The following is a 56002-nucleotide window of genomic DNA, read 5'->3' on the forward strand; positions in this document are numbered from 1 at the left end:
AAACTTCTTCGTCGCCAGCGGCGAGCCGCCCTCGTTCGTGAGGCGTATATAGTCGCCACACTCGACAACTGTCAACACACATCGACAATGTTTTTGAAGTTTTTGCGACAGAAATTTCGGACCGGATCTGTCGATAGCCGACTGCCCCAGGGGAACGCTGGCAATACCGATTGGACGGCCAGGAAGGAGCCCTATTGCCGCCGCATTGCCGTTCGACACCAAAGCCAACGAAAGTGGGCGCCGCCGACGGAGCAGCCCCTCTCTTATGAGCCCTCCTATATAGGAGTGTGCGATGGCCTTGCAGAGAAGGTACACCGCCCCGCCTGGTAGGGCGCTCTATAAGAGAAGTGCTTGGGGGCAATTCGTTCGGAGCCTGGCGCTTCGTTGACTTCACCTGCCATGACAGGCAAATGTCACGGCCACAACAAAAGCGACAAGCCGTTCCGCCCGGGGAAGAAGCAGCCTTTCTGGATGCCAGACACGGAAGATGTCATAGCCGAACTCGGCAACGAGCCGCCGCTTGTCGCGGATGGCCGCAGCGGCCCGCCCGACCGGCGCGAGGTTTCTGCACGCTGGCTGTCGGGAACATTTCTCACTGGCGTCACCTCGAGCGTGCTGATGGGCGTGGCGCTGTTCGCCGCCCTTGACGGCCGCCAGCAACTAGCCACCCCACCCGAGATCGCCGAGTTGATCAGCCTTGCCGGCAACGGGGATTCTGGCGAAGTCGCCAAGACCACCAGGCTGGTGGCGCCGCGTCAGATCGCAAAGGCCAAGGACCGCCGCCGCATGGAAGTGTCGATGGTCACCAAGGTCGGCGACCGCGACGTTATCCACACCATGCCTTTCGTCCAGATCAAGATGGCCCTTGCCGCCGGCCACACCACCAGCCGCGCCTACCCACCCTTCGACCCGATGCAGGTGTTCGGCGACGACAGCGACGACAATGCCCAGCCGGCGACGGCCTCTGCCGCTTCCGGCCAGATCTACGGCGCCAAGGTCGAAAGCGAGATGAGCCTGAAGACCATCGATTTTCCGATCGAAACGGCTTCCTTCGACGAAAAGAGTGACCTCTCCGCCGACGAGGTGGAAAAAGTGGTGCGCGAAGCCGGCACCGACCTCAGCGACGGCGCCGTGCAGGTCGCTTCACTTCACTATGTCGACCCGCAGCGATTCGGCGAAGCTTTTGCCGAGAGCATGGCGGGCTCCTACGACGTCAAGATCGTGCCGGAAAATGTCTCGGTGGCGCCCCGCGCCACTGTTGACGACCAGGCGCCGGCTTTCGCCGAGGAAATCATCCCCTTCACCAAGGATCTCGACGTCACCGAGGCTTTTGCTAATTCGGGCTACACGGGTGAAGATGCCACCGGAATGGCCGAAGCTATCGCCAAGTTGCTCAACGCAACGGCGCTCAAAGCTGGAACCGTGCTGCGTGTCGGTCTTGAGGTTCACGGCGATGCCGCCAAGGTCGTGCGCACCAGCGTCTATGACCGGACCCAGCACATCGTCACCATCGCGCTCAACGATCGCGGCCAGTATGTGCCGGCGCAGGAACCGGATCCGAACCCCGAATTGCTGACGGCCTTCGATGATTCGTCGGCGCCCGTGGTGGTGCGCGGCAACCTGCCCAACGTCTATGACGGCATCTACCGCGCCGCCTATTCCTACGGCATGTCCAAGGTGATGACGCAGCGGTTGATCAAGTTGCTGGCGTCCGACGTCGACTTCCAATCCCGCCTCAGCCCCGCCGACCGCATCGAAGTCCTGTTCTCGCAGCCCGACGGTGACGACCAGACCTCGGACAGCTCCGAGCTTCTTTACGTCTCGGCGACGTTCGGCGGCCAGACCCGCAACTTCTACCGCTTCCAGATGCAGGACGGCGGCACCGACTATTTCGATGAGGACGGCTCGAGCGCCGAGCAGTTCCTGTTGCGCAATCCCCTGCCCGCCGGGAAATTCCGCTCCGGTTTCGGCGCCCGCAGGCATCCCATCCTCGGCTATGTCCGCATGCACACCGGCGTCGACTGGTCCGCGCCGATCGGCACGCCGATCATCGCCGCCGGCAACGGCACGGTCGAGAAGGTCGGCTGGGCCGGCGGTTACGGCAAGCAGATCATCATCCGCCATGCCAATGGCTATGAGACATCATACAATCACCAGAGCGCTTTTGCCAAAGGCATCGAACCGGGCGTGCACGTCCGCCAGGGCCAGACCATCGGCTTCCTCGGCCAGACCGGCCTCGCCACCGGCCCGCATCTTCACTACGAACTGATCGTCAACGGCACCAAGGTTGATCCGATGCGTGTCCGCCTGCCGGTCGGCAAGGTGCTGAAGGGCGATGACCTCGTTGCCTTCAAGCGCGAGCGCGAGCGCATCGACGAACTGCTGAAGCAGGAAGACAGCGATTCGCTGAAGGTTGCGAGCGCCAAGATCGACGGTTGACCCGCTTCAGCCTTGCTGATCTTCGGCCTGTCGCGGCCATGGCAATCGCTCACCGGGAATGGTCGTCCAGGCGATGACAGCCGCAAACAGGCAAAGCAGCGCGGTCACCGAAGAGACCGCGGCAAAAGCGGCGTCGCTGGCGGCGAGCCTCGCCGCATCGATGGCCGGCGCAAGCCCGGCTGGCGCCGGTTCACCAAATCCTGGGATGCCCGGCGTTGCGCTCGCGTCCAGCGCATTCGCGTAAACCCATGCGGCAAGCGAGCCCATCGCCGCCACCGCGATCAAACCGCCGATGCGTGAGACGGCATTGTTGATGCCGGAGGCCGCCCCCGTGTCCTTGTCTTCCACCGCCGTCATGATCGCGGTCGACAAAGGCGATACGACCAGAGCCATGCCGAGCCCCATCAGCCCCATCAGCGGGAATGTTCCGGTCCAGAAATTATGGATACCGGCGTAGGTGAGCAAGGCCAGCCCGGCAAACGCAAAAGCCACGACCAGGCTGCCGCAGGCGATCGGAAAACGCGGTCCGATCCGGTCCGACAGCTTGCCGACAGGTCCCGACAAAAGCGCGATCGCTGCTGACAAGGGCAGGAAGATGAAGCCGACCTCGGCCGTGCTCAGTCCCCAGCCGGCGATCAGCAGCATCGGCAGATAGAAAAGGTTGGCCGATAGCGCGAAATAGAGGAAGAACGTCGCCACATTGGCACCGGCGAAAGCACCGACACGAAACAGGCTGAGGTCGATCATCGGCTCACGCTGCCGAAGCTCGAAGACGATGAAGGCAGCCAGCAATACGACGCCTGCGGCAATGCTCGGCCCTGCCATGAGGCCCTCGCCGCTCGCGCTCATCGAGGTCAGCCCATAGGCAAGCGCGCCGAAGGCCAATGTCGCGAGCGCTGCACCGCCGAGATCCAGGCTGCGTTTCTCCGTCGGCGTATCGGCTGGAACCTTGGCCAGCAGCAGCCAGATCGAAATAAGCCCGAGCGGCAGGTTGATGGCGAAGATCGCCCGCCAGATGCCGTCGCCGAAGGCCGACAGCACGAAGCCGCCGAGCACCGGGCCAAGTGCCGTGGTCAGCGCCGAAGCCGCCGCCCAGATGCCGATAGCGCGGCCGCGTTCTTTCTTCGGGTAGGCCTTGGCGATGATGGCGAGGCTGCCGGGCACCATGATCGCTGCGCCAATGCCCTGGACGGCACGAAATGCGATCAGCACAATGGCATTCGGCGCCAGCGCACAGGCAAGCGAAGCGACGATGAACAGCGCAATGCCGGCCACGAAGGCGCGGCGTAGGCCGAATCGGTCGCCAGCGGCACCCCCGGCCAGGATCAGCGCCGAGAGCGTCAACGCATAGGCATTGGAAATCCACTGCGCCTCGGCAAGGCTGGCGCCAAGGTTGACGCGGATCGCCGGCGTGGCGATGGCCAGGATCGAGCCGTCTATGAAGCCAAGCGCCGAGGCCAGGATTGCCGCGATCAGCACAAATCGCCGCTGCGACTGCGGACAGAACGTCCCATTCATGACCGGGCTGGTCAGCGGGACGGCGGCAGCTTTACTCGGTGAATGCATGAAACCTTGCTTAAACCCCTAGCGCACCAGCAACAACCGGCCAGTGGCTTGCAGTCGCTGAAAACAGCCGTTTGGCCAGGGTTGCACCATGTCAGGGTGCAAATGGCACAGTCATGCCAGCCCCGTTACGTGCAGCCGGCGGGGATTTCGATAAGGCGACCACTTGAAAGCTCGGTTTCATCCCGATCGTGCAGCTGGTCTATGCCGCCGCACTTCACAGCTCACTGCTGCGCAAGGCTATCGGCTGAAGGTCCGCCGACAAACTCCACCGTGACACCCGGCGAAACCAGCTTGGCCAACTCCCGCGCATCCCAGTTGGTCAGGCGTACGCAGCCATGGCTTTCGGTCTTGCCTATCTTCGACGGATCCGGCGTGCCGTGGATGCCATAGGTCGGCTTGTCCAGGGCGATCCAGACCGAGCCGACGGGACCGTTCGGGCCCGGCGGAATGGTCAGGACCTTGTCGTTTTGGCCCTGCTTGAAATTGATGCTGGGGTTGTAGGTGTAGTTCGGATCGAGCGCGACGCGCGACACCGTGTGTATGCCGGACGGTGACGGCGTGTCCGATGAGCCGATGGTTGCGGGATAGGCCGCGACCAGTCTGCCGCCGGCATCATAGGCGAAAACCTCTTTCTTGTCCTTGTCCGCGACGATGCGGGCCACCGGCGTCGAAACCAGTTTTCCGAAATTGGCGACCTTGATGGTCGTGCCGGGACGATTGAAATCGACGTCCGGGTTGAGCGCTTTGAGATAATTCTCGTCCATGTGGAAGCGCTCCGCGAGCGCCTCGGTCACCGACGTGTAACCCATGCGGTCGAGTTGCGCCTTCTGGCTGTAGTCTTCCGGGATCGACGCGACATAGGGACCGGCCGCATCCTCCGCTGTGATCGTGTAGTTGGCGAAGGCATCGCCGCCGGATTGCGCAAGTGCCGCCTGGATGGCGACCGCGTCGGTCGATCGCAGATTGGCGCCGGTGATCTGGTTGTAGGCAGCGAGCGCCTTGTCGACATTCGAACCGAAACGCCCGTCGATGACGCCAGGCGAAGCGCCACCCCGGTCGAGCAGCACCTGAAGGGCGGCGACATCCTGGCGCGCTCCCAGCGAAAGTGCCGGGGCAACAGTGGTCTTGTCGCCAGCCTTTGGTGGCAGAGCCGCCTGATCGGCGGGTATCGCCGGCTGGGCAGGGTCTATCGAGGCCTCGTTCAGCGGCTGGCGCTTGATGGTGCCCGGCTTCGCCGGCTGCGGCGCGTCGGGATAATTGTCGTCGTAGCTGCCATCGTCCTGCGGTGGGGGAGGATAGGCTTCGACGGAATTGTCCCCATAGGGATCGTACTCGTCCGCCGGCGGCGGGATAACGCGGCCTTCCTCTTCCAACTGCTGGCGGCGGAACCGCGCCATGTCTTCCGGATCGTCGAGATAGTAGCGGTCGTCGCCGTCGGGGGCGCGGCCCAATTCGCGCAGTCGTGTCTCACGGCGCAGGGCACGACGGTCGAGCCGGGTCTGCGGCGGCTGGATGGCGATGACCTTGCCGGTATCGGCATCGACGATGACGCGGTTGCCTCTAGCGTCGTAGTAGATGTCGAGATTGCCGTCCTGGGCGATAAGGATGCCCCCGGTATCGGCGGCACGGACAATCGGTGGTGCGCTGTCCTGCGTTGGGGCAGCGATTGCATTGGCAGACAAAAGCCCGCCGGCAAGTACCGAAAGGGTGAAGATCGTACGCAGCATAGTGGCGAAACTCTCCGGTCCGTAATTGCCGCCGCCCGGCATTGTTCTCTGGCGAAGCCCCTCGCCAGCAAACCAGTTACCCACCATATGGTTCCAACATGAACCGGGCATGAAGATGGCGGTTTTCCGGCGCCTCGAGGAATATAGACTAGCTTGCGGCAAGTCCTAATTCCTTGCGCGCCTGCCTGGTCAGTTTCAGGGCTACAAGGCGATGGCTCTCGCGCAAATAGTCCTTCAGCGCGGCATCATCCATGCTCTGGCTTGTCCGACGCTGGATCCATGTCATGCCGCGCGAGGCAAGATAGGGCGCGGGCCGCAGGCCCGGCTGCTCCTTGAGCACGTCATAGGCGATATCGGAGCATTTGAAGGTGACGAAGAGCTGCTGGCCCTGGTCCCAGCCGCCGACCGCGAAGACCTTGGCCCCGATTTTCCAGACATGGGCGCCGCCCCACTGGACGACATGGCTCGTCGCGGGCAGCGAGGCGCAGAAGCTGTTGTAATCGTCCAGTGTCATCCGCGCCCGCTTTTTTGCGCATGTCGCCCAAAAGTGGCCCCGATTTTGGGAGAACGACATGCATATGACAAAGACCTCAAAAGCCGCGCGTCCGGGATGGACGCGCGGCTTGGATCAGGCTGCCACTTCCGCCGCCACAATCGTCGGTTTCGAGCGGAAGTTCAGCCGGTCGGAACCGGCTGTCACCTTGACGGTCGAGCCGTCGAGGATGTCGCCGAGCAGGATCTTCTCCGCCAGCGGGTCCTGCAATTCCTTCTGCATCACTCGCTTCAGCGGTCGCGCGCCATAGGCAGGGTCGTAGCCCTTAGCCGCCAGCCAATTGATCGCCTCCTGGTCCAGCGAAAGTGTGATCTTGCGATCGACAAGCAGGCTCTCCAGCCGCTTGAGCTGGATCTCGACGATGCGGCCCATATCCTGCCGGCGCAGCCGGTGGAACAGGATCACCTCGTCGACGCGGTTGAGGAACTCCGGCCGGAACGACGCCCTGACGACACCCATCACCTCGTCGCGAACCAGATCGACGTCCTGATCCTCGCCGAGATTGACGAGAGATTCGGCGCCGAGGTTCGACGTCATGATGATCAGCGTGTTGCGGAAGTCGACCGTGCGGCCCTGGCCATCGGTCAGGCGGCCATCGTCGAGCACCTGCAACAGCACGTTGAACACATCGGGATGCGCCTTCTCGATCTCGTCGAACAGCACGACCTGATAAGGCCGGCGCCGCACCGCTTCGGTCAGCGCGCCGCCTTCCTCATAGCCGACATAGCCGGGAGGTGCGCCGATCAGCCGGGCGACCGAGTGCTTTTCCATGAACTCCGACATGTCGATGCGCACCATCGCGCTGTCGTCGTCGAACAGGAAGCTCGCCAGCGCCTTGGTCAACTCGGTCTTGCCGACACCCGTCGGCCCGAGGAACATGAACGAGCCGATCGGCCGGTTCGGATCCTGCAAGCCCGCGCGGGCGCGCCGCACAGCCTTCGAGACAGCTTGCACCGCCTCGCCCTGGCCGACGACGCGCTTGCCGATCTCGTCCTCCATGCGCAGCAGCTTGTCGCGCTCGCCCTGCAGCATCTTGTCGACCGGAATGCCGGTCCAGCGCGAGACGATATGGGCGACGTGGTCGGGGGTGACCACCTCTTCGACCATGCCGACCTTGCCGTCCTGGGCCTCGGCCTCCTTCAGCTTCTTTTCCAGCTCCGGGATCTTGCCATAGGCAAGCTCGCCGGCGCGCTGGAATTCACCCTTGCGCTGGGCAATGGCAAGGTCGTTGCGCGCCTCGTCGAGCTGCTTCTTCAGATCGGCGGCAAGCCCGAGCTTCTGCTTCTCGGCCTGCCATTTGGCGGTGATCTCGGTCGATTCCTCCTCAAGGCCGACGAGTTCCTTTTCCAGGCGGGCGAGCCTGTCCTTCGAAGCATCGTCCGTCTCGACTTTCAGCGCCTCGCGCTCGATCTTGAGCTGCATGATGCGGCGATCGATCTCGTCCAGCGCCTCGGGCTTGGAATCGACCTGCATGCGCAGCCGCGATGCGGCTTCGTCGACCAGGTCGATCGCCTTGTCCGGCAGGAAGCGATCGGCGATGTAGCGGTTGGACAGCGTCGCCGCCGCCACCAGCGCCGAATCCGAAATGCGCACCTTGTGGTGCTGCTCGTATTTTTCCTTCAGGCCGCGCAGGATCGAAACGGTGTCCTCCACCGTCGGCTCGTCGACGAACACCGGCTGGAAGCGGCGGGCAAGCGCTGCATCCTTCTCGACATGCTTGCGATACTCATCGAGCGTGGTGGCGCCGACGCAGTGCAGCTCGCCGCGCGCCAAAGCCGGCTTCAACAGGTTCGACGCATCCATGGCGCCATCCGCCTTGCCGGCGCCGACCAGCGTGTGCATCTCGTCGATGAACAGGATGATGTTGCCGTTGGCCGAGGTGACTTCGGAGAGCACGGCCTTCAGCCGCTCCTCAAACTCGCCGCGATATTTGGCGCCGGCAATCAGCGCGCCCATGTCGAGCGCCATCAGTTGCTTGTCCTTCAGCGATTCCGGTACGTCGCCATTGACGATGCGCAGCGCCAGGCCCTCGGCGATCGCCGTCTTGCCGACGCCCGGTTCGCCGATCAGCACCGGATTGTTCTTGGTGCGGCGCGACAGCACCTGGATGGTGCGGCGGATCTCGTCGTCACGGCCGATCACGGGGTCCAGCTTGCCGGCACGGGCATCCGCGGTCAGGTCGCGCGCGTATTTCTTCAGCGCGTCGTAGCCCTGTTCGGCACTCGCCGAATCGGCGGTGCGGCCCTTGCGGACATCGTTGATGACCTGGTTGAGCGCCTGCGCGGTGACGCCGGCCTTGGCCAGTATGTCGGCGGTCTTGGCCGATTTCTCCATGGCGAGCGCCTGCAAGAGCCGCTCCACCGTGACAAAGCTGTCGCCGGCTTTCTTGGCCAGTTCCTCGGCGGTCGAAAACACTTTTGCCAGCGGCTGGGCCAAATAGAGCTGGCCATTGCCGCCCTCGACCTTGGGCATCGCTTCGAGCGCCGTCTCGACGCCAAGCTTGACGTCGCGGACGTTGCCGCCGGCGCGTTCGATCAGCGACGCCGCCAGGCCCTCATCGTCGTCGACGAGCACTTTCAGGATATGTTCAGGGGTGAATTGCTGGTGGTTGCGGGAAAGCGCCATAGTCTGCGCGGACTGGATAAAGCCGCGCACGCGCTCTGAGTATTTCTCAAGGTTCATATCTGTCTCCTTCCATCACCGGCCCGCTTTGCGGCACCGGATCCGATTGCGGTGACGGACCCGCCCATTCGAGCCGGGTCCAGTTGAGGCTGATATGGTGCACAAGCTCCGAACCCTCAAGACGTCTCGATATCGGCAACTTCATAATATTGCACGGCCGCCCAAACGAAAACGGCGGAGATTTCTCTCCGCCGTTCAATGCCTTGAAATGCCGTTCGATCAGTTGTCGATATCGACATTGACCGGCTGGGCATTGCCGCTTTCGACCGGGGCCGCCTCGGCACTTTCGCCACCGCCGTCAGCCTGATCGGCGTTGACGCGCGGGCGGCGCGGACGACGCGGACGACGGGCAGCCCCGCTTTCGGCGGCCGCCTCGTTGAGTTCGGCCTGGGCGGCAAGACCTGCCGGGGAAAGATTCTCGAACGACGGAGCCGGTTCGGCCGGCGCTGCAGATTCGGTCGGCGAAACGGCTTCGCCCTGAACCGGGGTCTCGTTGCCCTGGGGCTGACCACCTTGTTCCACGGGTGAACCAAAGTCGCGCTGGCCGTTCTGGCCATAACCGCCATTGGGGCGACGATCGCGATGGCGCCCGCCATTGTTGTCGCGGCCACCATTGTTACGCCCGCCATTGTTATCGCGGGCCTCGCGGCCACCTTCCCGGTTGAGCGCAACCTCGGCAGGCGTCCCTTCGATGACCGGCTGCGGGCCGGCGCCATGGTTGATCACCGGGACCTGGACGTCGGAAACAGTGTTGCTGTTGTTGTTGCCGCCATTGTCGAAATCGTCGCGATCCTCGTCGCCGTCATCGTCGAAATCATCGCGATTCTGCTGCGCGTTCTGGATCGGCATCTGCGCCTGTGCGGCCGCGATGATGCGATTGTAGTGCTCGGCGTGCTGGAGATAGTTCTCCGCCATGACCCGGTCGCCGGAGCTGTGAGAATCGCGGGCAAGGGTGGCGTATTTTTCGGCGATCTGCTGAGCCGAACCGCGGATCTTCACATCCGGGCCATTGCTCTCGTAGTTGCGCGTCAGGGGATTAGGCCCCTTGCGGTTGTTGTTGTTATTGTTGTTGTTATTGTTACCACCGCCGCCGCCACTATTGTTGCGACCGCGCATGCGCCTGTTCTGCTGTTGTGGCCTCATCAAACTCTCTTCATTTTGAAATTTTCGAAAAACTCTTCACGAACGGAGGCGCTCATGCAGCCAGCCGTTTCGTCTCTTCACCGGCGTTCGCCCGCATCGATTGCGTTGGCGCCACGTGCCATCCTGTTCCGGTTACATCACTTGCCGGACGATTCCCGCACGAAGCTTGGGCATCGTTTGCGCAAGAAGGCAGCTATTTCCGAGGAAAACCGAATCGCTAAGAGCACTGCCTGCTTCGTCTCATCCGGTTAAGGCGACCCTAGCCGCATTCCCCGGCATTGCCAAGCGCTTTTTTGCACTGCGTCAAGGCTTTATCCTTTCAAAGACAACAACCCTGTCGTTTCCACCGAGGTCACGAAAAGCACCGCCCGGCACGTAGCCGGCTGCAGCGAATATCTCGCAGACCTCATTGCGTTGCGTATGGCCGATCTCGACCGCAATCCTGCCTTCAGTTTCCAAAAACCTTGCCGCTTCCGCTGCGATGGTTCTGTAGGGGTTCAGACCGTCCGCGCCGCCATCCAGGGCCAGGCGCGGGTCGAAATTGCGGACTTCGTCCTGCAGATTTCCAATGTCTTCCGTGGTTATATAGGGAGGGTTTGCGACAATTACATGGTACCGGCCGGAAACTTTTTCGAACCAGTCCGACTGCAGCGTCGTGAACCGGCCTGCAAGACCCAGTTGCCCGGCATTGCGCGCCGCCGTCACCAGCGCACCCGCGGACAGGTCGACGCCCGTGGCGTTAGCCGTCGGCACGACACTGAGCAGCGCCAGCGCAATGGCGCCGGTGCCGGTGCCAAGATCGAGGATGCGGCACCCGCCTTCCCGCGCCGCAACTGCCTTGACGAAGGGCAATATCGCCTCGACCAGCGTTTCGGTATCCGGCCGCGGCTCCAGCGTTTCCGGCGACAGCGACAGGCGCAAACCGTAGAATTCACGATAGCCGAGGATGCGATGCACCGGTTCGCCGCTAGCGCGGCGTCTCAAGGCGGCATCGATTTCGGCAACAACGCCGGCGCCGAGCCTGCGTTCGGGGTCCGCAATGGCTTGCGTGCGCGTCGTGCCCGAAAAATGCTCGACGATCAGCCGCGCATCGAGCGCCGGATCATCGATAGCGGCAGCGGCAAGCCGAGCCTGCGCTTCCCGCAGCAGCGGCCCGAGTGCATCGGGCAGGTCAGTCATCGATGCCGATGTCGGCGAGCAATTTCGACTGGTGATCGGCGATCAGCGCGTTGATGATCTCGTCGAGTTCGCCCATCATTACCCGGTCGAGTTTGTAGAGCGTCAAATTGATGCGGTGGTCGGTGACGCGCCCTTGCGGGAAATTATAGGTGCGGATGCGTTCCGAGCGGTCACCGGAACCGACCTGTGACTTGCGCGATTCGGAACGCTCCTCGTCGGCCTTTCCGCGCTCCAGATCATAGAGCCGGGCCCGCAGGATCTGCATGGCCTTGGCGCGGTTCTGATGCTGCGATTTCTCCGCCTGCACGACCATGATGCCGGTCGGCAGATGGGTGATGCGGACGGCCGAATCGGTGGTGTTGACGTGCTGGCCGCCCGAACCCGATGCACGCATCGTGTCGATGCGGATGTCTTCGGCCCTGATGTCGATGTCGACCTCTTCGGCTTCGGGCAGCACCGCGACGGTTGCCGCCGAGGTGTGGATGCGCCCGCTCGCCTCGGTCGCCGGCACGCGCTGCACCCGGTGCACGCCGGATTCGAACTTCAGATGCGCAAAGACGCCCTTGCCCGACACCGTGGCGATGATCTCCTTGAAACCGCCGGCATCGCCATCACTGGCCGAGGCGGTCTCGAAACGCCAGCCGCGTTCGGCGGCGTAGCGCTCATACATTCGAAACAGGTCGCCGGCGAACAGCGCCGCCTCGTCTCCGCCGGTGCCGGCGCGGATTTCGAGAATGGCGTTCTTGTCGTCGGCCGCATCCCTGGGCAACAGCAGGATCTGGATGTCCTTCTGCAGCGCCTCGATACGGTCCTCGACCTCCGGCAGCTCGGCCTCGGCGAGCGCCCGCATCTCGGCATCGGTGCCCTTGTCGGCAAGCATGGCTTCGAGGTCAGCCTGCTCATGCTCGGCCAGGCGCAGCGCCCTGACCTTGGCCACCATGTCCTGGATTTCGGCATATTCGGACGCCATCCGCACATAGGCATCCGGCGCCGGGCCAGCCGACATCTGCGCTTCGAGCATCTCGAAACGCTTGACGACTTGATCCATACGATCGCGGGGCAAATTGACCATGATGAGGCTGCTACAACGGGATCGAACGGTCGTCGGCAAAGGCCTGCAGCAGCGCCCGCATCGGCAAGCCCTGTGCCGGAGCCATCAGATTGTCGTCGAAAAACGCCTTCAACTCGTCCAGCGGCAGTTCCGTCAGCATCGCCTTGACCGGACCGATCGAGGCCGGCGACATCGAGATCGAGCGGAAACCGAGTCCGATCAGCGCCATCGCCGAGATCGGCTTGCCTGCCAGTTCACCGCACAGCGTCACCGGCGTATGGTTGCGGACGCCGGCATCGGCGATCTGCTTGAGCACCCGCAGGAACGGCGCCGACAGCGTGTCGAAGCGGTTGGCCAATTGCGTGTTGCCGCGGTCGACGGCCATGACGAACTGGAACAGGTCGTTCGAACCGACCGAGACGAAATCGACCGCCTTCATCAATTCATCAAGCTGGAACAATAGCGACGGCACTTCCAACATCGCCCCCAGCTTCAGGCTGGTCGGCAAATGATGGGCAAAGCGCGACAAATGCCGCACCTCGCGGTCGATGATCTCGCGTGCCTGGGCGATCTCGCCCAGCTCGGTCACCATCGGCAGCATCAGCTTCAATTCGCGGCCGCCGCTGGCCTTGAGCAAAGCGCGGATCTGGGTGCGCAACAACCCTGGCCGGTCGAGCGTCAGGCGGATCGCCCGCCAGCCAAGCGCCGGGTTCTCTTCCTGGATCGCACCCTTGAAATAGGGCAGCACCTTGTCGCCGCCAATATCGATGGTGCGGAAGGTGACCGGCTTGCCGCGCGCCGCCTCGAGCACGTCGCGGTAGAGCTTTTCCTGGGCCTCGGCCCGGGGAAAAGTGGAAGCGACCATGAATTGCAATTCGGTGCGGAACAGGCCGATGCCGGCCGCGCCCGCTTCGGCAAGCTGCGGCAGGTCGACGGCAAGACCGGCATTCATCAGCAAATCGACCTGGACACCATCCCTGGTCGTCGACGGCTTCTTGCGCAGCTCGCGGTAGACCTCTTGCCGGCGCGCCCTGAAACGCACCTTTTCGGCGTAGGCGGCCTCGAGATCTGGCTGCGGCCGCAAATGGATCACGCCCTCTTCGCCGTCGACGATGATGGCATCGCCGTTTTCCGCCATGGAAACGGCGCCCTTCATTTGGCCGGCGACGGGGATGCCCATGGCACGCGCGACGATGACGACGTGACTGGTCGCGGCACCATCCTCGAGCACCAGCCCGCGCATCTTGTCGCGGGGATAATCGAGCAGCTCGGCGGCCCCCATCGAACGGGCGACGATGATGGCGTCCTTTGGCAGCGATGCCGCGACATCTTCCGGCCCGCGCCCCATCAGCTGGCGCAGCAGGCGGTTGGCGAGGTCGTCGAAATCGCTCATCCGCTCGCGCAGATAGGGATCGGTCATGTGCAGCATGCGGGCGCGCATGTCGCTCTGCACCTTTTCCACCGCGGCTTCCGCCGTCAGGCCGTTGCGGATGGCCTCTTCCAGCCGTCGCACCCAGCCGCGATCGTTGGCGAACATGCGATAGGCTTCCAGCACCTGGCGATGCTCGCCCTCGAAGGCGACGTCGCGGCGTTCCAGCATGTCGTCGATGGACAGCCTGAGCGAGCTGAGTGAGGTCTCGAGCCGGCGGACCTCTTCCTCGCTGTCTTCGTTGAACAGATTGGTGACGACGATGCGCGGCTCGTGCAGCACGACATGGCCGAGCCCGACGCCCTCATTGAAGGACAGGCCGGTAAAGCTGACAGGACGGCGCAGATCGAGTTCAAGGCCGGGCCGGGTCAGCCGCGCCAGATCGCCAGTGGCGATCATCTCGGCGATCACCATCGCGGTGGTTTCCAGCGCCTCGACCTCGTCGTCGCGGTAGTGGCGCATGGTCTTGTTTTGCACCACCAGCACGCCCAGCGTGCGCCCTGCCCGCAGCACCGGCACGCCGAGGAACGAGTTGTAGATCTCTTCCCCGGTCTCCGGCAGATAGGCGAAGGCAGGGTGTTCCTGCGCATTGGACAGGTTGAGCGGCCGCGCGCTGGCGGCGATCGTGCCGACCAGACCTTGGCCCAGCCGCAACTGCGCCAAATGGACGGCGTTCGGGTTCAGACCTTCGGTGGCATAGAGTTCGAGCACCGAATCGGCGCGCAGCACATAGAGCGAGCAGACTTCCGCGACCATGTTGGAGGCGATGTCGCGCACAATCCGGTCAAGCCGCTCCTGCGGCTCCAGCGGCTCCTGCATGAGCTCGCGGAGCCGTTTGAGCAAAACGCGCGGGCCACTGGCCTGATCACGCATCGCGGCTTGTTCTCCAATGGGCATTCTGCCCGCCGCAGTTTCCACCGCGACCGGCGCACACGCAACAACTCAAATCGTTCTCGCTACTGCTTATCCAGACCGTAGACGGAATGCAAAGTACGAACCGCAAGTTCCGTATATGGACCGTCGATCAGGATCGAAATCTTGATCTCGGAGGTCGTGATGGCGCGGATGTTGATCGATTTGTCGGCCAGCGCCTTGAAAGCGGTGGCGGCGACGCCGGCATGGCTCCTCATGCCGATGCCGATGACCGAAACCTTCGACATGCCGGCTTCCGACTGCACGACATCGTAGCCGATCGAGGCCTTGAGGCGTTCAAGCACGGCCAGCGCCTTGTCGACATCGCCCGACGGCACGGTGAAGGTCATGTCGGTGAACTTGCCGTCCTCGGAAATGTTCTGGACGATCATATCGACATTGATGTTGGCCTCGGCCAGCGGCCCGAAGATGCCGGCGGCAACGCCCGGCCGGTCGCCGACCCGGCGCAGCGAAATCTGCGCTTCATCCTTGGCGTAGGCAATTCCGGTGACGACCTGCTGTTCCACGATCTCTTCCTCGTCGCAAATGAGCGTTCCGGGCGGATTGAGCAAATCCCCCATTCCGGGCGCGTCGGGATCGTCGAAGGACGACCGCACGAAGGTACGCACCCTGTGCACCATGGCAAGCTCGACCGAACGCACCTGCAGAACCTTGGCGCCGAGCGAAGCCATTTCAAGCATTTCCTCGAACGAGATCTTGGCCAGCCGCCGCGCCTTGGGCTCGATCCGCGGATCGGTGGTGTAGACCCCGTCGACATCGGTATAGATGTCGCAGCGATCGGCCTTGACCGCCGCGGCGATGGCGACAGCACTGGTGTCGGAGCCGCCGCGGCCGAGCGTGGCGATGCGATTGTCCGGGCCGATGCCTTGGAAACCGGCGATCACCGCCACCTGGCCCTCGCCGAAGCGCTTGATCAGGAACGCGCCGTCGATGTCGAGGATGCGCGCCGCGCCATGCGCATTGTCGGTCTTGATCGGGATCTGCCAGCCCTGCCAGGAGCGGGCATGCACGCCCATGTTCTGCAAGGTGATGGCCAGAAGGCCGGCCGTGACCTGCTCGCCGGAAGCGACGACCGCATCATATTCGCGTGCGTCATGCATCGGCGAGGCCTCACGCGTCCAGCCGACCAGTTCATTGGTTTTCCCGGCCATCGCCGAAACGACCACCGCCACCTCATGGCCGGCGTCGACCTCGCGTTTGACGTGACGCGCCACGTTGCGGATGCGGGCGATGTCGGCGACCGAGGTTCCGCCGAATTTCATCACGATGCGCGCCATGGGAGCGAAATGCCTTTGCCTGAAGCCGAATCCCGGCCAAAAGCCGGAATCCCGAAAAGCGGAAGGCCGGCTGACGCCGGCCGCTGAATGCGCGGCCTCCTTAGCCAAATGATGAAGGTTTCGCAAGGCTGGCGACCGATTGCCGGCTCCAGAAGCCGGCATATTGCCTTCCGCCCCGCCGCCGCTTACGAAATGCAGCCTGCGGGGAATTCTTTTGGTTCGGCATAACAGATGATGATTGCTCGTCTTCGACGTGCCATGCGATGGCAATCGCTCCCGCTCGTCGCCGGCTTTGCCGTGCTGGCGCTGATTGTCGGCAGCCGAGCCATGCTGGTCGAGGAACAGCGGGCCAACCGCGCTGCCGCGCGCGAGGCAATCGAATATCAGCAATTGCTTTCGGGTCTGCTTTCTCTGGCACAGGAAGCCGAAAACGGTCAGCATGGCTACCTGCTGACCGGCGAGAAATCCTATCTCGAACCCTATCGGAACGCTGTCGGCGCCATTCCGGGGCAACTTGCCCGCATCGACAGCTTGACCGCCCCCGATGAACAGCTCGTCCAGCCGATCAACCATATCAAGGACGCGCTTTCGCAAAAGCAGGCTGAACTGGCCGAGACGATTGCCCTGTACGACCAGGGCAATGCGACGAAAGCGCTGGATCTGATTCGCAGCGGCCAGGGCAAGGCAGTCATGGACGAAATCCGGACCAGCATGGATACGGTCCGACGCATCAGCGCCGCAGCCGTCGCCGCGCGCGACGAGCATATCGATCAGGTCGAGGCCTGGCTGCGCATCGGCTCGCTGGCGGCGCTGCTGGCGATCTTCCTGCTTGCCGGCTACGCGATCAGGGAATCGCGCCGCCGCTTCCATGAGGTTGCCGTTGCCCAGGATGAGTTGGTGCGCAAGAACGTGGCGCTCGGCAATGAGATCGAGACACGTGAAAAGGCCGAATCCCAGATCCGCCAGATGCACAAGATGGAGGCGGTCGGCCAGCTTACTGGCGGCATCGCCCACGACTTCAACAACATGCTGGCGGTGATCATCAGCGCCATGAATCTCGCCCAGCGCAAGCTGGCGCGCGGCGAGCACGACATCGCACAATTCATCGATGCGGCGATCGATGCCGCGACCCGTGCCGCCAATCTGACGGCCCGGCTGCTCGCCTTCTCGCGTCAGCAGCCGCTGGCGCCGCAGATCGTCGACGCCAACCGCCTGCTGACCGGGATGTCCGACCTGATCCGGCGGGCACTCGGCGAAACCATCCGCATCGAAACGGTGCTGGCAGGAGGCTTGTGGAAAACCCATGCCGACCCGAGCCAGATCGAGAACGCCGTTCTCAACCTGGCCGTCAACGCCCGCGACGCCATGGGCGATGATGGCAAGCTGACCATCGAGACCGCCAACAGCCATCTCGACGACAGCTACGCCGCCGCCCATGCCGAAGTCGCGGCCGGCCAGTATGTGATGATCGCCGTCAGCGATACCGGTTCGGGCATGACCCCCGATGTCATCGCCAAGGCCTTCGAACCCTTCTTCACCACCAAGGCGGTCAACAAGGGCACCGGACTGGGGTTGAGCCAGGTGTTCGGCTTCGTCAAGCAGTCGGGTGGCCATGTCAACATCTATTCCGAACCCGGCGAAGGCACGACGATCAAGATCTACTTGCCGCGGTATTTCGGCGCCGAAGAGCCGGCCGGGCCCACGGGGCGGGGCGACAACCCCGCCGCACCGGTCACCGAAGCGATCCTTGTCGTCGAGGATGATGCCCGCGTGAGGGTCTCCACCACCGAGGCCATACGCGAACTCGGATACACCGTCATTCATGCCGCGAGCGGCGAGGAAGCGTTGCAGAAACTGGCGGAGAACCCGAACGTCGCCCTACTGTTCACCGACATCGTCATGCCCGTCATGAACGGCCGCAAGCTGGCGGAAGAGGCCCTTGCCCGCATGCCGCTGCTGAAGGTGATCTTCACCACCGGCTTCACCAGGAACGCGGTGGTCCACAACGGCGTGCTCGACCACGACGTGCATTTCCTCGCCAAGCCCTTCACCATCGAGCAACTGGCGGCGAAACTGCGTGACGTGCTCGGCACGACGCAGGGCGCAGCGGATTGATCACAATCGCTTCAGTCTGACGCAGCCGCGCTTCTCCACAGGCCAGGATAGTCGACAACGAAGCCGTGCGGCGAGATGTTGAGGGTCTCGTCATAGCCGAATACCGGCGCGGCATAGGCATAGCGAACCGTGTCGAGACGCCGATAGGTCTGATCGAGGCGCACCAGGCTCAGTTCAGGGAAAGTCAGGTAGGCGGCCGGGGCAGGCGTCGCCTTGCCGATGCCGAGGCCATACCGGCGGATCGCCAGCAGGTTCGATGCCGGTGTGAAGCCAAGATCGACATCGACAAGGCCGTCGACGCCCTGCTGGACTTCGCCATTCAGCGTCCACTGGCCGTCCGAATCGCGTTCGATCGCATAATGCAGCTTGCGGGTGCCGAGAAAGCCGTCGATCCGCGCTGAACGCGTGCGCCAGCCGACACCGCAGATCACCTCATAGCCAAGGCAGCACGGCTTGCCGTCCTGGATGAAGATGGCCTGTCCCTCGAGACTGTGCCCGATATTGGTCTGTGAAAGCAGGCAGGCATCATGGCCCTCCACGTCCAGCCGACGCCAAAGGATCGAAGCCGTCATTGTTGTCATCGTCACCTCCCTAGAATTCGAAACGATGCCTTGTCCTTCGCCCGCCAAGCCAACCGTGTTTCACCGCGGCGTTCGTCAGCTGACATGCCCTGACAGAATCCGGCTCCCTGCCGGCAGAGGAAAATTGTTGCCTTGACATTCGCAGTCTCACGCCCGACTTCCTAGCGCATGACCCCGAAATCGAAGTCGATTTCGGAAAGGATCATGCGCAGAATCTAAAGTGCTACAGCGTCCTTTGCGCGTCCAAGAGGACGCGCGGCGCTGTAGTGTCGAGGAGACCTATCGATGCCAGAGCCCCGACGATCGACGATCGATGCCGGAGAAGTGGAACGCTTTTCCGCCCTTGCCGCCGAATGGTGGAACCCGAACGGCAAGTTCCGTCCCCTGCATAAATTCAATCCGGTCCGGCTGGCCTATATCCGCGACCAGATAGCGACGCGCTTCGGCCGTGACCCGCGCGCTGCAAGACCTTTCGAGGGCCTGCGCATCCTCGACATCGGCTGCGGCGGCGGACTTCTGTGCGAGCCGATGGCGCGGCTTGGCGCCGAGGTTGTGGGCGCGGATGCCTCCGAAACCAACATCGAAGTGGCCAAGCTGCACGCTGCCGAGGGCAATGTCAGCGTCGACTATCGCGCCACGACGGCCGAAGACCTTGCCGACGCCGGCGAGAAATTCGACGTCATCCTCAACATGGAAGTGGTCGAGCATGTCGCCGACATCGACCTGTTCGTCGCCAAATGCGGCGAGATGGTGCGGCCCGGCGGCATCATGTTCGTGGCCACCATCAACCGCACGCTGAAGGCGCTGGGCTTAGCCATCATCGGCGCCGAATATGTGCTGCGCTGGCTACCGCGCGGCACCCACCAATTCGGCAAGCTGGTGCGCCCGGAAGAGCTCGAGAAGGCGCTTGGCGGCGCTGGCCTGACCATCATCGACCGCACCGGCGTCACCTACAACCCGCTGGCCGACCGCTGGGCGCGGTCGAAGGACATGGACGTCAACTACATGGTCCTGGCGGAAAAAGGCTCGGTCTGAAGGCTGATCTGGAGATTTGTCGGGCCGTGGACAGTGTGAGAGCCCGACAATTGGCGCTTGAGCTTCCCGAAGCGGCCGAGAAATCGCATTTCGGCAAGGCCGACTTCCGGGTACGCAATCGCATCTTCATGTCGCTGCCCGAAAACGATCGCGCCGTCATAAAGCTCGACACCGGCCAGCAAGAGATGACGACTGCAGCCGAACCGCTGGTTTTCAAGCCAGTGCCTGGTGGATGGGGACGAAAGGGCTGGACGTCGATCATTCTTGACGCATGCGATGAACAGACATTTCGCAGCGCAATACGGATGTCATGGCGAAATGTTGCCCCGCCGGCTCTCAGGAAAATCTTTGACGCGAGCCAGGCCTAACGGATCGGCAAGGCGGTTCCGGCTGCAGGAACTCGACCCTTCTGGCTTTGTGCCCTGGTGGTGATGAACACGCCGGCAGTGATGATGAGCGCGCCTGCCCAGGTCAGCAGCTGATAGTGCTCGCCGAGGAAGATGGTTCCGGCAAACAGGCCGACGGCGGCCGCCACATAACCGATCTGGCTGAGATAGACCGGACCGCCAACCGCCTGCAGCCGGAAGAAGAAGGCAAACATCGCCGACGCCGACGCGACCTGCGCGACCACCACCAGCGGCACGCCGCCGAGTGGCACGAAAGCCTCGCCGCCGAACAGGAGAAGAATGCCGGCAAGCAGCATCGCCGCTGACGCCAGATGGCTGCCGACGGCAAGCTCGATCGGGCCTGTGCCGTCCGGCCAGTCGACCGTGCGGTAGATGTTGCCGACGGCAAGGCTGACCGGAATGAGCAACCCCATCGCCACCCAGAACAAATCGGCCGGCTGGCCGGCCTCGCCGCGCGTCACCGCGACCATGACAGCGCCGACGAAGCCGACGGCGATGCCGACAATGCCCAGCATGTTGGGGCGCCGGACACGCAACAGGATCGAGAACACCAGTGTGATGACAGGCGACAGGGTGAACATGATGCCGGTGTAGCCGGCGCCCAGATGCGGGATGGCCGAGAACATCAGGAGGTTGGGGACAGCATAGGACACCGCGGCGGTGACGAAGAAATAGCGCAGTTTGTGCGCGGTGAGCCGGACCCGCTTGCCGCGAGCCAAGAGCACGCACAGCAAGACCCCGCCGGCGCCGAGCGAGATGACGAAGGCCCAGACCATGGCCGGCACGCCGGCAGCCGTGGCGAGCTTGCCGAAGGGCAGCGTCAGGCCGAGCAGGCCGCCGGTGACGACCAGCAGGCCGAGCGCCGAATCCCAGAGAAGTTTCATTGACCGAATCCTGTAGCGCGGCTCTTGGCCGGCATTGCATGTTACGATAAGATAATGGCAAGATTCTTAACGTCAAGATAAATAATGGTGAGACAATTGGACAGGGCAGCAAGAGCGATCGAGCAATGGAAGCGGGAGCGGCCGGATCTGGATGTCTCGCCGATGGCCGTGCTCGGACGGCTGAACGAGGCCTCCTCGCTGATCGCCCGCGAGCGCCTGGCGCCGCTGTTTGCCCGTTATGGATTGCAGCCTGGGGAATTCGACGTGCTGGCAACGCTGCGCCGCTCGGGCTTACCTTACGCGTTGACGCCAACCGCTCTCTATGAAGCGACGATGGTGACGTCGGGCGCCATGACCAACAGGCTCGACCGGCTGGAGATGTCCGGATTGATCCTACGCGGGCCGCACCCCAACGATCGGCGCGGCATTGTCGTGCGGCTGACCGAAAAAGGCCTGGCCTTGATCGATGAGGCCGTTACCGCCCATGTGGCCAACGAACACGCGGTGCTTTCGGGCTTGACGCAGGCGGAACGCGAAACGCTCTCTCGGCTGCTTGAGAAATTGATCGGCAGCGTCAGCTAGCCGGTCAGTTGCGATCGTCCGGGAATACCGGGATCGGCATGAACTCGACGCCGTCCTCGGCTAGGCTCTTGGCCTCGTCCAGCGTCGCCTCGCCATAGATGCCGCGCGGGTCGCTCTCGCCGAAATGGATCTTTCGCGCTTCCTCGGCGAACTTGTCGCCGACATAGTCGGCATTCTCGCGCACCTTCTCGGCCATCGCCTTCAGCTGCGCCAGAGCCTGCTTCTGCGCCTCCCCCATGGCGAGCGCTATGGTTTCCTGCTTGCGCGCCGTGGAGACAGCCGGCGCCATCAGCGCTTTCTGCACCTTGTGCGAACCGCAGGTCGGGCAATCGACAAAGCCGCGCTTCTTCTGGGTGTCGAAATCGTCGTTGCTGCGGAACCAGCCTTCGAATTCGTGCTCGTGCTCGCAGATCAGAGCAAAACGGATCAAGAGGCTGCACCCCTGAGCCGCGGCGCCTCGCCCAAGCCGGCATTGACGGCGAAATCCCGCGCATTTCTGAGATTGGGGATCTTCTTACGCGCGGCAAGCGACTGCGCCGGGTCGATCTCGGCGATGATCACCGCCGGCTCGTCATGCGCGGCTTCCGCGATGATACGGCCCCACGGATCGACGATCAGCGAATGACCGTAGGTCTCGCGGCCATCCTCATGCAAGCCACCCTGCGCGGCGGCGACGACATAGGCGCCATTCTCGATGGCGCGGGCCCTGAGCAGCACGTGCCAGTGCGCCTCGCCGGTCTGGCGGGTGAAGGCGGCAGGTACGGAAAGCAGGTCGGCGCCGGCCAGTGCCTCGGCGCGGAAGAGTTGCGGAAAGCGCAGATCGTAGCAAACGGCGAAGCCGAGCTTTGCACCCTCGATCTCGGTGACGACGGCCTCGGTGCCCGGCTCATAGGCGGCGGATTCGCGCCAGCTCTCGCCATTGTCGAGATCGACGTCGAACATGTGGATCTTGTCGTATGTCGCGAGCGTGGCGCCGTCCGGCCCGAACAGCAGCGCCCGGTTGGCGAGCTTGCCGTCGGCGCGTAAAATGGCGGTCGAGCCGATATGCAGGAAGATGCCGAGCTCCCTGGCCAGCCTGTGCGCGGTCGCGACGACGATGTCCTTGTCCTGCGACATGAACGATGTGGCGCGAGCTTCCTTGTCGCGAATCAGCGCGCCGGTCATTTCCGGCGTCTGGATGTAGGCGGCACCTTGGCCAGCTGCTTCGCGCACCAGCCGTTCGAGATCGACGGCGTTGCGCTCGGGGCTCTCGCCTGAACGCATCTGGATCGCAGCGGCTTTGAAAACACCCATCGTCATTCCCTCAATTCGTCGCGCCGTCGGCGAGCAGTTTGTCGAGCCCGCCTTCGGCCTCCAGCTCGTGGAGATCGTCACAGCCGCCGACATGCGTATCGCCGATGAAAATCTGCGGAAAGGTCGTGCGGCCATGCGCCCGGGAGATCATCTCCTGGCGCAGTTCCGGCGAGAAGGAGGCATCGTGCTCGGTAAAGGCTATGCCCTTGCGCTCGAGCAGCCGCTTGGCTGCCGTGCAATAGCCGCACATCATGCGGGTGTAGATCGTGACATCGGCCATGACGAATTTCCGCTGTTCGTTGCCGACTTATATAGTCGCGGACTCGTCCGCCCGGAAGTCCCCCGGCAACACACGCGCAAAGGTCAGCACGTCGACGGCGGCCGCACCTCCCCTTTTCAGCGCCTTGGTGGCGGAACGCACCGTGGCGCCGGTGGTGTAGACATCATCGATCAAAAGCACCCTGCGGCCGGCGATCTCGATTTCCGCCTCGGCGGGTACCCGAAAGGCGGCCCGCACATTTTCCTCGCGCTCCCCGCGCTCCAGCCCGACCTGCTGGCGGGTGAGTTTCACGCGCCGCACCGCCGAGGGGGCGAAGGGCAATTCGCTGAGTACCGAGACCGCCCTCGCCAACTCCGCCGATTGGTTGAAGCGCCGCCTGAAAAAGCGCCGCCAGTGCAGCGGCACCGGCACCACCACGTCCGCGTCGGCGATGAGATCGGCACCGGCGCGAACCATCCAGCGCGCCATCCATGGTGCCAGATCCGTGCGATCCTGGTATTTCAGCCCCTGCACCATCTGTCGGGCAACGCCGGAATAGGCGACCGCCGCCCGCGCCCGCTCGAAAGGCGGCGGATCGGCAATCGCCTCGGCCGACAGAAAGCCTTCGCCCATATGGTGGGTGAACGGCGTGCCCATGACCGCGCACCATGGCCGCTCCAGCAGCCTAAGCTTCGGCCAGCAGGCGCCGCACAGCACGCCCGGCTGCGAGACATGCCGGCGGCAACCGGCGCAGACCGGCGGAAACAGCATCCGCGCCGGCCAGCCGACAACCGACCGGGCCAGGTTCGTGATTCCGATGGACTTGATCTTGGGCATCGGATCGGCCACGTGGTTGCTCCTGCACGCCACTATATCAACGATCTCGGAGCGTGGACAAACAAAGGATCTGCCCGTTGCAGCCGATAATGGATACCTCTCTGTGGCTGGCGCACAAGCGGCGCGCCCTTGCCCATCCGGTCGACGGCGCGGACTTCCTCATGCGCCGCACGGCCGAGGACCTTGCCGACCGGCTGGGCGCCGTCGAGCGCAGGTTCGGCAAGGCGGCTGTGCTGTTTTGCCAGACGCCGGCGGCGGCCGAAACGCTCGCCGAAAGCAGCAAGGTCGCCGACATTGTCCGCGTCGAGGCGGACACGGCCTTCCTGAGCGGTGGCGGCGCCGGCTTGATCGCACCGCTCGAAACCGTGCCGTTCGAAGCGGAAAGCCTCGATCTGGCGGTGTCGCTTCTGTCGCTGCAGGCCATGAACGACATCCCCGGCATGCTGATCCAGATCCGCCGTGCGTTGCGGCCGGATGGGCTTTTCCTCGGCGCCTTTGCCGGCGCCGGTACGCTTTTCGAGTTGCGCGAAAGCCTGCTTTCGGCCGAGACCGAGCTTTACGGCGGCGCCAGCCCGCGTGTCGCCCCGTTCACCGACGTGCGCGATGCCGGTGCGCTGCTGCAGCGCGCCGGTCTCGCTCTGCCGGTCGCCGACGTCGAGACGGTGACCGTGCGCTATGCCAGCCTGTTTAACCTTATGGCGGATTTGCGGGCCATGGGCGAGACCAATGCGCTCACCGATCGCAGCCGGCGGCCGGGCTCGCGCAAGCTGTTTGCCCGTGCGGCGGAAATCTACGCCGAGCGGTTTTCCGACCCCGACGGGCGCGTGAGGGCAAGCTTCTCGATTGTCTGGATGTCCGGCTGGGCGCCCGACGCATCGCAGCAAAAACCGCTGAAGCCAGGGTCGGCCAAGATCTCGCTGAAGGCAATTCTGGAGGCGCCCGGCGGGCAATGATCCTGCCCGCAGGCGCGGAAAAGCCGGATCAGGGAGTGGGTGCGAAAGCGTTCGCAAGCTTGCTGTTATTGTCGCTGAACAGCCAGGTGAGCGAGTCGAAGACCCGGCCGATGCCGCCGACGATAGCCAATGACAGCACGGCGACGATCAGGCTATATTCGACGGCCGTGGCGCCGGTCTCGTCGTTCAGAAAACGCAGCAGCACTGCTTTCATGGCCTTAACCCCTCTGTCCGGGACCTTACAGCCGACCTGTTAAGAAAGGTTAACGGCAAAGGCTTAACAGGCGATGAAGCTGCCGCCTTTCCAAAATCTCTTAACCATGTCAGCAGTCGCCGCTGCTCCTGCCATTGGACCTGATGATGCAGACCGAGCTCGGCTGCGGCTGCAGCACGCTGCGGCGCAGCGTGTAGGTTTCGCGATGGCCGATCGAGCCTGTGGCCGCCATGTCGAGCCCGCCTAAACCATCACGGGCCGAGAGCGAGCGTGTCTGGCTGTCGAGGAAAGGGGTTGCGATCAGCGCCAGCGCCACCGCGGCCGAACCGAACAGCAGCGTGATGCGCAATATGCCCATGCCCGCATCGGCGGCGCGAAAGCCGCGCTCGGGCCGGATCGAGTCCCAATCCCTGTCTAGGCTCATGCTATCGCTCCCCGGCAAATCGACGGCTCGGCCGCGAACGGCCATGCCTCAATTTTTCACGACGAGATAAATCTTCCATTAACGCTGGCTGATACACGCCTCGGCCAGGAACCGACCGAACGCGAGCCTCAGAGAAGATCGATGAGGAACGGGATCAGCGGCGCATCGGCCGGCGGCATCGGATAGTCGCGCATCTGCTTCGGCCGCACCCATTTCAGCGTCTGCCCTTCCCTGGGCTGGGCTATGCCGCGAAAGCGGCGGCAGACGAACAGCGGCATCAGCAGGTGGAAATCGTCGTAGGAATGACTGGCGAAAGTAAGCGGCGCCAGGCACGGGATGTCGGTTTCGATGCCGATTTCCTCATGCAGTTCGCGAATGATGCATTGTTCGGGCGTCTCGCCGGGCTCGACCTTGCCGCCGGGAAATTCCCACAACCCGGCAAGTTGCTTGCCCTGAGGCCGCTGCGCCAGAAGCACCCGGCCGTCGGCATCGACCAGCGCGCAGGCGGCGACCAGGAGCAGGCGTTTGCCGGCGGTCACGACATCATTCATGACCCGGGGGCCGGCGATAGTGGTAGCGATAGACTTCCTCGAAGCCGAGCGAATGGTAGAGCGCCAGCGCCGGCACATTGTTGGCCTCGACCTGCAGCCAGGCTTCCCGCGCGCCCCGCAGTCGCGCCCATTTGAGCGCCGACAGGATCAGGTTGCGGCCATGGCCCCTGTTGCGTGCCGACTTGTCGGTGGCGACCTCGAACAGGCCGGCGAGATCGCCGTCATGCACGCAGATAAGCGTCGCCAGCGCCTCGGCTCCATCTTCGAGCGCGAACAGCCCGGCTTCGGGCTGGATGGCGCCGATGATCTCCGACAGGCCGGGCCGCAGCGAAACATCCGAACCGCTGACCTTGAGCGACGCGCCGATGAAGCGGCTGATGTCCTTGAGCGGAATCTGGTCCATGGCGGCGTCGAGCTGCGCGCCGGCCAGCGGCAGCCGCATGACCAGCGACTCGTCGAACCGGCTCCAGCCCTCGCGGTCGAGATGGCTGGCGAGATCTGGGCCCGACAGCGGCGACATGCGGAACGTCAGCGGCCTTCCATAGGCATCGAAACGGCGGCTGGCCCGGCCGATACGGTCGGCAATGTGCTGGGTATCGCCTGGATCGAGCGGATTGACCGAGTTCAGCCGCTTGGCCGGATGGCCGGCGGTCAGCCGCACCACCCAGGTGCCGTCATAGTGGATGGCGGCTGCCGGCCAGGCGCGAAAGCCGGCCGCCTCGTAGCGGCGCACGATCGCGAGCATGCTTGCCGGATGCCTGGAACCCAAAACCATCAGCTCCGATAATCGCCATTGATGGCGACATATTCCTTGGTGAGATCGCAAGTCCACACCGTCGCCTTGCCGCGGCCGATGCCGATATCGGCGCGGATACGGATGTCGTCGCGCTTCATATAGGCCGACGTCGCCTGCTCGGAATAGCCAGGATCGCGCTCGCCTTCATGCGCCAGCCTGTTGTCGCCGAACCAGATCGACAGCCGGTCGCGATCGGCGGGCTCGCCGGCCTTGCCGACGGCCATGACGACGCGGCCCCAATTGGCATCCTCGCCGGCGACCGCCGTCTTGACCAGCGGCGAATTGGCGATCGACAGCGCGATGCGCTTGGCCGAGCGCGCTGATTTGGCGCCGGTGACGGTGACTTCGACCTGCTTGCGGGCGCCCTCGCCGTCGCGCACCACTTGCAGCGCCAGCGATTTCAACACCTTGCCGAGCGCCCGGCGGAACGCGCCGAGACGGGCATCCCTGGGATCGGTTATCTCCGGCGCGCCGCGCTTGGCGGCCTTGCCGGTGGCGAAGATCAGCAGCGTGTCGCTGGTCGAGGTGTCGCTGTCGACGGTGACCGCGTTGAAGGTCTTGGCCGTGCCGCGCGACAACAGATCCTGCAGGACAGGGGCGGCGATCGGCGCATCGGTGGCGATGAAGGAGAGCATCGTCGCCATGTCGGGCGCGATCATGCCGGCGCCCTTGGAAATGCCGTTGATGGTGACATCGGCGTCGCCGAGCTTGACGGTCGCAGTCGCCAGTTTCGGATAGGTATCCGTGGTCATGATCGCCTTTGCCGCCTCGGTCCACAGCCCGGGCTTACCGTTGTTGACCAGCCCGGCCAGCAGATGGCTGAATTTGCTGGTGTCGAGCGGCTCGCCGATGACGCCGGTCGAGGCCAGGAAAACTTCGCTTGCCTTGCAGCCGGCCGCCTTCGCCGCCGCCTCGCCGGTCAGCGCGGTCGACTCGCGGCCTCTCTTGCCGGTGAAGGCGTTGGCATTGCCGGAATTGACGACCAGCACCCGGGCCTTGCCTGCGCCGAGATTCTGCCGGCAGAAATCGACCGGCGCCGAAGGGCATTTCGATTTCGTGAACACGCCGGCGATCGCGGTGCCTTCATCGAAGACCATGGTCAAAAGATCGGTGCGGCCCTTGTACTTTATCCCTGCCTCGGCGGTGGCGATGCGCACCCCTTCGATTTCCGGCATTTTGGGGTATTTCTTCGGCGCGAGCGGCGAAATCGTCGTGGACATGGAGGCCTCGGGCGGGAAAAATCGCAGGGGAAGGCCGGTTTGCCCGATAGACCGCGCGGGCGCAAGGGCGTTTTCGTCGCTCTTGCCCGGGAGCTCGAACCCGCTCGTGGTTAGGTTAGGCCTGCATTTCAAATCCGATGGCGTCGCCGGGACCGATGGCGTTATGATCTGCCCCATGGGCAGGCTTGCGATCCTTGCATGGGCATTTCTGGGACTTTTGCTGCTGAGCGCGGATGCGCAGCCGCAACGGCGGGTAGCGCTTGTCATCGGCAACGGCACTTACGCCGAAGCCGGCACGCTGGCCAATCCTGTGAACGACGCCCTCGACATCGCCGACAAGCTGCGCTCCATCGGCTTCGATGTCATCGAAGGCAATGATCTCGGCAAGCGCGAACTCGAGCGCAGCATCGGTGAGTTCTCCGATGCGCTCGAAGGCGCCGGCGTCGGGCTTTTCTACTATGCCGGCCACGGCCTGCAGGTCGACGGGCGCAACTACATCGTGCCGGTCGACGCCAGGCTGGACGTACCGGTCAAGCTGCAGCTCGAGGCCGTGCCGATCGACGAAGTCCTCGACATCATGGAACAGCAGACCAAGGTCAGCCTGGTGTTTCTCGATGCCTGCCGCAACAATCCATTTGCCCGCAGTCTCAGCCGCACCGCCACCACGCGCTCGGCGAAGGCGCTGGCCGGGCTGGCCCAGTTCGATTCGACGCGCGGCTCGTTCATCGCCTTCTCGACGGCACCTGGCGCTGTCGCCATGGACGGCAGCGGACGCAATTCGCCCTTCGCCGCCGCCCTGCTGCGCCACATCGCCGAGCCCGGCCAGAGCATCAACGACATGATGATCGCGGTGCGCCGTGACGTGGTTTCGCAAACCCGCGAAACCCAGCGCCCCTGGGAGCAGGGATCGCTGCTCGAACGCTTCGAATTCGTCTCGGACGGACAACCTGCAGAGCCACAAAGGCCGGCCGCGGCGCCGGCCCCTTCGACGGAAGTCGCCGCACTTGAACGCTCTGTCGGCGAAGACAAGGGATCGATCGAGAAATTCCTGCGCCAGGACTATCTGACGCCGGACACCAGGGCGATGAGCGAGACCGTCAAACGGCTCTACGGCCCATCCGCCATCATCTTCGGAACCCGCTACGACGCCGACGCCATCGTCAAGGTCAAGGCCGACTGGTTCGCGCAGTGGGCCTCCTGGTCGCTAAGCATGGAGGCCGGCAGCCTGGAAGTCGCTCCGCAGGGCGAAGATCGCGCCGAGGCAGTCTTTGCGATGCGCTACGACTATCTTCCAAAGGACACGTCGGCGGCACGCCTGACCGGCAAGGCGCGCGTCACGCTTGGGCTGGTCAAGGCCGGCGGCGGCTGGCGTATCGAATCCGAGACATCGCAGGCGATGCAGTAGGCGTGATCCCACGGCCAGCCGGGCAATTTAAGCCGGCAGCGCCTCATGGCGATAGGAATTTTTTCTTGACTCGGTGAGGGCAGCTATGCTACATTTTTGCCCATGGTGCTGATTTGCGCCAGTGACCCGCCGCCCGGCGGGTTTTTGCCTTTGGAGCTTCGCCAACCGACACGCCGGTAGACTTCCAGAGAATAAACTTGACCCCTGCCGCTACCATCCGTTCCTGAAGCTTGAAAACGCGCCGTTTCGTTTGAGCGTCGGGGCGCCTATATTGCCGGCGATAGTGTTGGCGAGGAGACAGAGATGGCCGAGGACGCCGATCCGGCGCGCAGATCGATCGGTGCGCGGCGCAACCCCGACAGCGCCGATGCCATTCTCGAAGCCGCCGAGGCCGTGCTGGTCGAAGCCGGTTATGCCGGTTTCTCGATCGAGGCGGTGGCGCGGCGGGCCCGCGCCGGCAAACCCACCATCTATCGCTGGTGGCCGAGCAAGGCGGCATTGCTGCTTGAGGTTTACCAGCGCCAGAAGCGCGTCGATGTTCCCGATACCGGGCGGCTGGAGGAGGATCTCGTCGGCTTCCTGAAAAACCTGTTCGCCCACTGGCGCGAGACATCGTCGGGAAGCGTGTTCCGGTCGCTGATCGCCGAGGCACAGTCGGACGAGGCCGCTGCCGCGGCCCTTGCCGACTACTCACTGGGCCGACGATCCCATACCGGCCAGATCATCGAACGCGCCAAGGCAAGGGGCGAAATCCCGGCCAGCGTCGATTCAGCTGTTGTCGCCGACCTGATCGCCTCCTTCGCCTGGAGACATCTGTTGACCAACCGGCTCGACGAGGACGAAGCGACCATCGGCAAGGCGGTCAACTACGTGATGCGAGGCATAGCTGCGCCCGCCCCGTAAAGATGGCAATGAGAAAGGGCGCGGCAACCCCTGGCTGCCGCGCCCTTTTTCAAGGAGCTATCAGTCTTACTTGGCGCTTTCCAGCGTATCGACCGTCTTCTTCAGGTTCGCGTCGGGGATCTCGATCTTGGCGCCGGCGCGCAGCGACTTGACCAGTGCGAAATACTTGTCGCGGATGACCGCCTGCTTGGCCTGGTCCTTGACGTCGTCGAAGGCCGGCGGCTGCTTGGTGCGCTTGTCCTCGAGCTTGATGACATGCCAGCCGAACTGCGTTTGCACCGGCTGCTCGGTGTATTTGCCGACCTCGAGCGCGGAGGCCGCCTTGTCGAACTCCGGCACCATCTGGCCAGGTCCGAACCAGCCGAGATCGCCGCCGCTGGTCTTGCCCGAGGGATCGCTGGTGTGCTCGTTGGCGAGCTTCTGGAAGTCGGCGCCGCCATCGAGCTGCTTGATGATGGCCTCGGCCTCTTCCTTGGTCTTCACGAGGATGTGACGGGCATGCAGCTCATTGGTGGGCGGCGTGTTGGCGATTTCCTGGTCGTAACGGGCGCGGACCTCGGCGTCGGTGACCTTGTCGACGACGCCCTTCTCGACCATCTCGCCATGCAGCGCGCGCTGCTGCAGGAAAGCCATGCGGCGCTGGAAGTCGGGATCCTTGTCGAGCCCTGTGGTGACCGCCTCGGCGGCCATGACGCGGATCTCGATGGCAGCCGAAAGGGCGGCGGCACGGCGCTGCTCGGGCGGCAATTGCGCGAACTGCTGCGACAATTCCCCTTCGGCAAGCACCAGATCTGCTTCGGTCAGGGGCTGGCCGTTGACCGTGGCGATAACCTTGTTCGGATCGACCGGTGCCGCGGCCGGCGCTGCTGCATCCGCCGGAGCGGGAGCGGTTTGCTGCGCCATCACAGGCGAGAGCGAAAGGGCCGACAGGCCGACGGCCAAGCCAAGGCTGGCGAGCGACGCGCGGCGGAACAACAGGGGCATAGGGCGACTCCGGTGGGGATTGTTAAGAGGGGTGCTTCCAGATCGGCCAGATTGTGGCGGAATTTGGCGCAGCCAGCAGGGCCGGCGCGGCGTTGACATCAGTTGAGCCCCCTCTTATCTGTCCAACGACTTTGCGTCCAGAACCGTTTTCCGGGCGCTTTTTGTGTTTGCCAGTGTTCACTAATGTGTTTGCCAGTGTTCACGTGGAATTGATGGGGCCGGCCGGCGCTCATCTCAAGATTGAGAATTCTATCGAAAGGACCATTGGATGGTCAGTCTCGGCGGTCTCGCCCGTAAGGTTTTCGGTTCCTCCAACGACCGTCGGGTCAAATCGACCCGGCCGCGTGTCGAGGCGATCAACGCCATGGAAAACGAGATGCGGGCGCTTTCCGACGAGGAGTTGGTCGGCCGCACCGCGAAATTCCGCCAGGACATCGCCAATGGCGCCACGCTGGACGACCTGTTGATCCCGGCCTTCGCTACTGCCCGCGAGGCAGCGCGCCGCGTGCTCGGCATGCGCCCCTTCGATGTCCAGCTGATCGGCGGCATGGTGCTGCACAATGGCGGCATTGCCGAGATGCGCACCGGCGAGGGCAAGACCCTGGTCGCGACGCTGCCGGTCTACCTCAACGCGCTCGCCGGCAAGGGCGTCCACGTCGTCACCGTCAACGACTATCTGGCCACCCGCGACTCCGAATGGATGGGCCGCGTCTACAAATTCCTCGGCCTCTCGGTCGGCGTCATCGTCCACGGCCTTTCCGACGAGGAGCGCAGCGCCGCCTACGCCGCCGATGTCACCTACGCCACCAACAACGAGCTTGGCTTCGACTATCTGCGCGACAACATGAAATACGAGCGCGCCCAGATGGTGCAGCGCGGTCACAATTACGCGATCGTCGACGAAGTCGATTCCATCCTGGTCGACGAGGCGCGCACGCCGCTGATCATTTCCGGTCCGCTCGAGGACCGTTCGGAAATGTACAACACCATCGACACCTTCATCATCCAGCTGCAGCCGCAGGATTATGAGATCGACGAGAAGCAGAAGACCTCGATCTTCACCGAGGAAGGCACCGAGAAGCTCGAGAACCTTTTGCGCGACGCCGGCCTGCTCAAGGGCGAGTCGCTCTACGACGTCGAGAACGTCGCCATCGTCCACCACGTCAACAATGCGCTGAAGGCGCACCGGCTGTTCCAGAAGGACAAGGACTATATCGTGCGCAACGGCGAGATCGTCATCATCGACGAGTTCACCGGCCGCATGATGCCGGGCCGCCGCTATTCGGAAGGCCTGCACCAGGCGCTCGAAGCCAAGGAGCATGTGGCGATCCAGCCGGAGAACCAGACGCTGGCCTCCGTCACCTTCCAGAACTATTTCCGCCTCTACAAGAAGCTCTCCGGCATGACCGGCACGGCGCTGACCGAGGCCGAGGAATTCGGCAACATCTACGGCCTGGAAGTCACCGAGATCCCGACCAATCTGCCCGTCGTGCGCATCGACGAGGACGACGAGGTCTACCGGACTGTCGAGGAGAAATACAAGGCGATCGTCAGGGAGATCCGCGAAGCCAGCGCCAAGGGCCAGCCGACGCTGGTCGGCACCACTTCCATCGAAAAGTCCGAGCAGCTGGCCGAGCGCCTGCGCAAGGAAGGTTTTACCGATTTTGAAGTGCTGAACGCCCGCCATCACGAGCGCGAGGCGGCGATCGTCGCCCAGGCCGGCAAGCCCGGCGCCATCACCATCGCCACCAACATGGCCGGCCGCGGCACCGACATCAAGCTCGGCGGCAATGCCGAGATGCGCATCGAGGAAGAACTCGGCGACATGCCGGCCGGACCCGAGCGCGAGGCGCGGGAAAAGGAAATTATTGCCGACATCGAGCGGCTGAAGGAAAAGGCGCTGGCCGCCGGCGGCCTCTACGTGCTGGCCACCGAACGCCACGAATCGCGCCGCATCGACAACCAGTTGCGCGGCCGTTCCGGCCGTCAGGGCGACCCCGGCCGCTCGAAATTCTTCCTGTCGCTGCAGGACGATCTGATGCGCATCTTCGGCTCCGAGCGCATGGACGGCATGCTGCAGAAGCTCGGCCTCAAGGAAGACGAGGCGATCATCCATCCGTGGATCAACAAGGCGCTGGAGAAGGCGCAGAAGAAGGTCGAGGCGCGCAACTTCGACATCCGCAAGAACCTTCTGAAATATGACGACGTCTCCAACGACCAGCGCAAGGTGGTGTTCGAGCAGCGCATCGAGCTGATGGACGGCGAGGGCCTCTCCGAAACGATCGCCGAGATGCGCGAAGGCGTCATCGACGAGATCGTCGCCAAGGCCATTCCCGAAAATGCCTATGCCGAGCAGTGGAACGTTGCCGGGCTGAAGGCCGAGATCGCCGAGTTCCTGAACCTCGACCTGCCGGTCGAAGACTGGGCCAAGGAAGAGGGCATCGCCGAGGACGACATCCGCGAGCGCATCGCGCAGGCCGCCGAAGCCGCCGCCAAGGAGCGCGCCGAGCGTTTCGGCCCCGAGGTGATGAACTATGTCGAGCGTTCGGTGGTGCTGCAGACGCTCGACCATCTGTGGCGCGAGCACATCGTCAATCTCGACCATCTGCGTTCGGTCGTCGGCTTCCGCGGCTACGCCCAGCGTGATCCGCTGCAGGAATACAAGGGCGAGGCGTTCGAGCTGTTCCAGGCCATGCTGGGCAATCTGCGCCAGGCCGTCACCGCGCAGCTGATGCGCGTCGAACTGGTCCGCCAGGCCGCTGAAGCACCGCCCCCGGAAGCCCCCGACATGTTCGGCACGCATATTGACGGCACAACCGGCGAAAACGACTTCGAAGGCGGCGAGACCGCCCTCCTGGTCCGCCCGGAGACAACGGCCGTCGTCGCTCCCGAGGACCGCGATCCCAACAACCAGGCTACCTGGGGCAAGGTCGGCCGCAACGAGGCCTGCCCCTGCGGGTCGGGCAAGAAATACAAGCACTGCCATGGGGCGTTCGCTTAAGGGCGCGCTTTCCTTCGCCTCGTTCACGGGGAGAAGGTGCCGGCAGGCGGATGAGGGGCGGCACTGACATTCGCGATTAGCCAATCTCCCCACCTGAGGGGGAGATGGCCGGCAGGCGAGAGGGGGCGCTGTCCCGCTGACGTCAGAAATCCGTTTTACAATTTTTCCGTGTCCCGACCGTCTGGTTCCTTGGCAACCCTTTGAACGGCCCCTCGGTCTGCTTTACTTCCATCATCTAAGCAGGACCATGCCGCAAACCCGTCCAGCTGCCTCTCTGGCGATACGAATGGCGCAGGAAAATGCCAGGAGCCTGACCCAGGTCCCGGCATAGTTCAGTTGATCGGATTAGGCGAAGCGGCTACGCCGCCAATGCCTAGTTAGCGGCTACGGAAATGGCCGCACACCGACTCGGTGCGACCAAAGCGGAAGCGCTGGTAAGGGTTCACCCAGACCATAGCGTCACCTCGTTAAGGCGGTGGGCCTTGAAAAGGGGCGGCAAAGGTGCGATTCTAGGGATGGAGAGGTCCTAGCGTCGCGAGGCTTTACCGCCTCTGTTCGATTGCTTGGTCATCTAGAGCCGCCGTCCCGCTGCAAACGGGATTGGCGGCTTTTCTCATAGTCTCCCCTCTGACGCCGATGGCCAGAACGTGAGGGGCTTAGACAACTCTCATTCGTCATCTCCGTTATCGCTTTCTTGCTCTACCTTCGGCCTAGGCCGGTCATCGACCGGAAAGCAGAAGTCGAGAACGGCTCCAAAGGTCACCACAAACCTATCGCGCTCGATACTCGTCCAAGGCTGGCCGGCGGGTGGAAGGCTCGTCAACAAACCTGCGAGGGCAGGCGGCAAGCCGTTGTCGATTTGCGATTTGTACGGTGGCGGAGGCGGTGGCGGTGTGTTTCGCTTTGTCGGCTTCGAAGCAGTCTTGGTGCTGGCAGACGTCCTCTCGCGACCAGCAACGCGCGGCGCAGCGCGCGGCCGGTCAACGCGAACCCCGGCGGCGGCGTAGAGGCCAATAAAGGTGGTTACCATACGAGCTTGTTGCCCGGTTGGAATGTAACTCCGGAACGCATCCCGGATACTGGTCTCATCATCGACCGCCGGATCAATGAACTGCAGGGCATCGTGGTACGCAGCGTTCAACCACTCTGCCATCCGCGCCTTGTACTCCGCTTCTGGAGCCTTACGGAGACCCTCCATAGTAGGAGTGACCTTGCCGTCAGCATCAATCAGATCTAGCGTCTGAAGTGCCTGAAGGGTGCGCGGGATAAGGCTTTCTGGTATGCTCGACCTAGCCAGCGCGTCCGAATCCACTGTGGCCGGAAGCCCCCTGCTCCGGTGCTTCTCTATCAACGCGACGATGGCCGAAGGCGGCCCGTATGGTGCTGGCTTGTCTATTGTAACAGGCATTTGAAGGTCCGCCCAATGAATCAGTACCGCAAACTCTGAACCAAAGTACCCGATATGTCAATGCAAGGTTCAATCCCAAATGATACGCCGGGTACAAAGACTAACTATCTGAAATTATTGATGAAAATTAGTGCATTCCAAGTCGGTACCGAAACCTAGGTGCGAAGCGCATGTTTTAGCTAATCGCACTTAACAGAAAATGTGGAGGTTTTCTCGCGATGTGCCCGCCCGCTTCTTCTTTGCGAATCGCGGTGGCGGCTCCGAACGAGGCGGCGGCGAAGACCGTGACCCCAACAACCAGGGGCAAAGTCGGCCGCAACGAGGCCTGCCCCTGCGCTCCGGCAAGAAATACAAGCACTGCCACGGGGCTTTCGCGTAAGGGCGTTTTTTGCCCGAAGGCGGATGAGGGGCGGCGCCGGGTTCCGCGATTATCACATGTCTGACCGAAAGGGATGACATGCCGGACTTCTCCGCCCTGTCCGCATCAGCCCGATTCTCCGAAAGCCTGCGCCGCCCCTCATCCGCCTGCCGGCACCTTCTCCCCGTATAGTGACGGGGCGAAGGGCGCTCCCCGCCCACGTTTTCTTAATGTGTCTCCGCTACACAGAATCCTGAAAAGAAGCGGAAAACGGAGAGAAATCGGGGTGCGCTTTTCCGCGGCCACGACTGCCGGGCGGTTCTTGCCGCAGCGTTGGGCGCTGCGCATGGGGCCGTTGCTTGGCCGCATCGATGCCGTGCTGTTCACCGCCGACGAGCGCGGCGAGGCGAGCCGCATGTCGGTCATCGCCTTCTCGGTCCGCATCGTCAGCGCCGTCATCGCCTTCGTCAGCCAGGTGCTGATGGCACGCTGGATGGGCTCGTTCGAATATGGCATCTTCGTCCTCGTCTGGGTGACGATGGTCATCGTCGGAAACCTCGCCTGCCTGGGCTTCCACACCTCCGTCATCCGCTACATTCCCGAATACCGCGAGCGCGGCTTGATGGATGAGCTGCGCGGCATCGTGCTGGCCAGCCGTCTGTTCGTGCTGATCGCCTCGACGCTGATTGCCGGGCTCGGCGCGCTCGGCGTCTGGCTGGCGGCCCCCTGGATCGAAAGCTACTATGTGATCCCATTCATCCTCGGCGTCATCTGCCTGCCGATGATCGCCATGTCCGACCTTCTGTCGGGCCTGGCACGCGCCAACAGCTGGGCGTTGTTTGCCCTGTCGCCGACCTATCTGGTGCGGCCCGTGCTGATCCTGCTGTTCATGGCGCTGATGCTGTTCGTGGGCTACGCACCCGATGCCAGGACCGCCATCTTCGCCTCGATCGCCGCCACCTACGCCACCACGCTGGGACAACTCGTCGGTGTCACCCAGCGCATGGAAAGGCAGATCCCGGCAGGGCCGATGAAGGTGCATTTCGCGCAATGGTTCATCGTCTCGCTGCCGATCTTCCTGGTCGAAAGCTTCTTCTTCCTGCTGACCAATGCCGATGTGCTGATGGTCGGCGCCTATATGGATCCCAACGACGTCGCCGTCTATTTCGCCACGGTGAAGACGCTGGCGCTGGTGCATTTCGTCTACTTCGCCGTCAAGGCCGGCGTTGCCCAGCGCTATGCGCAGTTCACCCATGGCGAGCCGCAAAGGCTCGCCGCCTTTGCCCGCGAGACGGTGTCGTGGACGTTCTGGCCCTCGCTCCTGATGGCACTGCTGGTGCTGGCGCTCGGCGAGCCGATGCTGGTGCTGTTCGGGCCTGAATTCAGCAGCGGCTATCCGTTGCTGTTCCTGCTCGTCTTCGGCGTCGTGGCGCGGGCCGCCGTCGGCCCCTGCGAAAGCCTGCTGACGATGAGCGGCAACCAGAACATCTGTGCTGCCGTCTATGCCATGACGTTGGCCTTCAACATCGCCCTCAATGTGGTGCTGATCCCGCTATTCGGCCTGTGGGGCGCGGCAATGGCCACCGCCTTTGCCATGATCTTCGAAGCCGGCGCGCTGTCCTTCACGGTGTGGCGCAAGCTCGGCATCGTCATGCTTATCTTCGTGCCTGCGAAAGGAGCCGCGTGATGGCTGCCATCCCGTTGCTTGAGGAAACCAGCGGCGGCACCGCCGGCGCCATGGTGTCGGGGCTTGCCGGGCTGACCCGCGATGCCGACCCCGCCCATATCGAGATCCTCGCCAACAACCGGCCCGAGCGCAAGCTCGCCATCTACCCGGCATCGGCCGGTTTCGACCTGGTCGAGGAGCTGGACTATCTCTGCGCCCGCACGGTCGAGTCCAACGTGTTCTTCAACCCGCGCTTCCTAGCGCCCGCCATGCCGCGGCTGGAGGATCGCGAGGTGCGGCTGGCGGTCATCCGCGACGGCGACGAATACCGCAACCGGCTGCGCCTTCTGGTGCCGTTCTCGGTGGAACGGCCGGTGGTGCCGCTCGGCGTGCCGGTCATGCGCACATGGTCGAGCCCGTTCGGTCCGCTCGGCACGCCGCTGGTCGACCGCGACGACCCGGTCGGCGTCGTCGAGGACTTCTTCGCGATGCTGTCGCGCCCGCATCTCAAGCTGCCGAAAGTGTTCGTCCTGCCCGACATCCGGCTCGATGGCCCGGTGGCGAGCCTGCTTGCCACCGTGGCCGAGGCGCGCGGCCTGACGCTGGTCACCACCGGCCAGAGCCAGCGCCCGGCGCTGGAGAGCGAGCTCGATGGAGACGATTATCTGAAGGCCTCGCTGCGCTCGCACCATTATCGCGAGTTCCGCCGCCTGAAGCGGCGCCTTGGCGACCTTGGCAAGCTTGAGCATGTCGTGGCGCGCGGCCCCGAAGACATCCGCCATGCCATCGAAGGCTTCCTGTCGCTGGAAGCGGCCGGCTGGAAAGGCCGCGAACGCACCGCCATGGCGATCGACCGCTTCCGCGCCGCCTTCGCCCGCGAAGCCGTGCACCGGCTGGCCGAACAGGACATGTGCCGCATCCACTCGCTGACGCTCGACGGCCGCACCATCGCCTGCCTGATCGTCTTCGTCGAAGCCGGCATCGCCTACACCTGGAAGACGGCCTATGACGAGACGCTGGCCAGCTATTCGCCCGGCACGCTGCTCATGATCGAGGTGACCAGGCAGCATCTCGACGATCCCAACATCATGATGACCGATTCCTGCGCGGTGCCCGACCATCCTGTGATGAGCCGGCTATGGGCCGAGCGCAAGCCGATGGGCACCCTGGTGATCGGCCTGGCGCCGGACGCCGACCGCCTCACTCGCCAGGCCGCCTCGCAACTGCACCTCTACCGCGAAACCCGCAACATGGCCCGCCTGCTGCGCAACCGGATGAAGAGCTTGCTGGGGCGGCGGTGAGAAAAGGCAGGGTGCGGTTCTGGAGAATGGCACATCTTCGCTGCAATATTTGAGGGGTGGGTGACCGGGAATTTACTTCGGTTGCCAGCAGGCAAACGCGAATATTGATCTCTGCTTAAAAAAAACGATATTTCTCGCAGAAATTTCCGGTGAAAGCCGATAAGATCTACTCGCGTTCTTGTTCTTAATTCACGATAATCTAGTGATTCGGTAGCGATGAGAGAGAAATGTCGCTGAATCATGAGGCCAACGGCGCCCGGCACATCAGTGCGGAGGACAGCGCCGTTGTCCGAAGGGCCGACGAAGACTTCGAAGAACTGATTCGAAGCATTCGAGCCGCAACGCATCAAGCTTTGCCTCTCTTCGAAGAGGAGCCCGTGACCGGATTGGTCCAGTCAGACACGCTGGCCGCCTCCCTCGGCTCGACTTCGGCCCGGACGGGCTCGAGCCAGGCCCGCGCCATGCGCGGCTCCTCGCTCTTGTCCAACGATAGGCTGGATCCACGTGCCGATGACGACTTGGCGTGGTCGTTGGTTGAGCACGATGCCGACGCTCCCGATACCGACAAATGGGAATTGCAGGAAGAGGTGGCGAAGCTGCAGCGCTTGCAGGATCGCACCTCGAAAGAGCTTGGGCGAAAATCGCGCGAGCTATCGATCGCGAGCAAGACGATCGCCGACCTGGAGGTCCAACTCAACAAGGCACGGCAGACCATTGCGCAAGCGGACAGGCATGCCGGCCAGCGCGCAACGCGGTTCCTCGAAGCGAATGTCGAGGTCGAGCGTCTGGGCCGGAACCTGGCGCGCGTGTCGGGGCAACTTCGCGACGAGATCATCGCCAGGCAAGCCGCCGAGCAGGCGCGTGAGGACGTCGCATCGCGGCTCGCCAGCTTGCAACAGGCCGCCATGCTGCTTCGTTCCAAGGTCGCGGATTACCAGCTCCACAACGAAAGACTGACCGGCAAACTGTCTGCGCAGATGCTGGTGCAGCAGGACCTGCAGGTGCGGCTGTCCATGGTGGAGCATCAGCGCGGCGTTCTCGGCGATTGCGCCGCCACCGCTCAGGTACGGGCCGCCGAACTTGAAAAGAGGTTGCGCTCGCTCCAGCGCAGCGCCGCCGATCAAAGCGTGGTCCGCGCAACGCCGAGCGTGGGGCAGCGCGCCGAGGACGTGGCCGAGCATCGGCGCCAAACCTCGGAAACCGAGATTGCGACGTTGCGCCAGGAGCGCGACGCGGCGCGCCGAGACTATGGCGCGGTGAAGGTTCAACTCGCCGATCTCCGCTTGCGCGACATGACCGACGAACTCGCGCATGCCCGTTGCCGCGATGAGAACCGCCAGCTTCACCACAGGCTGGAAACGCTGAGACGCCAGGATCCGCCCAGCGGACCGGCAGCGGATGACAATGCCGATCTCGAACGGACATTCGACGAATTGCTGGCGGCTGGCGAGCTTGGCGCGGCCAATGACGGCGATCCCACCGCGACGCGCAAGGCGTCTTGATCGCGTTGGGATTTGCCACCCAAAGCTCGAAGAGTGAAGGTTGGTGCCCCTAGCCGGAATCGAACCAGCACTCCTTGCGGAACTCGATTTTGAGTCGAGCGCGTCTACCAATTCCGCCATAGGGGCTCAGGCCGGGCGGCCTGGATGGCGCGGGACTATACGGTTGGAGGGCTGTTCGTCAACTGGCCAATTCTCCGGTGCCCTCAAGATGCGACCAATCTGCGCCTTTCGATTTCGTGACGGGGCTGCCATTGTGCAGCGCGGAAAATCTTTCTAGACAGGCGGCGCATCAAAGCGCGGCACGTCTGCGGGGACGGATGGCGTGCTCTGGGTCTTTGTTCTGTGCATGCCGTTACACCCCAACCTGCCTGCGCAATTGAACGACACGCATTAGGAGTGCCGATGCTTCGCGGACTTTACGACTGGACCTTGTCGCTGGCGGCCCGCAAATCCGCCGAATGGTGGCTGGCCTTCATCGCCTTCGTCGAGAGCTCGGTGTTCCTGGTGCCGGCCGACGTGCTCTATCTGCCGATGGCGCTGTCGCGGCCGGATCGCGCCTACCGCTATGCGCTGATCGCCACCGTCGCCTCGGTGCTGGGCGGCATCGCCGGCTGGTTCATCGGCCACTACGCCTATGACGCGGTGGCGAGGCCGATCCTCGAATTCTACGGCAAGTACGACGAGTTCGAAGCGCTGCGCGCGGGGGCAGGCGTCGGCTTCATCGTCCTGATGCTGATCACATCGGGCGCTGCCCACCTGCCGCCGATCAAGGTGGTGACGATCCTGTCCGGCGTCATCGGCGTCAATTTGCTGTTGTTCGTGGTGCTAGCGATCGTGGCCCGCGGTGGCCGTTTCCTGCTGCTCGCCTGGCTGCTGCGCCATTATGGCGAACCGATCCGCGAATTCATCGAGAAGCGCCTCGGCCTCATCGCCGGCGCCGGCGCGGCTGCCCTGATTTTGCTCTATATCCTGGTCAAATACGCGTTCTGAACAGAACCATTGCGAGCCGGACGGACCGATTGAAATGACAGCGACCATGAATGCCGACACCGGACGCCAGCGCACGCTAACCGCCTTGTTCCTCGCCGTCGCCATGGCCGCCACCGTCGGCTCGGCGCTCGGCTTCCAGTATCTCGGCGGCTACATCCCCTGCCACCTCTGCCTCGAACAGCGCACGCCCTACTATATCGGCGTGCCGCTGATGGTGCTGGCGGTGATTGCGTCGATGCTGCACGCACCGGCATGGCTAACGCGCGGCCTGCTGGCCGTCGGCGGCATCCTGATGCTCTACGGCCTCTATCTCGGCGTCTACCACTCCGGCGTCGAATGGCAGTGGTGGGCCGGCCCGACCGATTGTACCGCAGGCGCCGGGCCGGTCGACACCGGCGGCAAGGGCGTGCTCGACGCGCTCGACAAATTCGTGCCGCCGTCCTGTGACAAGGCCGCCTTACGCATCCTCGGCCTGTCGCTGGCCGGCTGGAACGCCATCGCCAGCCTGATCCTCGCCGCCGTAGCCTTCCGCGGCGCTTTCACGCGCGACTGATTGAGCAGCGCGACGCAGAGTTCGAGCAAAAATTCGCCAGACTGAGCCGGATGGCGCGACTTTCGACGTCCGAGCAAGATCGACCCCCACTCCGTCTCGGCTTCGCCGAGCCACCTCTCCCCCGATCGACGGGGTAGAGGAAAGGCGCGAGCCTATTGAGCCAGCGCTCCTTACGCTGGGCTCCCTTCCTCTCCCTCCGGAGGGGGGAGAGGTGGCGCTGCGAAGCAGCGACGGAGTGGGGGAAGCCGGTCCTTAAGCGCGAAGCCGCTGATAGGTGAGCGCCACCGTGCTGGCCCGATACCGGGAAGTGGTAGGCATGTGAATCGCTCCAGACGGCCAGCCTCCCGAATTCTCGAACGATCTCAGGGCTCCAGTTCGACATCCCAGTACAGATAATCCATCCAGCTCTCATGCAGATGGTTGGGCGGGAACAGGCGGCCATTGTTGTGCAGATCGTGCACCGTCGGCTGGAAAGGCTTCTGCAGCGGCCACATCTTGGCATGCGCCGGCATCATGCCGCCCTTCCTGAGGTTGCAGGGCGAACAGGCGGCAACGACATTCTCCCATGTCGTCGCGCCGCCACGGTGGCGGGGAATGACGTGATCGAAGGTCAAGTCCTCCGGCGTGCCGCAATACTGGCACTGGAAACGGTCGCGCAGGAAGACGTTGAAGCGGGTGAAGGCCGGGTGCCTGGAGGGCTTCACATAGGCCTTCAGGCTGACCACGCTCGGCAGCTTCATCGAGAAGGTCGGCGAGGAGACGGCGTGCTCGTATTCGGCGACGATGTTCACCCGGTCGAGGAACACCGCTTTGATGGCATCCTGCCACGACCAGAGCGACAAGGGATAATAGCTGAGCGGACGGTAATCCGCATTCAGCACCAGTGCTGGAAGCCCATCCGGAGATACGGCAACCGTCACGTGTTCACCTCCTTGGTTCTAGACCCGAACGGCGCGGATACTGTAAGCCCGACATGACAGGGATGTGAAGCGGATTGTCGCGTGGCCTAAGCGCCAAAAATGCGTGATTTTTATCATTTTTTGCGGATTCAGGCCGGCGGCGCGGCGTCCCGCCCTCTGGTTTCACGATAATAGGACCAGAAAAGCCGCGATGCGACACCTCGCCACGGGCTCCATGATTCGGCCAATGCGATCAGGGTTTTCTCCGGCGGACGCGGCTCGATGCAGAGCGCGTGGCCGACCGCGCTCTGCAGCGCGACGTCGCGCGCGGGGAAGATGTCGGGATGCCCGGCGGCGAATAAGAGATACACTTCCGCCGTCCACGGGCCGATGCCGGACACCGCCGTCATCGTCGTGATCGCCTCCTGGGCATCGAGCGAACAGAGGTGATGCAGGTCGAGGCCGTCGGCCACCGCCTGGGCAATTGCGATCAGGCCGCGCTGCTTGGGCCGCGACAGGCCGGCCTCGCGAAACATGTCCTCGCCGGCGGCCAGGATCGCTTGCGGCGTCAGCGGATCGACGAGTTTGGTCAGCCGGCCGAAGATCGCATCGGCACTGGCGCGGGACACTTGCTGCGAGACGACGATCGACGCCAGGCTTCGAAACCCCGGCTCGGACAGCCGCAGCGGCACCTCGCCGGCCATGCCGCGCACCTTTTCCAGGCGCGGGTCGATCACGCAAAGCGCATCGAGCCCCCGGGCAATGTCGTCTGATGTCACGATACGGCGCATGCTTTCTTGTTCCTCGACCGTCGACAGGGTAGCAATTGGCGAAGCGCCGCAAAACATGATTGCCGCCTGAGAGATGACACTCCTGACATTCCGCTTCGCGCCCAGCCCCAACGGCGACCTGCATCTCGGCCACGCCTATTCGGCGCTGCTCAACCAGAAGCTGGCGGCACAGGCGCACGGCCGCCTGCTGCTGCGCATCGAGGATATCGACACGACGCGCTGCACGCCGCTATTCGAGGCAGGCGTGCTTGCCGACCTGAAATGGCTGGGGCTTGGCTGGGAAGAGCCGGTGCGCCGCCAGTCCGAGCATTTCGCCGAATACCAAGCGGTGCTCGAGCGGTTGATCGCGGACGAACTCGTCTACCCCGCCTTCATGAGCCGTGGCGAGATCCGCGCCTTCATCACCGACAGCGAAAAGCGTGGGCGCGACTGGCCGCGCGATCCCGATGGCGTGCCGCTCTACCCCGCCACCGACAAGGCGCTGCCGCTGAAGGAACGCCAGCGGCGGATCGCCGAGAATGCACCCTTCGCCTGGCGGCTGGATGTCGATGCCGCCATGGCGCGTGTCGGCAAGGACCTTTCATGGACGGAGTATTCTGACGAGACGCTTTCCGCGACGCGCTCCGTCGAAGCCCGCCCGCGGGACTGGGGCGACGTGATCTTGGCGCGCCGAGACATTCCGACCAGTTACCACCTCGCCGTCGTCATGGACGATGCGCTGCAAGACGTCAGCCACGTCGTGCGCGGCCAGGATCTGTTTTCCGCCACTGGCGTGCAGCGCCTGCTGCAGCAACTCCTCGGACTGCCGCAACCGGCCTATTTCCATCATCGTCTGATCCTCGGGACGGACGGACGAAAACTGTCGAAGAGCTTCAGTGATACCGGCCTTGCCGCATTGTGCCATGCCGGCGCATCGCCTGACGACATCAGGCGGATGGTCGGGTTTTGAGCTCGGTGAGACCAGGGCGCCACCCCCCAAATGCGCCGGCCGTTGAATTCCGGTGACGCATGGATCAACGGTTTCGTTTTGCGCGCCGGGTTGAAGCGCAGTAGAGCAGCGCCACGGTCAACTCCCTCCAGCGCGGCGGTCTCCGGAACATGCACAGCATCAAGCGGTTCATCCCCGCCACCTTCGTCGTCCTGTGGGCGACCGGCTTTATCGGCGCGCGCTACGCCATGCCGTGGGCGGAACCGTTCACATTCCTCGCCGCGCGTTTCGTCATCGCCGCCATCCTGCTGGCCGTCCTGATGCTTGTGCTGGGCTCGAAAAGAGCCACCCGCGAGGAGGCGCTGCATGCCACCGGCGCCGGCATCCTGATGCATGGCGTCTATCTCGGCGCCGTCTTCTGGGCCATCCACAGGGGCATGCCGGCCGGATTTTCGGCCCTCATCGTCGGCCTGCAGCCGCTGATCACGGCGGTGCTTGCCGGTAAGTTTCTCGGCGAGGCGATCCTGCCGCGCCACTGGCTTGGCCTTGGTATCGGCCTCATCGGCATCGTCATCGTGCTGTGGCCGAAGCTCGGCGCGCTGGGCGGCGGCGTAACAGTTGCGACATTGACCGCCTCGCTGGTCTCGGTGCTCGGCATGAGCGCCGGCACCATCTGGCAGAAGCGCTTCGCCTCCGGCGGCGACCTGGTCGCGGCGACCATGTGGCAATATGTCGGCGGCGGTTCGCTGATGCTCCTCGCCTCGCTCGCTTTCGAAACCCACACGATCATCATCAATGGCGAGCTGATCTTCGCCATGGCCTGGCTGGTGCTGGTGCTGTCGCTGGGCGCCATCTTCCTGCTGATGGTGATGATCCGCGACGGCGAGATGTCGAAAGTGGCGTCGCTGTTCTACCTGGTGCCGGCGGTGACGGCGGTCATCGCCTGGGCACTCTTCGACGAACAGCTCAACGCGCTGCAGATCGCCGGCATGGCCATCACGACATTCGGCGTCGGCCTGGCAACGGCGCGGCAGACCAAGGGAAGAACTGTGGAATTGAGGAATTGAGGCATTGAGGCATTGAGGCATTGAGGCATAGGCATTGAGGCATTGAGGCATTGAGGCATTGAGGCATTGAGGCATTGAGGCATTGAGGCATTGAGGCAGATGGGGGCCATCTGGCGCTGGGTGCTACGTCAATTCTTCAATTCTTCAATTCTTCAATTCTCCCATTCCTCAATTCTCCCATTCCAGTTCCCCAATTCGACCTGTCATCCCACCCGCGCACGTGCCTCCAGATAGCGGCTGATCGCGGCATTGAGCTCGCCGCCGAGGATGAAGATCGCCGACACCATGTAGAGGAAGACCACGGCGATCATGATCGAGGCCAGGCCGGCATAGGTCGTCACGTAGGACGAGAAGTGGTCGAGATAGGTGGCGAAGATGGTCGAACCGATAAGCCATGCCGCCAGCGTGAAGACGATGCCCGGCACCAGCGAGACGAAGCGGCGCTTGCCCGCCGGCAGCCAGAAATGCACGGCAAACAATCCGCCGACGATGACCGCCGAAGCGATGACGTAACGCCACAGGGTGATGGTGCCCATATAGGGCTTGATCCAGTCGATATGGGCTTCGGCGAGCCGCGCCAGCAGCGGCGCGAACACCAGGAGCACGCTGATCGCCAGGAAACCGGCCGTGGCGATGAGAACGAAGATGATGCTCTGCACCCGGCGGTAGATGATGCCGCGCGTTTCCGAAACGCGGTAGGCGCGGTTGAGCGACGTGCGCAGCGCCTCGATGCCGTTCGACGCAAAATAGGCCGCAAGCACCACACCATAGGTCAAAAGGTCGGTGCGCCTGACGGTCAGCACATTGAGCACTTCGCGCGCGATCGGCTTGGCGATCTGTTCGGGCCAGGTGTCGAAGACCAGATGCACGGCCGTGTCGGAGAACGCCTGCGCGCCCAGGAAGCTCGCCAGCGTCGTCGCGAAGATCAGGAACGGGAACAGCGCCATCAGCGATGTGATCGCCAGATGGCTGGCCATGGCCCAGCCGTCATCGGTGTTGAAATGGCCAAGCGCGTCGTAGAGAACCCGCTTGAGGGCTACGATCTTCCGCAACAAGAACCGCGCCCTCCAATTGTCTCCACGCCGGGAATATGGGAAGGGATTGCGGCAAATGGCAACCCTTGGCGAAACCACGAACAGTCCGGCGCAGAAGGTGCGCTCGATTATCATCACCGGTGCGTCTTCGGGAATAGGCGCGTACTGCGCCCGCGCGTTGAAGGCGGAAGGCTGGCGGGTGTTCGCAACGGCGCGCAAGCCGCAGGACATCGCCGCGCTCGAAGCCGACGGCATCGAGGCTTTCTATCTCGATTATTGCGAGCCGGACTCCATCGCCGCGCTGGTGACGGCGGTGCTCGACCGCACCGGCGGCCGGCTCGACGCCCTGTTCAACAACGGCGCCTATGCGCAGCCGGGCGCCGTCGAGGATCTGCCCGTTGCGGCGCTCAAGCAGCAGTTCGAGGCGAATTTCTTCGGCTGGCATGATTTGACCCGCCGACTGGTGCCGGTGATGCGCCGCCAGGGTCAGGGCCGCATCGTCCACTGCTCGTCGATCCTTGGCCTGGTGCCGGTGCGCTTCCGCGGCGCCTATTCCGCGTCGAAGCATGCACTGGAGGCCTTGATGCTCTGCCAGCGCCAGGAACTGGCCGGCAGCGGCGTCCACGTTTCGCTGATCGAGCCGGGGCCGGTGAAGTCGAAGATCGCCAGCAATGGCCTCATTTGGTTTCTCAGCAGCATCGACCACGAAAATTCCGTGCACCGCGTGGACTATGCGGCGCAACTCGAGCGGTTGCGGGCCGGCGGCAGCCAATCGGCCTTGAAGCCAGGGCCGGAAGTCGTTCATGCGGCGCTGCGCCATGCACTTCTGTCGCGGCGCCCGCGCCCGCACTATGTGGTAACAGTGCCGGCCAGGATCGGTGCGGTGCTCAAACGCATCCTGCCGGCATCGATGCTCTACCGCCTGATGGCCAAACGCGCCTGAACGCCAAACAACTGGAACGCAACAATGGCAACCGTCTTCAACATTCTCGCCATTCTGGTCATGGTCGCCGTTGCGGTCGTGCTTGTTCGTGGCCTCATCAACATGATGCGCGGCGGTTCCGGCGTCACCTCTAACAAGCTGATGCAGGCACGCGTCATGCTGCAGGCCGTGGCGCTGGTGCTGATCCTGCTTGCGGTGTATTTCACCCGCAAGTGAGGATATCGGCAGCCGGGGAGGCGAAATGGTCAAGCTCAACAAGATCTACACCCGCACCGGCGATGATGGCACCACGGGTCTCGGCACCGGCGAAAGGCGGCTGAAGTCCGACCTGCGGGTAGACGCTTACGGCACCGTCGACGAGGCCAATGCCTGCATCGGCATCGCCCGGGTCCACACGGCCGCGACCCATCCCGCGATCGATGCCATGCTTTCCCGCATCCAGAACGATCTGTTCGATCTCGGCGCCGATCTCGCCGTGCCCGACGACGGCAAGCCACTCGGCTACGAGCCGCTTCGCATCGTCGCCGTGCAGACCGACCGGGTCGAGAAGGACATCGACCTTCTCAACAAGGAGCTTCAGCCGCTCAAATCCTTCGTGCTCAATGGCGGCACGCCGGCAGCGGCGGCACTTCACCTTGCCCGCACCGTGGCGCGGCGGGCCGAAAGGCTGATCGTGGCCCTTGCCCAGGACCCGAACGAGCACGTCAACCGCGACGGACTGAAATACATCAACCGCGTCTCGGATTTCCTGTTTGTCGCCGCCCGGGCGGTCAATGACAACGGAAACGCCGACGTGCTATGGGTTCCCGGCAAGAACCGCTGATTGTCGAAAGCGGAAGAGGGCCTGGGGCAATGTTCATCCCGCTTTACGACACCAACAGGCTGCGGCACATCCGCCTGCAATATGTGACCATCGGGCTGATCGTGGTCAATGCCCTGGTCTACCTTGCCACCGCGCTCGGCGGCGAGAGTTTCTCCAATGCCGCCGTGCTTGGTCTCGGCTTCATCCCGTCGGTCGTCCATGACACCGCCGAGCTCGATCCCCGTTTCATCGTCATCCCCGAAAGCCTGAGCTATCTCACCTATTCCTTCCTGCATGCAGACATCTTCCATCTCGGCGGCAACATGCTGTTCCTGTGGGTGTTCGGCGACAATGTCGAGGATGCGCTCGGCCACATCCGCTACCTCATCTTCTACCTGTTGTGCGCGATCGCCGGCGCCGCTTTCCAGGGCCTCGTCGCCTGGGATTCGCAAGTGCCGCTGATCGGTGCCTCCGGCGCCATCGCCGGGGTGGTCGTCGCCTATCTGATCCTTTATCCCAGGGTGAAGGTCTGGGTGCTGGCCTTTGCCCGCATCCCGCTGCGGATTCCGGCCTTCATCCCGCTCATCCTGTGGGTGCTGTTCCAGGTGGTGATGTTTGCCGCCGGTGGCGAGGATCAGATCTCCTGGGCCTGCCATATCGGCGGCATCATCGCCGGAGCTGTTCTTGTGCTTGTCTTGCGCAGCCGCGGCGTGCCGCTGTTTGCCGGCGCCGACGAGGACGTCGCGCCCACCGCTCCCGACCAACCGCCGGTTGCCACGGAACCGCTGATCCCCGACCCGCCCGCCGCGACACCGCGCTGGGGGCGAGGAAACGCTTCCAGTTCGGACTGAACCGATTTGAGCGGCTTGCAGCGTATTGACGTGCAGGGTTGCCGCAACTACGGAAACGTCACCGCCGCAACCTAAGGCGGGCAAAGACCAGAATTTCCATCCGGCCAGAATTCCATCCGGCCAAAATTCAGTCAGGAATGTCGGCTTTCGACAACTCAGAAAGGGCGCAGGCTGTTATAGCGCGCCCAACTAGCGTGAAGAGGTGACAGGCAAATGAAGATCCTTGTACCCGTGAAGCGGGTTGTGGATGCGAACGTCAAGGTTCGCGTGAAGGCTGATGGTTCGGCGGTGGAGCTCGCCAACGTCAAGATGGCGATGAACCCGTTTGACGAAATCGCGGTGGAAGAAGCAATCCGGCTGAAGGAAGCCGGCAAGGCGGAAGAAATCATCGTCGTCTCGATCGGCCCGCAGCAGGCGCAGGAAACACTGCGCACCGCGCTCGCCATGGGCGCCGACCGCGCCATTCTGGTCAAGACCGATGAACAAACCGAGCCGCTCGGCGTCGCCAAGGTGCTGAAGGGCGTCGTCGACGCCGAGCAGCCCGGCCTCGTCATTCTCGGCAAGCAGGCGATCGACGACGACTCGAACCAGACCGGCCAGATGCTGGCGGCACTGCTTGGCTGGGCGCAGGGCACCTTCGCTTCCAAGATCGTGCTCGACGGCGACAAGGCCAAGGTGACGCGCGAAGTCGATGGCGGCCTGCAGACCGTGGAACTGAAGATGCCGGTGATCGTCACCGCCGACCTTCGCCTCAACCAGCCGCGCTATGCCTCCTTGCCCAACATCATGAAGGCCAAGAAGAAGCAGCTCGACGAAAAGACCCCAGCCGACTACGGCGCCGACGTCAAGCCGCGGCTGAAGGTCATCAAGACCGAGGAGCCGAGTGGCCGCAAGGCAGGCGTCAAGGTCAAGAGCGTCGCTGAGCTGGTCGACAAGCTCAAGAACGAAGCCGGCGTGCTGTAAGCGATCGGGAAAGGAACAAGAAAAATGGCTATTCTCCTCATCGCAGAACACGACAACGCAACGCTTTCCGACCAGACCGCCAAGGCGCTGTCGGCCGCCCTGCAGATCGGCTCGGACGTGCATGTGCTGGTTGCCGGCAAGGGCGCCAAGCCGGCAGCGGACGCTGCCGCCAAGCTCAAGGGCGTGAGCAAGGTGCTGCTGGCCGAAGCCGACGAACTCGCCGAGCGCCTCGCCGAGCCGACGGCAGCACTGGTTGTGTCGCTGGCGGGCGCTTACGACACCATCATCGCGCCGGCGACCTCGTCGGGCAAGAATGTCGCGCCGCGCGTGGCTGCGCTCCTCGATGTCGCGCAGGTGTCCGAGATCATCGAAGTCGTATCGGCCGACACCTTCAAGCGCCCGATCTATGCCGGCAACGCTATCCAGACGGTGCAGTCGAGCGACGCCAAGAAGGTGATCACGGTTCGCACAGCCTCGTTCCAGGCAGCCCCCGAGGGCGGCTCGGCGGCGGTCGAGACCGTCAAGGCCGCGGCCAATCCCGGCCTCTCCACCTTCGTCGAGAACAAGCTTTCCGAGACCGACCGTCCGGAGCTGACCTCGGCCAAGATCATCATCTCGGGTGGTCGTGCGCTGGGTTCGGCGGAGAAGTTCCAGGAGGTCATCCTGCCGGTCGCCGACAAGCTCGGTGCAGCCGTCGGCGCCTCCCGCGCCGCGGTCGATGCCGGCTATGCGCCGAACGACTGGCAGGTCGGCCAGACCGGCAAGGTGGTTGCCCCCGATCTTTACATCGCGGTCGGCATCTCCGGCGCCATCCAGCATCTCGCCGGCATGAAGGATTCGAAGGTCATCGTCGCCATCAACAAGGACGAGGAGGCGCCGATTTTCCAGGTTGCCGACTACGGCCTCGTCGGCGATCTCTTCGTCATTCTGCCGGAGCTGCAAAAGGCGCTTTGACGCTTTCTGCCTAAGGTATTAAATGGTGAGGGTGGGGTAGACGAAGTCGCCCCGCCCTTTTAGTTTGCACCGCACAAAAAGCAGGCCGCAAAGGCGAAAAGCAATCCAGCAAAAGTGCGCAGCGGTTTTCCCGGGAAAAGCGCGTAGCGCTTTCCCTAGGGAATTGCGGTAAAATAAAAAGGTGGAGCGCTTTCGCAGTTCAAGCGGAAGGGCTCAGGACGGGATCGGTGTAATGAGCAAGATCGAGACGATCGGCATCATCGGCGCGGGCCAGATGGGCGGCGGCATCGCCCATGTCTCCGCGCTTTCGGGCTACAAGGTGCTGATCTATGATATTTCGCCCGACCGCATCGAGAAAGGCATCGCCACAATCAGCGGCAACATGGCCCGCCAGGTGGGGTCCGGCAAGCTCGACGAGAAGGTGCGCAACGACGCGATGGGCCGCATTTCGGCCGCGCCCGCGATGGCCGATCTTGCCGGCGCGGATCTGGTGATCGAAGCGGCGACCGAGGACGAGACGGTCAAGCGCAAGATCTACGCCCAGCTCTGTCCGCAGCTCAATCCCGAAGCCATCCTGGCGACCAACACCTCGTCGATCTCGATCACGCGGCTTGCCGCGCAGACCGACCGGCCGGAGCGGTTCATCGGCATACATTTCATGAACCCGGTGCCGCTGATGAAGCTGGTCGAACTGGTGCGCGGCATCGCCACCGAGGACCAGACCTTCGAGGCGGCAAAGACCTATGTGAAGCAACTCGACAAGACGATTACGGTCTCGGAGGATTTTCCGGCCTTCATCGTCAACCGCATCCTGCTGCCGATGATCAACGAGGCGATCTACACCCTCTATGAGGGTGTCGGCTCGGTCGACGCCATCGACACCGCCATGCGGCTCGGCGCCAACCATCCGATGGGGCCGCTGCAGCTGGCCGATTTCATCGGGCTCGATACCTGCCTGTCGATCATGCAGGTGCTGCATGACGGCCTGTCGGACTCGAAGTACCGTCCTTGCCCGCTGCTGGTGAAATATGTCGAGGCCGGCTGGCTCGGCCGCAAAACCGGGCGCGGTTTTTACGATTATCGCGGCGAGCATCCCGTTCCGACGCGCTGAGCGCATCGTCGGCGCAAATCAGGGGCAAGCCTTTCGGCGGTGACAGGCTCGATCAGGAGGCCGCGGCCAGCGGCTCTGTCCGGCCATCCACGATCCGTGCGTCGGGCGCCACGGAGACACAGCCACGGCCGGCCGCCTTGGCCGCATAGCAGGCCGCATCGGCTCTCGCGATGATCTCGTCGACCTCGCCGCAATTGGCATTGATCGCAGCCAATCCGATGCTGGCGCCGATCACGTGAGGACGGCCGTCCCAGGTGAAATCCAGGCCGCCGATCGCATCGATGATGGAGCGCGCCGCGATCTTGGCGCCGGCTGCTGAACCCGATTTCAGAATGACCGCGAATTCGTCGCCGCCGAGGCGAGCGACGATATCGTCTGGACCAAGCACGCCGCGAATCGCCACGGCAACCCGCTTCAGCAGCGCGTCTCCCGCCGCGTGGCCGCCCGTGTCGTTGACCAGTTTGAAGTGGTCGAGATCGATGAACATGAACTGATGTCCGCTGGCTCCGGCCGACTTTGTCGTGTCGCCGGTCGACTTTGTCGTGTCGGCGGTGCCGTCCTTGCGCGCCTGGCCGACTAGGCCCTCCATGGCGCGGATGAAGCTCGAGCGATTGGCAAGGCCGGTCAGCGCATCGTGTGCCGCGGCGTGCGCCAGTTGGCGCTGCAGCGCGCGCGCATCGGTAAAGTCCTGGAAGACGATGACCAGCCCGCAGAATTCGTTCCGTTCGTTGATGATCGGCGACACGACCTGACGGATGCTGCAGCGCGTGTCGTCGCGCCGGATAAGGACGGCGCGGCTGTTCTGGTCGGCCGGCGCCTGAACGCCAACCACGGGCCGGGTCACGCCAATCCTGTGCCCCGTCTCCTCGTCGACCGCCCAGTAGACATGGCCAAGCACCTTGCCGAGGGCCTCGCCGCCGGCAATCCCGGTCAGCTTTTCGGCGACCGGGTTCATGAAGGTGATGCGGTTTGCGGCATCGGTGCAGATGACGGCATCGCCGATCGATTGCAGCGTCACCCTCAGCCGCTCCTTTTCATCGGCAAGCATTGCCGCCGACACAGTGAGGCGCTCTTCGGCCTCCTTGCGACGGGTGATGTCGGTCAGGCTGCCAATGGCCCTGATCAGCCGTCCATCCTCGTCGCGTTCGATAGCCTTGCCGCGGTCGAGTATCCACATCCAGTGGCCATCCTTGTGGCGCATCCTGAATTCGGCCTCAAAGAACGGTGTCTTGCCCTCGAGATGAGCGCGATCCGCTTCGGCGACAGTCTCGCGATCGTCGGGATGAATCATCGTCAGCCAGCTGTCGGTGTCGCCATCGAGCTCGCCATCCGCATAGCCCAGCATCTTGACCCAGGTCGAGGAATAGGTCGTGCCGCCCTTGCGCATGTCGAGGTCCCAGACGCCTTGGCCGGCACCAGCCAGAGCAAAATTCCAACGCGTTTCCGCTTCGGCAATGCGCGCCTCGGCCTGCTTGCGCGCGTCGATGTTCTCGATTTGCGAGACGAGATAGAGCGGACGGCCGCTGTTTTCATCGCGAATGACCGAGCCGGCAAGATGGGCCCAGACGGGCGTTCCGTCCTTCCTGAGATAACGCTTCTCGAAGTGGAAGGAATTGACCGTGCCCGCCTTCAGATCGTCCATCGTCTCCCGCCCGATCTGCAGATCGTCGGGATGCGTGATCTGGAAGAAAGTCAGCGCCTCGATCTCTTCGCTTGTGTAGCCAAGCATGGCGGCGAAGGCCGGATTGGTCTGGCGGATGCGACCGTCGAGACCGACAACCACGATGCCGATCGCCGAATCCTCCATGGCGCGGCGGAAGCGCAGTTCGCTCTCGGCGATCTGTTGGCGATCCCTGCTGATCCTGCGGGCGGACAGAGCAGCGAGGAACAGCGCGCCCGCCGCCACCGCCACCGCGATCCGCAGGCAGAGCTTCAGCGCTTCGGTGCCGAGGTCCAGGCGCGAAAGCAGGATCGAGGTCGCCAGCACGCCCAGGCCGGCGACGAGCAACGCCAACCCTGCATGCCCAAGAGATTCTCGGCTGGTCAATCCTCGCCACATCACGATACGTGCCACCCCCGTGCGCAAACGCATGTTCTCGCATCAACCTTGGCGGATCGATTTTAAGGAAAGGTTGCGTCCGGCATGCCGGCGTGGTCGCTAACCGGCAAACAATTGCCGGCATGATTAAGGATCGGTGCATGGGTCCGCGATCGTTACGAAACGCTACCAGCGTATGAGGAACCGTCCGCCGAGCGCACCGAGCAATGCGAGCGCTGCGATCGCTATCGTGTACCAGGGGGCGACGAAAAGCGGCGAGTCGTCGAAGCAATGCGCGGCATAGAAGGTTGCCGCCAGCCCGCCGGCGAGCAGACCCGCCACCGCACCGGCAAGCACCGGCCGTGTCGGCGCGCCATAGCGCAGCATCCACAGGAAGACGGCAAGCGGGCCAATACCGATCAGCGGGATGAAGCCCATGCAGAGCATCATGTTGTTGCCGACCATCCGTGTACCCCACAGCGCCTCCGGCACCATGAAAAGCTCCAGAAGCACCGCCACGGCTACCAGCACTGGCGCCGCGGCCATCCAGGCCATTGCCCGGCCCGTCGAGGCGCCCGGCGTCGACAAGGCGCGGATCAGGGCGAAGGCGCTGACGGCAAGCACGATGGTGAAGACGAATTTGGAGAGGAAGCGCATCGTGTGCGCGGCCGCCATGAAGTCTGGGCGCGGGCCGATGGTCAGCAGGAAAACGATGGCCGCGATCACCGCCCCCGCACCGGCGGCCAGCCACCAGGCCGATTGCAGCGGCATCGCCTTGCTGCTTGCATCGGCGTCCAGCGCCCTGATGAGATCGTCCGTCCTCATGTCATTCCCGCCCGAACCGCCCCTGCCCGAATCGCTTGGCTATCGCGGCAAGTCCGCGATGCAGCGACACACGCACCGCCGTCTCGCTGATGCCGAACTTCGCCGCCGTCTCACCGATGGACCGCCCTTCCACCGACACGGCCGAGACCACGGAGCGCTGTGCCGGCGACAGGCTGTCCAATGCCCGGTTGATGTCTCGCTCGCTGACGGTCTCGGTTTCCGGCTCGGCGAACGTCTCGGCGATATCGTCGACATCGATCTCGATGCGCCGTCCGCGCCGCCGGAACGCATCGATCAGCTTGAAGCGGGCGATCGCGTAGATCCACGGCAACACCGGCGCATCCTGGCGCCAAGTATGTCGTTTTACATGAATGGCCAGCAAGGTTTCCTGCACGACATCCTCGGGATCGACCCCGCCCTGCACGATCTTGCGCCTGGCAAAACCGCGAACCAGCGCGGCAATCCGGTGCAGAAAGTCGGCGTAAGCCCTTTCATCTCCTGCGATCGCGGCCCGCATCAGCCGGGAAAGTTCGGCCTCGTCCTTGCCGCTCACAAGAGTTCACTCCCCCGAATTTCGCGTCTCGGCGCTGATTTG

General features: G+C 63.6%; 52 protein-coding genes, 1 tRNA gene and 1 pseudogene. 24 read left to right on the top strand and 30 right to left on the bottom strand.

Features of this window, described 5'->3' with window-relative positions; genetic code table 11:
• Positions 1-219, bottom strand: a 219-nt coding sequence (locus NKJ11_RS22480; protein WP_352794312.1) for a hypothetical protein, incomplete at its 3' end; no start/stop codon positions are given.
• A gap of 252 nt (positions 220-471) precedes the next feature.
• Between NKJ11_RS22480 and NKJ11_RS22485 the strand changes: the two genes are divergently transcribed.
• Entirely contained in the window at positions 472-2439 is a 1968-nt protein-coding gene (locus tag NKJ11_RS22485; protein ID WP_164892966.1) for a M23 family metallopeptidase, read from the top strand.
• Between the two features lie 6 nt (positions 2440-2445).
• On the opposite strand, the gene NKJ11_RS22490 is transcribed toward NKJ11_RS22485, so the two are convergent.
• The 9 genes from NKJ11_RS22490 to NKJ11_RS22530 form a co-directional block, all read right to left on the bottom strand.
• Positions 2446-4005 carry an MFS transporter gene (locus NKJ11_RS22490; RefSeq protein ID WP_128304547.1) on the bottom strand — a complete coding sequence of 520 codons (1560 nt, stop codon included), beginning with the start codon at positions 4003-4005 and terminating at the stop codon, positions 2446-2448.
• Between the two features lie 221 nt (positions 4006-4226).
• Entirely contained in the window at positions 4227-5732 is a 1506-nt protein-coding gene (locus NKJ11_RS22495; RefSeq protein ID WP_128304574.1) for a L,D-transpeptidase family protein, read from the bottom strand.
• A 148-nt stretch (positions 5733-5880) separates the two neighbouring features.
• A complete protein-coding gene (locus NKJ11_RS22500) occupies positions 5881-6246 on the bottom strand; it encodes an MmcQ/YjbR family DNA-binding protein (protein WP_352794288.1) in 366 nt (121 codons plus the stop codon).
• A 114-nt stretch (positions 6247-6360) separates the two neighbouring features.
• On the bottom strand, positions 6361-8967 hold the full coding sequence (gene clpB / locus NKJ11_RS22505; protein WP_128304549.1) for an ATP-dependent chaperone ClpB: 2607 nt from the start codon (positions 8965-8967) through the stop codon (positions 6361-6363).
• A 219-nt stretch (positions 8968-9186) separates the two neighbouring features.
• Positions 9187-10110, bottom strand: coding sequence for a DUF4167 domain-containing protein (locus tag NKJ11_RS22510; RefSeq protein WP_128304550.1), 924 nt, complete (start codon positions 10108-10110; stop codon positions 9187-9189).
• A 303-nt stretch (positions 10111-10413) separates the two neighbouring features.
• Positions 10414-11289, bottom strand: a complete 876-nt coding sequence (gene prmC / locus NKJ11_RS22515; protein WP_128304551.1) for a peptide chain release factor N(5)-glutamine methyltransferase — start codon at positions 11287-11289, stop codon at positions 10414-10416.
• The gene (gene prfA / locus NKJ11_RS22520) at positions 11282-12361 is read right to left on the bottom strand and encodes a peptide chain release factor 1 (protein ID WP_128304552.1); all 1080 of its coding nucleotides are present in this window, start codon (positions 12359-12361) and stop codon (positions 11282-11284) included. The genes prmC and prfA overlap by 8 nt, the downstream gene beginning before the upstream one ends.
• A gap of 10 nt (positions 12362-12371) precedes the next feature.
• A complete protein-coding gene (ptsP, locus tag NKJ11_RS22525) occupies positions 12372-14642 on the bottom strand; it encodes a phosphoenolpyruvate--protein phosphotransferase (protein ID WP_013529460.1) in 2271 nt (756 codons plus the stop codon).
• Positions 14643-14725: 83 nt separating this feature from the next.
• Positions 14726-15979, bottom strand: a complete 1254-nt coding sequence (locus tag NKJ11_RS22530) for an aspartate kinase (protein ID WP_013529459.1) — start codon at positions 15977-15979, stop codon at positions 14726-14728.
• 258 nt (positions 15980-16237) lie between these two features.
• Here NKJ11_RS22530 and NKJ11_RS22535 point away from each other — a divergent pair, with 258 nt between their 5' ends.
• Complete coding sequence (locus tag NKJ11_RS22535; protein ID WP_352794289.1) at positions 16238-18094, top strand: CHASE3 domain-containing protein; 1857 nt, start codon at positions 16238-16240, stop codon at positions 18092-18094.
• Between the two features lie 11 nt (positions 18095-18105).
• On the opposite strand, the gene NKJ11_RS22540 is transcribed toward NKJ11_RS22535, so the two are convergent.
• The gene (locus NKJ11_RS22540; protein ID WP_352794290.1) at positions 18106-18675 is read right to left on the bottom strand and encodes a putative glycolipid-binding domain-containing protein; all 570 of its coding nucleotides are present in this window, start codon (positions 18673-18675) and stop codon (positions 18106-18108) included.
• A gap of 285 nt (positions 18676-18960) precedes the next feature.
• Between NKJ11_RS22540 and ubiG the strand changes: the two genes are divergently transcribed.
• Together ubiG and NKJ11_RS22550 are read left to right on the top strand one after the other, a co-directional pair.
• Positions 18961-19710, top strand: a complete 750-nt coding sequence (gene ubiG, locus NKJ11_RS22545; RefSeq protein WP_023811162.1) for a bifunctional 2-polyprenyl-6-hydroxyphenol methylase/3-demethylubiquinol 3-O-methyltransferase UbiG — start codon at positions 18961-18963, stop codon at positions 19708-19710.
• 50 nt (positions 19711-19760) lie between these two features.
• Positions 19761-20078, top strand: a complete 318-nt coding sequence (locus NKJ11_RS22550; RefSeq protein ID WP_245490379.1) for an MmcQ/YjbR family DNA-binding protein — start codon at positions 19761-19763, stop codon at positions 20076-20078.
• Here NKJ11_RS22550 and NKJ11_RS22555 read toward each other — a convergent pair.
• Positions 20075-21001, bottom strand: coding sequence for a DMT family transporter (locus NKJ11_RS22555; protein WP_352554394.1), 927 nt, complete (start codon positions 20999-21001; stop codon positions 20075-20077). The genes NKJ11_RS22550 and NKJ11_RS22555 overlap by 4 nt on opposite strands.
• Positions 21002-21097: 96 nt before the next feature.
• Between NKJ11_RS22555 and NKJ11_RS22560 the strand changes: the two genes are divergently transcribed.
• Positions 21098-21583, top strand: coding sequence for a MarR family winged helix-turn-helix transcriptional regulator (locus tag NKJ11_RS22560; protein WP_352723283.1), 486 nt, complete (start codon positions 21098-21100; stop codon positions 21581-21583).
• Between the two features lie 4 nt (positions 21584-21587).
• Here NKJ11_RS22560 and NKJ11_RS22565 read toward each other — a convergent pair whose 3' ends face one another.
• The 4 genes from NKJ11_RS22565 to NKJ11_RS22580 are packed head-to-tail and all read right to left on the bottom strand — an operon-like array spanning position 21588 to position 23984.
• Positions 21588-22013, bottom strand: coding sequence for a DUF1178 family protein (locus tag NKJ11_RS22565; protein ID WP_023811158.1), 426 nt, complete (start codon positions 22011-22013; stop codon positions 21588-21590).
• Positions 22010-22876 (bottom strand): carbon-nitrogen hydrolase family protein, encoded by an 867-nt coding sequence (locus NKJ11_RS22570; protein ID WP_352554395.1) that lies wholly within the window; start codon positions 22874-22876, stop codon positions 22010-22012. Before NKJ11_RS22570 ends, NKJ11_RS22565 begins: the two co-directional genes overlap by 4 nt.
• A 10-nt stretch (positions 22877-22886) precedes the next feature.
• On the bottom strand, positions 22887-23156 hold the full coding sequence (gene grxC, locus NKJ11_RS22575; RefSeq protein ID WP_352794291.1) for a glutaredoxin 3: 270 nt from the start codon (positions 23154-23156) through the stop codon (positions 22887-22889).
• 27 nt (positions 23157-23183) lie between these two features.
• Entirely contained in the window at positions 23184-23984 is an 801-nt protein-coding gene (locus NKJ11_RS22580; protein WP_352794292.1) for a ComF family protein, read from the bottom strand.
• 65 nt (positions 23985-24049) lie between these two features.
• Between NKJ11_RS22580 and NKJ11_RS22585 the strand changes: the two genes are divergently transcribed.
• The gene (locus tag NKJ11_RS22585; RefSeq protein WP_128304557.1) at positions 24050-24925 is read left to right on the top strand and encodes a methyltransferase domain-containing protein; all 876 of its coding nucleotides are present in this window, start codon (positions 24050-24052) and stop codon (positions 24923-24925) included.
• A gap of 28 nt (positions 24926-24953) precedes the next feature.
• On the opposite strand, the gene NKJ11_RS22590 is transcribed toward NKJ11_RS22585, so the two are convergent.
• From NKJ11_RS22590 to argJ, 5 genes are all read right to left on the bottom strand, one after another.
• Positions 24954-25139 (bottom strand): Flp family type IVb pilin, encoded by a 186-nt coding sequence (locus NKJ11_RS22590; protein WP_128304558.1) that lies wholly within the window; start codon positions 25137-25139, stop codon positions 24954-24956.
• Positions 25140-25248: 109 nt separating this feature from the next.
• Positions 25249-25563, bottom strand: coding sequence for a hypothetical protein (locus NKJ11_RS22595; protein WP_352613271.1), 315 nt, complete (start codon positions 25561-25563; stop codon positions 25249-25251).
• A gap of 128 nt (positions 25564-25691) precedes the next feature.
• A complete protein-coding gene (locus tag NKJ11_RS22600; protein ID WP_023811151.1) occupies positions 25692-26114 on the bottom strand; it encodes a (deoxy)nucleoside triphosphate pyrophosphohydrolase in 423 nt (140 codons plus the stop codon).
• Positions 26107-26859, bottom strand: coding sequence for a GNAT family N-acetyltransferase (locus NKJ11_RS22605; protein ID WP_352613267.1), 753 nt, complete (start codon positions 26857-26859; stop codon positions 26107-26109). Before NKJ11_RS22605 ends, NKJ11_RS22600 begins: the two co-directional genes overlap by 8 nt.
• Before the next feature lie 29 nt (positions 26860-26888).
• A complete protein-coding gene (gene argJ, locus NKJ11_RS22610; RefSeq protein WP_352794293.1) occupies positions 26889-28130 on the bottom strand; it encodes a bifunctional glutamate N-acetyltransferase/amino-acid acetyltransferase ArgJ in 1242 nt (413 codons plus the stop codon).
• Positions 28131-28305: 175 nt separating this feature from the next.
• Between argJ and NKJ11_RS22615 the strand changes: the two genes are divergently transcribed.
• The gene (locus NKJ11_RS22615) at positions 28306-29535 is read left to right on the top strand and encodes a caspase family protein (protein WP_352753238.1); all 1230 of its coding nucleotides are present in this window, start codon (positions 28306-28308) and stop codon (positions 29533-29535) included.
• Between the two features lie 303 nt (positions 29536-29838).
• The gene (locus NKJ11_RS22620) at positions 29839-30438 is read left to right on the top strand and encodes a TetR/AcrR family transcriptional regulator (protein ID WP_023811147.1); all 600 of its coding nucleotides are present in this window, start codon (positions 29839-29841) and stop codon (positions 30436-30438) included.
• A 66-nt stretch (positions 30439-30504) separates the two neighbouring features.
• Here the strand turns inward: NKJ11_RS22620 and NKJ11_RS22625 are convergent, their stop codons facing one another.
• Positions 30505-31422, bottom strand: a complete 918-nt coding sequence (locus NKJ11_RS22625; RefSeq protein ID WP_352585076.1) for a peptidylprolyl isomerase — start codon at positions 31420-31422, stop codon at positions 30505-30507.
• 268 nt (positions 31423-31690) lie between these two features.
• Between NKJ11_RS22625 and secA the strand changes: the two genes are divergently transcribed.
• Entirely contained in the window at positions 31691-34423 is a 2733-nt protein-coding gene (gene secA / locus NKJ11_RS22630) for a preprotein translocase subunit SecA (protein WP_352794294.1), read from the top strand.
• A 667-nt stretch (positions 34424-35090) separates the two neighbouring features.
• Here the strand turns inward: secA and NKJ11_RS22635 are convergent.
• Positions 35091-35831 (bottom strand): DUF5343 domain-containing protein, encoded by a 741-nt coding sequence (locus tag NKJ11_RS22635; protein WP_352794295.1) that lies wholly within the window; start codon positions 35829-35831, stop codon positions 35091-35093.
• Positions 35832-36121: 290 nt separating this feature from the next.
• Between NKJ11_RS22635 and NKJ11_RS33880 the strand changes: the two are divergent.
• The 4 genes and pseudogenes from NKJ11_RS33880 to NKJ11_RS22650 form a co-directional block, all read left to right on the top strand.
• Positions 36122-36210, top strand: a pseudogene (locus NKJ11_RS33880) (SEC-C metal-binding domain-containing protein); the annotation flags it as partial.
• Between the two features lie 265 nt (positions 36211-36475).
• Positions 36476-37876, top strand: coding sequence for a lipopolysaccharide biosynthesis protein (locus tag NKJ11_RS22640; protein ID WP_352794296.1), 1401 nt, complete (start codon positions 36476-36478; stop codon positions 37874-37876).
• Entirely contained in the window at positions 37876-39156 is a 1281-nt protein-coding gene (locus NKJ11_RS22645) for a GNAT family N-acetyltransferase (protein WP_023811141.1), read from the top strand. The genes NKJ11_RS22640 and NKJ11_RS22645 overlap by 1 nt, the downstream gene beginning before the upstream one ends.
• A gap of 377 nt (positions 39157-39533) precedes the next feature.
• Positions 39534-40658, top strand: coding sequence for a coiled-coil domain-containing protein (locus tag NKJ11_RS22650; RefSeq protein ID WP_352794297.1), 1125 nt, complete (start codon positions 39534-39536; stop codon positions 40656-40658).
• A 41-nt stretch (positions 40659-40699) separates the two neighbouring features.
• On the opposite strand, the gene NKJ11_RS22655 is transcribed toward NKJ11_RS22650, so the two are convergent.
• Positions 40700-40784, bottom strand: a tRNA-Leu gene (locus tag NKJ11_RS22655).
• 276 nt (positions 40785-41060) lie between these two features.
• Here NKJ11_RS22655 and NKJ11_RS22660 point away from each other — a divergent pair.
• Together NKJ11_RS22660 and NKJ11_RS22665 are read left to right on the top strand one after the other, a co-directional pair.
• Positions 41061-41648, top strand: coding sequence for a YqaA family protein (locus tag NKJ11_RS22660; RefSeq protein WP_023811139.1), 588 nt, complete (start codon positions 41061-41063; stop codon positions 41646-41648).
• 34 nt (positions 41649-41682) lie between these two features.
• On the top strand, positions 41683-42201 hold the full coding sequence (locus tag NKJ11_RS22665) for a disulfide bond formation protein B (protein WP_352613258.1): 519 nt from the start codon (positions 41683-41685) through the stop codon (positions 42199-42201).
• Positions 42202-42563: 362 nt separating this feature from the next.
• On the opposite strand, the gene NKJ11_RS22670 is transcribed toward NKJ11_RS22665, so the two are convergent.
• Together NKJ11_RS22670 and NKJ11_RS22675 are read right to left on the bottom strand one after the other, a co-directional pair.
• On the bottom strand, positions 42564-43121 hold the full coding sequence (locus NKJ11_RS22670; protein ID WP_006328497.1) for an HNH endonuclease: 558 nt from the start codon (positions 43119-43121) through the stop codon (positions 42564-42566).
• A 128-nt stretch (positions 43122-43249) separates the two neighbouring features.
• The gene (locus NKJ11_RS22675; protein WP_352613705.1) at positions 43250-43891 is read right to left on the bottom strand and encodes a DNA-3-methyladenine glycosylase family protein; all 642 of its coding nucleotides are present in this window, start codon (positions 43889-43891) and stop codon (positions 43250-43252) included.
• A 73-nt stretch (positions 43892-43964) separates the two neighbouring features.
• Between NKJ11_RS22675 and gluQRS the strand changes: the two genes are divergently transcribed.
• The gene (gluQRS, locus tag NKJ11_RS22680; protein WP_352794298.1) at positions 43965-44840 is read left to right on the top strand and encodes a tRNA glutamyl-Q(34) synthetase GluQRS; all 876 of its coding nucleotides are present in this window, start codon (positions 43965-43967) and stop codon (positions 44838-44840) included.
• A gap of 149 nt (positions 44841-44989) precedes the next feature.
• On the top strand, positions 44990-45886 hold the full coding sequence (locus tag NKJ11_RS22685; protein ID WP_352675553.1) for a DMT family transporter: 897 nt from the start codon (positions 44990-44992) through the stop codon (positions 45884-45886).
• 203 nt (positions 45887-46089) lie between these two features.
• Here NKJ11_RS22685 and NKJ11_RS22690 read toward each other — a convergent pair whose 3' ends face one another.
• The gene (locus tag NKJ11_RS22690; RefSeq protein ID WP_013529430.1) at positions 46090-46941 is read right to left on the bottom strand and encodes a YihY/virulence factor BrkB family protein; all 852 of its coding nucleotides are present in this window, start codon (positions 46939-46941) and stop codon (positions 46090-46092) included.
• A 55-nt stretch (positions 46942-46996) separates the two neighbouring features.
• Here NKJ11_RS22690 and NKJ11_RS22695 point away from each other — a divergent pair, with 55 nt between their 5' ends.
• The 7 genes from NKJ11_RS22695 to NKJ11_RS22725 all read left to right on the top strand — a co-directional run bounded on the left by NKJ11_RS22695 (position 46997) and on the right by NKJ11_RS22725 (position 52544).
• The gene (locus tag NKJ11_RS22695; protein WP_081734841.1) at positions 46997-47863 is read left to right on the top strand and encodes an SDR family oxidoreductase; all 867 of its coding nucleotides are present in this window, start codon (positions 46997-46999) and stop codon (positions 47861-47863) included.
• A gap of 24 nt (positions 47864-47887) precedes the next feature.
• A complete protein-coding gene (locus NKJ11_RS22700; protein ID WP_013529428.1) occupies positions 47888-48079 on the top strand; it encodes a twin transmembrane helix small protein in 192 nt (63 codons plus the stop codon).
• A 25-nt stretch (positions 48080-48104) separates the two neighbouring features.
• Positions 48105-48686: a cob(I)yrinic acid a,c-diamide adenosyltransferase gene (locus NKJ11_RS22705; RefSeq protein WP_023811132.1), complete on the top strand. Its 582-nt coding sequence runs from the start codon at positions 48105-48107 to the stop codon at positions 48684-48686.
• 29 nt (positions 48687-48715) lie between these two features.
• Complete coding sequence (locus tag NKJ11_RS22710; protein ID WP_023811131.1) at positions 48716-49516, top strand: rhomboid family intramembrane serine protease; 801 nt, start codon at positions 48716-48718, stop codon at positions 49514-49516.
• A gap of 213 nt (positions 49517-49729) precedes the next feature.
• The gene (locus tag NKJ11_RS22715; RefSeq protein WP_027038146.1) at positions 49730-50479 is read left to right on the top strand and encodes an electron transfer flavoprotein subunit beta/FixA family protein; all 750 of its coding nucleotides are present in this window, start codon (positions 49730-49732) and stop codon (positions 50477-50479) included.
• A 24-nt stretch (positions 50480-50503) separates the two neighbouring features.
• Complete coding sequence (locus NKJ11_RS22720) at positions 50504-51433, top strand: electron transfer flavoprotein subunit alpha/FixB family protein (protein ID WP_128304638.1); 930 nt, start codon at positions 50504-50506, stop codon at positions 51431-51433.
• Between the two features lie 232 nt (positions 51434-51665).
• Positions 51666-52544 (top strand): 3-hydroxybutyryl-CoA dehydrogenase, encoded by an 879-nt coding sequence (locus NKJ11_RS22725; protein WP_013529423.1) that lies wholly within the window; start codon positions 51666-51668, stop codon positions 52542-52544.
• 52 nt (positions 52545-52596) lie between these two features.
• On the opposite strand, the gene NKJ11_RS22730 is transcribed toward NKJ11_RS22725, so the two are convergent.
• The 3 genes from NKJ11_RS22730 to NKJ11_RS22740 all read right to left on the bottom strand — a co-directional run bounded on the left by NKJ11_RS22730 (position 52597) and on the right by NKJ11_RS22740 (position 55960).
• Positions 52597-54558, bottom strand: a complete 1962-nt coding sequence (locus NKJ11_RS22730; protein WP_352612774.1) for a PAS domain S-box protein — start codon at positions 54556-54558, stop codon at positions 52597-52599.
• Positions 54559-54768: 210 nt separating this feature from the next.
• On the bottom strand, positions 54769-55407 hold the full coding sequence (locus NKJ11_RS22735) for an NrsF family protein (protein ID WP_352612772.1): 639 nt from the start codon (positions 55405-55407) through the stop codon (positions 54769-54771).
• A gap of 1 nt (position 55408) precedes the next feature.
• A complete protein-coding gene (locus NKJ11_RS22740) occupies positions 55409-55960 on the bottom strand; it encodes a sigma-70 family RNA polymerase sigma factor (protein WP_127379999.1) in 552 nt (183 codons plus the stop codon).
• Positions 55961-56002: the final 42 nt, after the last annotated feature.

The sequence above is a fragment of the Mesorhizobium sp. M0243 genome (genome assembly GCF_040321775.1).
Taxonomy (GTDB): domain Bacteria; phylum Pseudomonadota; class Alphaproteobacteria; order Rhizobiales; family Rhizobiaceae; genus Mesorhizobium.

Excerpts from the sequence above, each read along its gene's own strand:
- NKJ11_RS22485 (WP_164892966.1), top strand. The coding sequence starts at position 472 with ATGCCAGACACGGAAGATGTCATAGCCGAACTCGGCAACGAGCCGCCG.
- NKJ11_RS22490 (WP_128304547.1), bottom strand. The coding sequence starts at position 4,005 with ATGCATTCACCGAGTAAAGCTGCCGCCGTCCCGCTGACCAGCCCGGTC.
- NKJ11_RS22495 (WP_128304574.1), bottom strand. The coding sequence starts at position 5,732 with ATGCTGCGTACGATCTTCACCCTTTCGGTACTTGCCGGCGGGCTTTTG.
- NKJ11_RS22500 (WP_352794288.1), bottom strand. The coding sequence starts at position 6,246 with ATGACACTGGACGATTACAACAGCTTCTGCGCCTCGCTGCCCGCGACG.
- clpB (WP_128304549.1), bottom strand. The coding sequence starts at position 8,967 with ATGAACCTTGAGAAATACTCAGAGCGCGTGCGCGGCTTTATCCAGTCC.
- NKJ11_RS22510 (WP_128304550.1), bottom strand. The coding sequence starts at position 10,110 with ATGAGGCCACAACAGCAGAACAGGCGCATGCGCGGTCGCAACAATAGT.
- prmC (WP_128304551.1), bottom strand. The coding sequence starts at position 11,289 with ATGACTGACCTGCCCGATGCACTCGGGCCGCTGCTGCGGGAAGCGCAG.
- prfA (WP_128304552.1), bottom strand. The coding sequence starts at position 12,361 with ATGGTCAATTTGCCCCGCGATCGTATGGATCAAGTCGTCAAGCGTTTC.
- ptsP (WP_013529460.1), bottom strand. The coding sequence starts at position 14,642 with ATGCGTGATCAGGCCAGTGGCCCGCGCGTTTTGCTCAAACGGCTCCGC.
- NKJ11_RS22530 (WP_013529459.1), bottom strand. The coding sequence starts at position 15,979 with ATGGCGCGCATCGTGATGAAATTCGGCGGAACCTCGGTCGCCGACATC.
- NKJ11_RS22535 (WP_352794289.1), top strand. The coding sequence starts at position 16,238 with ATGCGATGGCAATCGCTCCCGCTCGTCGCCGGCTTTGCCGTGCTGGCG.
- NKJ11_RS22540 (WP_352794290.1), bottom strand. The coding sequence starts at position 18,675 with ATGACAACAATGACGGCTTCGATCCTTTGGCGTCGGCTGGACGTGGAG.
- ubiG (WP_023811162.1), top strand. The coding sequence starts at position 18,961 with ATGCCAGAGCCCCGACGATCGACGATCGATGCCGGAGAAGTGGAACGC.
- NKJ11_RS22555 (WP_352554394.1), bottom strand. The coding sequence starts at position 21,001 with ATGAAACTTCTCTGGGATTCGGCGCTCGGCCTGCTGGTCGTCACCGGC.
- NKJ11_RS22570 (WP_352554395.1), bottom strand. The coding sequence starts at position 22,876 with ATGGGTGTTTTCAAAGCCGCTGCGATCCAGATGCGTTCAGGCGAGAGC.
- grxC (WP_352794291.1), bottom strand. The coding sequence starts at position 23,156 with ATGGCCGATGTCACGATCTACACCCGCATGATGTGCGGCTATTGCACG.
- NKJ11_RS22590 (WP_128304558.1), bottom strand. The coding sequence starts at position 25,139 with ATGAAAGCAGTGCTGCTGCGTTTTCTGAACGACGAGACCGGCGCCACG.
- NKJ11_RS22595 (WP_352613271.1), bottom strand. The coding sequence starts at position 25,563 with ATGAGCCTAGACAGGGATTGGGACTCGATCCGGCCCGAGCGCGGCTTT.
- NKJ11_RS22600 (WP_023811151.1), bottom strand. The coding sequence starts at position 26,114 with ATGAATGATGTCGTGACCGCCGGCAAACGCCTGCTCCTGGTCGCCGCC.
- NKJ11_RS22605 (WP_352613267.1), bottom strand. The coding sequence starts at position 26,859 with ATGCTCGCGATCGTGCGCCGCTACGAGGCGGCCGGCTTTCGCGCCTGG.
- argJ (WP_352794293.1), bottom strand. The coding sequence starts at position 28,130 with ATGTCCACGACGATTTCGCCGCTCGCGCCGAAGAAATACCCCAAAATG.
- NKJ11_RS22615 (WP_352753238.1), top strand. The coding sequence starts at position 28,306 with ATGGGCAGGCTTGCGATCCTTGCATGGGCATTTCTGGGACTTTTGCTG.
- NKJ11_RS22620 (WP_023811147.1), top strand. The coding sequence starts at position 29,839 with ATGGCCGAGGACGCCGATCCGGCGCGCAGATCGATCGGTGCGCGGCGC.
- NKJ11_RS22625 (WP_352585076.1), bottom strand. The coding sequence starts at position 31,422 with ATGCCCCTGTTGTTCCGCCGCGCGTCGCTCGCCAGCCTTGGCTTGGCC.
- secA (WP_352794294.1), top strand. The coding sequence starts at position 31,691 with ATGGTCAGTCTCGGCGGTCTCGCCCGTAAGGTTTTCGGTTCCTCCAAC.
- NKJ11_RS22635 (WP_352794295.1), bottom strand. The coding sequence starts at position 35,831 with ATGCCTGTTACAATAGACAAGCCAGCACCATACGGGCCGCCTTCGGCC.
- NKJ11_RS22645 (WP_023811141.1), top strand. The coding sequence starts at position 37,876 with ATGGCTGCCATCCCGTTGCTTGAGGAAACCAGCGGCGGCACCGCCGGC.
- NKJ11_RS22660 (WP_023811139.1), top strand. The coding sequence starts at position 41,061 with ATGCTTCGCGGACTTTACGACTGGACCTTGTCGCTGGCGGCCCGCAAA.
- NKJ11_RS22665 (WP_352613258.1), top strand. The coding sequence starts at position 41,683 with ATGACAGCGACCATGAATGCCGACACCGGACGCCAGCGCACGCTAACC.
- NKJ11_RS22675 (WP_352613705.1), bottom strand. The coding sequence starts at position 43,891 with ATGCGCCGTATCGTGACATCAGACGACATTGCCCGGGGGCTCGATGCG.
- gluQRS (WP_352794298.1), top strand. The coding sequence starts at position 43,965 with ATGACACTCCTGACATTCCGCTTCGCGCCCAGCCCCAACGGCGACCTG.
- NKJ11_RS22685 (WP_352675553.1), top strand. The coding sequence starts at position 44,990 with ATGCACAGCATCAAGCGGTTCATCCCCGCCACCTTCGTCGTCCTGTGG.
- NKJ11_RS22695 (WP_081734841.1), top strand. The coding sequence starts at position 46,997 with ATGGCAACCCTTGGCGAAACCACGAACAGTCCGGCGCAGAAGGTGCGC.
- NKJ11_RS22700 (WP_013529428.1), top strand. The coding sequence starts at position 47,888 with ATGGCAACCGTCTTCAACATTCTCGCCATTCTGGTCATGGTCGCCGTT.
- NKJ11_RS22705 (WP_023811132.1), top strand. The coding sequence starts at position 48,105 with ATGGTCAAGCTCAACAAGATCTACACCCGCACCGGCGATGATGGCACC.
- NKJ11_RS22710 (WP_023811131.1), top strand. The coding sequence starts at position 48,716 with ATGTTCATCCCGCTTTACGACACCAACAGGCTGCGGCACATCCGCCTG.
- NKJ11_RS22715 (WP_027038146.1), top strand. The coding sequence starts at position 49,730 with ATGAAGATCCTTGTACCCGTGAAGCGGGTTGTGGATGCGAACGTCAAG.
- NKJ11_RS22720 (WP_128304638.1), top strand. The coding sequence starts at position 50,504 with ATGGCTATTCTCCTCATCGCAGAACACGACAACGCAACGCTTTCCGAC.
- NKJ11_RS22725 (WP_013529423.1), top strand. The coding sequence starts at position 51,666 with ATGAGCAAGATCGAGACGATCGGCATCATCGGCGCGGGCCAGATGGGC.
- NKJ11_RS22735 (WP_352612772.1), bottom strand. The coding sequence starts at position 55,407 with ATGAGGACGGACGATCTCATCAGGGCGCTGGACGCCGATGCAAGCAGC.